Raw genomic sequence first — 53,348 nt, 5'->3', positions numbered from 1 at the left:
CCATGTCATAGTTTTCTGCAAACGATGTACGTTCATCTAGACCCGTGCCTTTGCTTTCTGATGCGCTGCTATCTTTACCAACATTAAATAGAGTCTCCATTGATTTTGAGAATTCTTCACTCTGCAAGCGCTTCTCTATCCAGTTTTGTGATTCTGTCTCTGCGGTGCGTGATGATTGCGATCCTTCTGCTCTCCCTCCGGTTTCGGCTCCTATTGGGCCAATACTTCCACCTACTTTAAATGAGGCATAGGCAGACAGCACTTGAGACCTTGCTTCTTCTTCTGATACTCCAAATTGTTTGGAGTATTCTTTTGCGACGTTGTTAAGGTTGCGCACTGCCGTTGATTCTTTAGAATCATCACCGTAACGCCAGTTGTTCCCTGTATTTCTGTTTTCATACTGGTTCACCGCATTGGTGATCGAACCTTGCAGTGCTGCACCTTTTCTCTCTTGCCATTGAGCTGACTCTGATTTGCCAGCGTCGATCATCCGTTGACCTTCTGCAGATAACGTATTTGACACTGCATTTCGGCTGAACAGGTTTGCGCTTTCGAGGCGGCTATAAGCATTCGATGTGTCAAAAGCCGTGGTGCCATTACCAAACTGCGTTTGTTGGATGCCGTTTGTTCCCATACCGGTGAACATGCTCGACCCGCGATAACTGCCGCTTGTGTCCCAGGTATTCCCCGTCATTGAGTTGAAAGCGTGTGTGCCCTGAGTTGTGTTTCCTAGACTGATGTTACCCGTCGTGATTTCTTGAGCCACACTACTCGCGGCATTAGTGGCTGGGCCTAAACTGGATTGGATCATGTGGCCGATAGCGCCACCAATTCCAGTGAGAACCATTGCAATATACGGAATGTAACCCGCGTATTGGGCGGCTTGGGTGGCAATTCTTGCTTGCACATTGACAATGCCTGGTTGGGTTAACGCAGAAAGGCCACTTGCAATCGCTTGAGTTTCTGCAACTGCATTGTTTGTCATCATGCTATTTAAAATGGCATACATCGGCCCCCACAAGCTGATCATAAAAAAGAGGCCAGCATACGTTTTTACAAACTTACTCATTCCCCCTGGCAGAGTGGCAAAAGGGGCTATTAGGACGAAAGAGCCTGATAGAAACAGCACAAATACAACTCGTGAATACGACAGCCATTTTCCAGTTTGAGCGCCGGTGATTGAGTTGGTGTACATCGTTTGCAAGTCTGCTCTTGCACTAATGTAGGAACTCATTGCTGCGTCAGAGTCTGTTTTGGCGCTGTAGTTCTCAACTGCATCGTACATCAAGTTGATGACCATGTTTTGTTTGAGAATATCAGTGGCACTTCTGCTGATTCCGATAATATGTTCGTGGGTGATAGGGAGCATGCTGAACACTAATGCTCGGGCCTTGTTTGCGTCTTGTTCTGGAAATGCACGACGAGCAAATTGCAGTACTGCACTGTCTGTTTCTTGCGTCAGGGCAGTGTCCAGGTCAAGGGTGCCTGAAAAACAGGTTTTCCAATCCCCTCTGTACTGGAATGCACGGCTTTTACTGTTGGCATTGGTCTTCATAAATTGCCATATATCTTCGGCATTCATGAGATCATTAAGGGAATAGTGACCCAGTTGAACATCATACATAACGCATTGTTGTACAAACGCGCTCAATGCGTCTCTAAGTTCACTGTCTACAATGGTTTCGCGGCTGGCCCTGATTATCATATCTTGCGCGAAAATCATGCCTGTTTGCGTGTATTTGAGATCGCCAACTGTGGAGAATACGGCTTCTGTGCCTCGTGTGGCCGCATATTCCATTTTTGTTGTAATGGAGAGTATGGCGGCTAAACCAAGGGGAACATTGTCTACACGAATGCCGTTATAACCGGCATGCACTTCGTCATATACCTTTGCGGTCACCCTTGTGTTAATGGCTACTGAGGTAAAGACAAAAACGCCCAACACATAGATAAATATGTCGGTCATTTTTGCTTTTTGAATGGCGGCTAACGCCATCATATAAAGACAGCCAACGGCCAGGGCTATTTTAACTGCAAGTCCTAATCCATTTGCGTTTGCATACATGGCGACGGCGTTAAGGTAATAGACCATATCTCTGCCGCCACCTGGGATGAAAATATCAAACTCCATCGTGATTCCCCTTACAGTGAGCGAGTAAATTGAAACGCGGATGTGACTTGATTCGTTAGCTGTCCGGCAAGCATTCGCTCAAGCTGCATGGTGCGATCCATCATTTCGACATGCTTACTGACGTTATCTTTTGTTTTCGACTGCATCTGGGTAATAAACGTCCGTAGCGTGTTCAGTTCATTGCGCCAAGTTTCTACTTGCGGCAATGTTGTTGCGGAGTACCTTTGTGTTACGGCTTGTTGTGTGGCATTTATCAGGCCCGTCACGTAGCTATGCAAGTAGTCGATAGCAACAACCTCTGCGTAGGCTTCTGGGTTTAATGCTGATGTGGTTGCGCCACGTGAGTACGCGGTATCAACCAAGATCATCTTGTAAATAGGTACCGTGATTGAGTTGAGGAATTTGATGTGTTCAGGTCTGAGTTCTTCATCCTTACTTGCGGCAATCTGACGCATTTCAGTGATCATCTTCTCGACCTGACCTTTGAAACTTTCTTCTTCACTGATGGTGATTTTATCTGCTAACTGGTTGACGTTAAGGCAACCCTGGCCGGTATCACATGAATGAATTTTCAAATCACCACCACGCAAAAAGGTAGAAAGCCAGTTATCGTTTATCCCTTGCGGGCTTATCATTTCAATCCACGGAGATTCATTCGCGCCTGTCGGTGTTTTGTTGATGATGGTGCCTGTCAGCGTCATTACCATTCGGCGCATTTTTATATCGTTGAACACATTGCTCGAACTTAGCGCTGTCCAGACCAAGTTTTGGTTCATCGTGAGAACGTCAGCAAATTCGTTCTCTGCAGCGGCTTGCCCTGCGATAGATGGCGCTTTACCCATGTTGTCGCATTCGTATTTTGCGGCGGCGCTATCGGTGAAGAACCCGCGCTTTTGGCCCAGTGTTTGGCAAACACTTCGCTGTACGTTTTTGTTCCCTTCATTGGGCCAGATATTGGCGACAACGGCTGCTGCCTGTTCACATGAGTTGATCTGGAATTGGTTGATCATGTTCGCCACTTCACGAAGTTTTTGATATTGCTCTGCGATAAGGGGGGATAGGGTGCCAACGGCAAGGTCAAAGGCGAAACCAGGTGCGTTACTGGCAATAGCTTTCCCGAGTGCCACCAATTGTTCGCTGGATATAAACGAAAAGGCCCCCATAAACGCATCGATACCATTACAGCCCCCGCTAAATGACGGCAAGCTGACCTGAAAGGGGGTCACATTTCTCACTGGGGTTCGCATGTATGCGCTACCGCCTGAGAAGTTCCCCCCCATTTGGCTATATGAAACGTTGGGGTCTGTCGTGTTCATCGTGCCCGAAAAAAAATCTGACATGTCTGATTTAATGTCTGCATTGGCGACGGGGATCAGCGTCAATGTACTTATTAACACCGCACTGCTTATAACGACAATGGCCTTTCTCATATACTCAAGAAAGGCCGTATGGTTACGGTTAGGATTTACTTTCGTCATGTTCAATAGTCCTCTCCAACGGGTATTTCTGTGAGTACATGTATCCTTTTTGCCAGTTCATCGTGAGCCATCACGCCCACGCCGATAGGGATTGGTTTTCCTGTTTCTGAGTCGAATAAAACAGTGATTGGGCTTGGGTATTCTTCCACTCCCATTCGATAGATAGCGCCGTTCTCATCCCGCTTCCAATCGCCTGTCCAGGTGCGTAGTGGCTTTCCATCACGCGATATACCTTCTACGTGTAAACCATGCTTTTGCGCGAAACTGTCCAACACGGGGGCATACTTGAGGCAGCTTGAACAAGTGGACTCAAAGACAAAGAAAAGCCCATAGCGCTCGTTTAGTTTCTTCAATGTGTCTTCTTGGGCTTTCTCTCGCTGTATGTCGAATTCGCGTTTTCCAAGAAAATTGGCAGGTCTGACTGCGGTGTAATCCAGATCGGGGTTTGTCCATGCAATGCGTCGCCAGTAATCAGATACCAGGGTGCCTCTGTCCATCGTGTCTTCAAAATAGTCTCGACGGTATGCTTCAACGGTTTCCATGCTGGGTTCCATAAGCATACGTGCGCGGGCCCGTTGTTCTTCTTCTTGGTATTTTTCAAGCCAAACAAGCGGGTCGTTTGGGTCTTTCTTGGGGGGTTCTGGCGCAGCTTGCTGGATGACGACAATTTGAGGGAGGTCTTTTTTGGCTTTCGGTTTTGATTCTTCGGTTAGCACTGTTGGTTGGCAGTCCCAGGCCCAGCCGATCTCTATGTCGCATTGGTTGTCTGCGTCGATTTCTATATATGAATTTCCGGCTTGCGCCGTGAATGACACCACCAAAGCGATTGCCGTGCTGAATAGTCTACTTTTCATATTAGCGCCTAGTTATTAACGTTGTTTTATATTGGAATAGTAACAACATTATATGCATTATTGATAATTTCAGCGCAAGTTAAAGGCGGTTTTTTAACCGCCTTTTGAGAGTCTACTTTTGAATGTATTGACAGGTTTCTTGCCATGTATCAGTGATCGTTGCATCCTCGGGGGCCCAAACATGTAGGCATTTCTCCCTGTCTGGGTCATACGTTGTTTCTGGGGGGCAGCTATATGTGGGGGTGCTTACTGTAGGTGAGCCTAGTTGGGCTGATATGTAGTAATGCATTGATGGGAACCAACCATTGACTTGACCGTAGTAAGCCGCTCTTTTGACTTTTAAGGCGTTTGACTTGATGACAACTGGTTGCCAACTGCTGTTAACCTGCATTAAATCAAGCCATATCTCCCCGCTGTGATTTCCGCTTACTCGCTTATAGTAGTATTGTCTGCCAATAGGAGTGTTATTGCCTGGGTCGGTACTTATTGCCCAGTAGTAATCTGTTTTGTTTGAAGAAGGAATGTATTGCACTAGCCTGAGTGTCCAGTACAGTTGTGAATAGACGTATGTTGTAACCCAGGATGGTTGACCAATACATTGTGTACCACTCAATGTTTCTCCTGGCTTACAACTCATAAGCAATGGGTATTCAATGTCTGGTGGAAAGGTGACTTCAACGGTAAGAGTCTCGGTACATTGCTTCCATCTGGCTTGCTCCCCTTGTTCACACTTATAGTTATGGTGCTGGGTTACATCAATGTTGCGGCCAACATTGCAGTACTGCAACTCTGTTTGCTTGTCCTTGTTGCACTGATAGAGGTAAGTGGAATCGACTTCTATCACCTTATTTTCGTTACAGGCGATGGTTTCTGGTAGCTCTGATTCTGTGCAGGTTTGTACGGTTTCCCACTCATTCCCTGGTGTTTCTACTTCCACACAATCTGAGTAATCCATATCGAGATCGCCGGTAACGCTGGTTGGGTCTCGGGTAATGGCGTTGGCATCGTCTAACCAGTCTTCACCGCTCAGATCTGGCTGGGCCAACATACCATTGATAAGCTGTGCGCCTTCGTCGTCAGGGGCCTGGCTGAAACCATCGGTTTTGAGTGCGTCGGAATCGCCATAGTACTTGCTGTTGTCCGGCGCTTCTTCATATCCAGGTACTGTTTCTGGCGTGGCGTTTTTGAAGTCATTGATTGACTTGGCCTGTACGCCACTACTGCTTAACCAAGAGCGGGCATCTTGCTGACTGGCAAGGGCTAAATTGGTTACTGTCGCACACAATATGGCTATAGCAATTCTATTCATTGAGCCCCCATTTGGTCATTTACCGCTTCTTCAACGCGATCAACCAGTTCGTCATTTTCGATAATACCGGCTGTGAATTGGTCGATGTATTCTGAAAAATCTATGAGATCAAACCTTACGTTTTGCAATTGCTCGGGGGTTATGCCTACACACTCAGGACTTTCCGCCGTTCCCCAACTTAGGTTTAACTGTTCTTTGGCTCCTTCCATAACAATGCGCGAAAGCATGCTGTTGTATGCGCAGTAGACTTGTTTATGAACGACGCAGGTGCCAATAACAGGAATTTCCTGACTGCAATACGTGCCTATGTAGTGGGTAAGGCTATCCGCTCTTTGCTCAATGAGTACCTTGTCTTCATTGGCGCAACCGCCTAAAGAACCATTAGCCCATCCACTATCATCACAACAATCGACGGTGGATAGCGCGTACTGTTTACAGGTACTTACTTCGCCTGAAAACACATTCAGAGAATCAGGGTTAAACTCGTTTCCGGCTTCCATTGCGGCATTCAGGTATGCAGCGGCAACACCAAAATCGCTGTTGGGTTCATAGCCTGTTTCATAACAATCAGGGCCGATGCAGAAAATTTGATCCGCGCAGTTTATCTGTGTGCTGTCATCGCCTTTGTTGGTGCAGGTATAATTTTTGGCCCATGAGGTACATTCCCCATTCGGAGCAGTCAAAATGCAGCGTGTTTCGGTCAGCTTGCAACGTTCCTGGTCAATGGTTTCGCAGGTGGAAACAACATCCCCAGAGTTGCAGGTGTATTCGTAGTCATAACGCCAGCATTCCTTATAAACAGGGAGGCCGTTAATGATGCGGGTTTCTGCGGGCTCGCCACATGTCTTTGAATTGAGCAAACAAGAATCCGCTAACGGGTCGCATTCTTCGGTGTCCCATTCATCTTTAATGATCGACAGGTGCGAATCGATGAAGATAATGCCGTCTTTCTCTGTCTGTGGTGCGTAACAATCATAGGTGAATCGACTCTTTGCACATTCGCCATTCGCCAATGTTTTTTCACAGACTTCTTCGACTACCTCACAAATGGTTTCCAGCGGTTTACAGTAGTTGTCTACCGATGCGAGGTAGCAGGTATATTGCTTTTCCCATTTCCAACAATCTTTGTAGATGGGTTTTCCATTGATGTTTCGGGTTTCAGGCCCTTCGGTGCAGACATTGCTTGTAACCTCACAGGTGGGGTTGTCATCCAGATCCTGACACTGTTCGTTATTCAATTCGTCTTTGTCTACGGTGTAGGTGGTATCAATGAAGATGGCAGGGTCATTGGCGGGCACTTTGTCACCACACGTATAGAACTTTTCCCAAAGCACACAATCACCGTTCGGGTTACTGACCTTACACTGGCTGCTTGTATTAATACATGCAGTAGCCAATCCTGCGCATGTATCGACAGAGGTTCCCGTCCGGCAGTAGTACTCTGCGGTGTATTCCCAGCAGGGCCGATATATATCTACCCCGTTGATATTTTTTGTCGCAGCACCCTGGGTACATACCCGCTCTTGTACCTGGCATTTTTCGTTGATGTCCTCATTGGCGTTGCTTGGTAAGGCCATCACAACCAGGAGATATAAAAAGAAGGTCATTAGTCGATTCATGCGCTGGCCTTATTCGTTCCAGTCTGCGGATTGGAGGCGTGTTAAATGCTTCATGGCAATGTCTGAGCTATCGCCGCGCCAGGTGAATTGTTCCAATGCGTAGTGAAGGGAGGTATTGCCCGTCATTCGATCATGCAGAGGCAAATCCCGACGACATAATTGATCTTTTGCGTCGCATGGCTTTACGCCTTCAACAGCCATAATGATGGTTGGTACTCGGGTAACTTCGAATAGCTCAAACATGGTGGGGTCAATGGCAAGGGTTACGCCGCTTTCTTTCGAAAGCCATTCCATAAACGTAACCGTCTCTTTTAGGCTGTTATTGTGAAAGCCTCGGATGTAGATCTCGCCTCCCGCCCGTGCGGTTTGCTTTGCCAGTTGCACCAGTGCCTGTTCTGGCATAGATAACGTGACAAAGACCATTAATTCAGGAAGCGGATCGGTCACTTCTGAGTTGGCCTTTTGTATCGATGGCGCTCTTAACTCTTGAAGCATGGCGGCAATATCAACATTTCCTGCGCTTGCGGGTGTTGGCCCATTACCAAAATCTGTTTGGGTCGCCAAGTATGCTTCTGATTCTTTCACCAATTGAGCGGCGGCAGCTTTCACATCCTCGCTTTCACTTCGGCGCTGCACATCTGTAATCAGTGATTGTGCGGCGCTTACCTCGCGGCTGATGGCCTGGTTCAGTTCCTGTTGCAGTACTGCAATGTTTTCATCTGCTTGCGGGGCGGTGTCGATTTGTGAGACCAAGTGATTAGCTTGGTCTCTGTAGCTTTCAATTTCGGCATTGGCTAGCAAAGGTATGAGTACCAATGCGGCTACAAGTCTTTTCATGCTGCTCTCTCCAATTACCAGGCACTAACGCAACAGTTGCGTTTGCGCCAAACTAGCCATCCAAAATGTTCGCCAGCAACGGGGAATTCTTTAGCTTCTTCATAGAGCGCGGTAGAACGTCCGTAAGGGTTACAACAGAAATAACTCGTTGTGGTGGGGATGGGATAGGTAAGCTGGCTGCGATACTGACTCTTTCGCATGATCGGCATTGGGTAGGTTCCACAAAGCCCCTGATCGCCCAGCGAGCCCCACAACTGACCTTGCCGATGCAGTTTATATGTCATCTTTTCTAACAGGTTCAACGAAGCGCTGATGCCGCCATGATAGGAATCAATGCGGCCATCCATAGGGTATGCAGTCCCTGAACACCCTAAACACCAAAACATAGGGTCGAGAGGAAGACCGGCTGTTGCTGCAACGCAATCGGCGGCGCAAGCGGTAATGGCGACGGGATTATTGAATATGACCGCTTCGGGGTTTAACAGAAATGTCAGCTCATCGTTGTGCCAAAGTGGGTCGAGTTCCGTCATGTAAGCCAGATCAAAGCCCTGTGTTTCTTTACAAGCGACATCGGTAATGAGGTTGATAAGATTGATCAGCGGGAAGATGTACCAGTGAGCGTGGAAAAACGCGTCACCTTCATCACCGCGTGGTAAATCTCCTTGGGTTGGCATGATCGATCCGAGATTCAACGTGCCCCCGCCAAGGTTCACCATGCAACCAGGGGTGCGGGTAACGTCTACTAACCGCGTGGGCTCCCAGAAAGACACCCTTAAACCAATACGCTGATAGGGGGGGTAAGGTATGGGACAGGTACAGATTGGATTGGGTGAGCCTGGTAAGTCAGGTTTATCGGAGGGAACAACGGGCAATTCCCCTATTTTGATGGGAAATATACAGGCCCAACACACATCGGTAATAGGGTTGGGGAATCGCCCCGTACAGGTTGCGCCGCCAATTGGGATGCTGGCATTGGCCTTGGGTATTATTGCGATAAGCGTTGCAAGTAGTAGCAATATTCTAATCATAGGGCCACCTCTGTTACCTTCATCAAAAGCCTTTCCATGTCAGCGGTGACGACAGAGGGCAATGCACGGAGGTTGAAGCGGCTACTTAATGAGCCACCTTGATCAAAGTAAAACCAGACCCCTTTCTCTCTAGATAGAGATAGGGGGGCCCCCTTGGTCAATATGATCTTTGTTGGGCCCTTTTGGTTTTCTGAAACTGCAAAGTCAACCTGTTCAGGGTTGTCACCGTCGATGAAAATCAGCGTTGTGGTTATCTTTCTGTGCTTCAATGGGTTAACCATTGTCCCTGCCTTTGCCAATACCTGGTCATCAACCACCACGTCTGCTTCCAACGGGCGGGACATGTCAACGTAGAACACCTGATCTGTTGTGGCGTTAACCAAGCCGTTTACCGGAGGCGGGCGCTCGGCTGTTCGGTAGACGTTTTCTTTAAATTCCTGATTCATTGCGTCTAATGTGCCATTGGCCTCAAGTTTTGTTAGTTCCTGCTCGATGAGCGTGAGGGCACTGAGTTCAGTGATCTCAAATGTCGGCCCTTCTTTTCCAAAGTCCTTTGCTGCGCACGTAGCACTAAAACAGAGGAATACTGCCGCCAAGGATATTCGTTTCATTGATCAGCCCCATTGAGAAATAACGAGAGTCGTAGCTATCAGGATGTGTGCCAAACGCGAAAAAATATCCGTCAGGAATCGTCGTTGGCTCGATGGGAAATAGTGGTTCACCGAAATAGGTCAGCTCTTTTGCCCGCCCAACCAGTTCGTCATTGATGTAAATGTTTCGATCCTTCACAGAAACAACATCACCTGGTAGACCGCGAACAATTTTCGTCAGCTTGCGCCCTGCAGCCCACTTGTTGTCGTCAGGAACTTTGAATTTCACCAGTTCACCAACTTGAAAAGAACGTTGGTGTATGTCCGTCAACGCCATGCGGTAGGGCAGTGATTCTGATGAAAGAAAGTCGATCCGGTATTTGGAGGTGAAGGCAGCTAGCGCGATGACAAACAGAAAGCACACCGCAATGAACTTTGTGGATGCACTGTTCACTTTGCACCCCCCAACTGGCCTATAAGCGCGGTGATGTCTCTTTCTGCCCCTGCTATCACAGCCTGTTTAGGTAGCACGATAACGCCAGCATGCTCTGATACTTGCACCAATTTTTCCTGAATTTGCTCGGTATATTCGATCAGTGATTTTCGTTCGCTGTCGGTGATCTCTCCGTTGCCGCTACGGGCGATTTCGTCACTTCGGGTTCTGATAAGTTGTTCAATATCAACCGTCACAATAGAAGGTGGTTGGGGTGGGGTGGGTTTCAGCGTTTGAATGATGGCCGTGGTAGCCGCACTAGCTATCACCGCGAGTACGATTGTCACAAGGCCATTTTTGGTTTGTTCTAGGGTGAGTTTCATTCCGGTCTTTCCTCGCTTGCACTGAATGGTGTAAACACAATAATATAACTATTGTTGTTTTAACGTAAACTTATCACATCAATAGATAGAAAGGGTGGAGAAATGGAAAACGAAAAAACAGGTTTTGCTAAGGCGTGGGCGACTCTGGGCGAGAAAACCCGTTGGATGAACTCAGAGGGGGGTCAAAAAATCACTATGATTCTTGCGGTGATCCTGGTTGGTTGGTCTCTGTACAGTGCGTTTGTACCAAGTGATGAGGGTAAAGCTGCGCCGTCAGCCCCCGCGCAAAACTACACACTCTCAGAATAAGATTGCAGTACTGCAATAAAAAAACCGCTCACTTGAGCGGTTTTTTTGTTAGGCCGTTTCCATTAACTCTGTGTCGTCGGGTACCTTGGGCTGCTCCTTGTATTCCAGAATAGTAAGTTGCGCCAACTCACGCGCCTGTGCTTCCGGCAAGTGTTGAAACAGGGCTTCCAAACGAGCGTCACTGTCTGACATGCCTTTCTCGATTAATTCACGTTCTGTCATGCGAATATCCAGCGCTTGCTCCATGTTATTAAGCTGCTTGTCGAGCCAGGTTACACGGCTGTAGTCCGGCCCTTTTGTCGAGAACGCTGACACAGAGTAAGGGTCGAGAATTAGCCGGCCAACCGCTTTCACACCATTAGGAGCAATAATTAATGCCTCAGAGTAGTATTCACCGTTGCGTTTCACGCTTTTTAGCAACCGCTCAAAATGGCTGTCCACGTCTGATACAGTTTGGCGCTTGTATTCGGCAATGCTTTCTGATTTCTGGCTCAACATGACGGTATAGTCAGATTGTTCCCAACAGGCTTTCGCGGCTGGGTTCTTGAAGTAATCTCCCACCGATTGTGTGCCGGTCACTAGCGATCCTTGGTACTTACGCACTCGGCGGGAAGCGTCTTCGATAAATGTTGCATCCCGTGAATCAAGCATCTTCCACCCTTCATCAATTTTGATGAGGGTAGGGGTTTTGCGGTCACCGTGATACAAGGCTTCGGTGATGTGATACATCAACAACTTGATCACCACTTGCATCATACGCTTACCCATCGACTCAAACTTTTCAGTTTCCAGGACAACGTAGCGGTTGTTGAAGTTCACATTACACTGGCCGCTAAAGTACTTGCCGTACTCACCGTGCAGGGTGTAAGGCTTAATCATGGCGGCAATTTCATAGAGTGTGGCGCGGGATTGTTCGGGGATGGTGCTTTTGCCGTTGGCATCATCGGTTGCGGCCAGTGCGACAAAATGGTCATAAATGAGCGTAAAGGTCGTCTCTTGTTTGTATTTTTCAATAACGTCTGCTGTGACCGTCAGAATGACTGATTCCTCAAAATCTGAGGCATCGGATTTTTGTCGGCACATGGACATGATGATACTTGAGATCATTGCCTTAACTTCGGCCCAATACTCTGCCACCTCTGAACTGGGGGCCCCAGGCGCAGGGCCCAGGTTTGAGAATGGATTGAGAGACAGTTCATGATCAACATCGATATAGGTACCACCGAAAAGGTGACACGCATGACGGTAGCTGCCGCCAATATCAATGGTGTAGTCGCGCCCACCAATCCCGAGCACAGCATAGGAAAGTTCGTTCATGAAGACGGATTTACCTGAACCGGATTTGCCGACTACCGCAACATTGAAATTACCGTCATTGTTAAGAAAAGGATTGAAGTTAAGCGGCTGACCACGCCGCCCTATCATCATCATGAGCGGGTGCGACCAATCGTCACCTTTCCATTCTCCTTGCATTTGTGCCAGGTTCGCAATTGACCAGCAAAGCTGCTGTTTCAAGCGTTTCATGCTATGCAAGTCCTGTCCGAGACCTTCTGCGAGTGTGAAGGGCAAGCAGACAAGCAGGCTTTGTAACTGCAGGAAGGGAACACGGGATAGTTTCCAACCGCATGAATCATAAATACCTTTGATTTGTTGTTCGCAGGTATTGCCTTTGCCATCCGGCGCGAAGATCACAACATGTTGGTACATTTGTACCAATTTTTCCCCGTCGTTCAGCTTTGCAGCAACAAAGTTGAGTTCTTGGGCCTGTTGCTTTGTGTGGGGGGTCAGGTTAGCAACAAAGCCACGCTGCTCGGCTTTTTTATTGGCACTGAGGGCTTGTGTAAGGATTTTGTTTTGCGCGGAATCTTGTTTAAGTACCTGGAACGCAGTAACAAACAAAGTCGGACAGGTAAGGCGTTGTGCATCATTGTACATATCACCGATTAAACGCTGATTTTCCCACTGGGGCCAGATACGTTTTCGCTTGCTTATCGATAGTACCCTGACATCCGTTGCAGATCCGGTTCCTTCATTGATCACGAGGCGGCCAGGACGAACGCGTATTTTTTGGTTATCCTCAACCGCTTGTGTGTTGAGCATTTCGTATGGATTGTATTGCACTTCGGGTCGGGTTGTTTCCCCGTTGTTCCCCAGGATTTCTCGGGTAAAGGCCAACAACTGTTCAGGCTTGACCAGAATGTTATCAATGTATGCCTGATGAAAGCTGGCTGACAGGGCATCACGAATACCGAGCAAGGTGTCAATGTCACGTTGAGAAGGTTTACCTTCAAGCGAAACTGTGACTAACACTCGATAATCAAACAGCCTTAAATTCAGCTTGTCATATAAGCTGCCGTATATCCCTTTTTCGAGGTGGCCCACTCGATATTTCGCCACCTTCTCGATAAGTGTGTCATGCCCCTCTCGTGGGCCTTTCCAGGTGTTCAATTGGCCCCCAACACGGTTACTGGCGTAATCCATGATTGTTACCCAGGCTTTTTCAGGGAGCTGTGCGGCCAGTGATTTACTGAGTATTTGAACCATTTCATCGGTGGCCCCTACCATCGGGGCTAACTCGAAAATGAACCCATAACTGTTGTCGTTTAGGTACAAATCCGTTTCTGTGTCATACAGACGAAACGGGACGAGATCGCGGATTGACCCGCCATCATACGTTGTGTGCGTCGATGCGGATGCATACTGGCTGACGGGGCTGTCGTGCCCGTCAACCGAGAGGTCAAACTGATTCGCTATCACGTTGATATAGCGTTTGCTTGTCTCTATAAAGCTACTCATGAGTCCCATATTAGTACTCCATATTTCGCCACTGGCCTTTCTCTGTCCAGTAGATGAACTGCTGATCTATGAATAGGTCATTTTCGGTGTCCAACCATGCTTTAAACCACATCCTTTCTGTGTTGCCATGTTTGCGCAGAGGATTACTTAACGCCGGTTTCACCGGATACGTCATGTCTTGTGCAATCTCGATAACTTTCTCTCTGCTACCAGTTGGCGACACGACGGTCTTTTCGGATGTGGAGGCGCTAACAGTTGGTGTGGATTCACTGACAGCGCCTGGGCCCTTTGGGATGTCGCCTGGTACGTCAACATCTGCTGTGGTGAGACAAGGCGATACGCCGTCTGTCAATGGACAATCGAATTCACTGACTGTGGTTGATTTGGCGCAGCCCACCATGTTCAGTGCCGCGATGATCAATGCGAAAAACGTGATTTTTTTCATGGTCAAAATCCTCAGTTAGTGATCGCTTTTTCGATGTCAGCCCAACGTTGTACGCTTTGTGCGCCTGATACGATTTGGCCCGTCTTCGCAATAATGGTGTGTGGAGTGGAAAGAGGAACGCCGTTATTTCGCAACCACTGCTTTATTGATGCCAGATCATTGACATTGCAGTTGGCACGGCTGGTTCCATCCGTAACAATGGTGTTACTGCTCAACAGTGACTTGATGGCCGCAGCAGGATCGGTTGAGCAATATACTTGCTCGTTAATCTCTTGACTGCCCGCAGTGACTAACAGCAGTCGTTTGATTGTGAGTTGTGTTTTTTCGAGTCCTTCGTCATTTTTTCTACATGCACCACACATCGGATCAAACACCTCGTAAACGACGGGGGCACCTTCAACGTACTGTGTGGTGATAGCGAATTTGTCTACTTCTGCCAAGGCTTCTGTTTTGACAAAGGATGCAGGGCGTTGCGGGGGCGATTGAGTGCTGGCGGCTTCCTGAGTTGGAGTATCAACCATACCTAACTCTGTTTTTCGCGCTTTAATGAGATCTGTATTTGTCGCAGGGTCATAAATGCCACCGACAAACAAATATTTCCCGCTTTCATCGGTGTAAAGAAGATTATTGGCCGTTTGCACTTCGTATATGCCGGTGATCGGTGAAGGGCTAACGGCACGGATCGGTGTTTGTGGAAAACTCGCTGCCACCGTTTTTCGAATGGTTTCAAGGTTGGCGATTGAGGTACCTTGAGTGTCCATTGCTGCGTTTTTGGTGTCCACAATAGGTGAATTAGTCAGGGTCAACAGGGTCAATACTTGCAGTACTGCAATCAAGATTACTGCGCCGTAAAACTGTGATTTGCTCGTGATCATGTGGTTTGCTTCCTTTTTTTACTGGTACAGCTCGGTATTCCAATCAGTGCGGGTCGCTTCTGTTTGGCCTGTGCGTTTAAGTAAGTCAATCAGTTGTCCATTAACAGCATCTGGTGCTATGTCTGAGCCTTTTTCATCCAAGGGGATGCGAGATTTGTTTGCGGTTTTAACGTCCTTTTCGTCAGTGCCATCCAGGTAAACCCCTTTCATAAAGACAATCGTGACATCGGTACCTGCTTTTAGTGGAATGACCGGCTGTATCTGCTCCAAACGCTTCATGTAGTAGCGGCCCAATTGTTCACCGCTGCCTTTCAATCCACCGGCTACCAGTTCCCGTGCTGCGTCAGCCGCGCCACCTGAACTGTTCACCGTGCCGAATGCAGATTGCGAAGAAGTACCAACTAATGTGTCAACGGCGGTACCGCTAGACGTTAGGAGGGAGGCCCAAAATGCGCGTTCTACCAAGTCGCCTTCGCGCATCACCACTTTTCCGTGTATGCCATACATACCTTTGTGGGCCAGGTAGCCATATACGCGTGTGGTTGTGACCTCGTTTGGCCCCACCGCACAACTCATTTCATGTAGCTTTGCGTGACCTTGCTCTGATGAAATATCCCCGTATGCTGACCCTGTGATCGTACATCCGTCAGTGTCGGCTTCCAGATTGTCATTGCGCCACACTGGGCCTCTTGCTTTGCCGCGTACTCGAATTGTGATTGGACGTGGATCATTTTGTGCATCAACGGCTGCAGAGGCTTTTACCCCCACAATGATCCGACCTTCTGCATAGCTGCCCGCTGGGAGATAGTTATCGACACTCATCACCTTCTTGGCTGCGTTAAAATTGGCCTCTACCAATTGAAACTGCTTGCGAGTAAGTCCCTTTTGGGTGGGGGGCGCTGTGGTTGTGGTGCCCTGGTTTCGTGTACGGCTATCACGTGGACTGCCAACCGGTTGCTGCGGCGGTGCTTTTGTGGGCCATCCCGTTGCGGTCACACCGGAAGCGGGCGACTTTGATTGGTTTATTTGCGCTTCCAATTGAGTTCGCGCTTCTGCATCCGCATCTAGACGTGTAAGCAAGTCGAGATCCCTGGCTTCTCGCTGAGCCTGATCCTGAGCGTAAAGATCCAAAAATTTCTGGAACTGTGTTTGTAGACCAGCAACGGTTTCTTCTTTTTGCTGTACTTCTTGTTGCAGTGCTGCAATTTCACTCTTTAAACGATCCTGTTCGACTTCGTTTTGCATCTGATAGTCGCGGTCATAATCTCTGCGTCCAGTAAGCGAAGGGTGACGGTTTTGTCCTGTTGCGGCCTCAAGGCGTTTGTCCAAGTCAGTTTTTTCCGACCTGGTGGTTTGCGTTTGCGGGGCAGCAGACACCCAGATATAGCCACCGCCGCCAACAATCGCTACAAACAGAAACAGCAACATGAAATTCCTGTTTTGTTTGCTCTTGTTCTTTTCAACGCTCTCCGAGGGGGCTACGTCATTATTTTTTTCAATGTCTGACATGATTACCTCTACTCAGTAGATGAAGTTACGGAACACACGAATCGCGGTCATGGTTTCGCCTGGTGCCAGAATGATGTCTTCTACACCCGTGGCTGTCTTTTCAGCAGCACCAACAAGCCATACGCCAATCAGGTACTTGTCATTGAGCATTCGCTCGTTTAACACCTGGGGTACCGCTGTTGTGTTTGTGATCAGCATTTTGTCTGCACGGTACTCACTGCCGATGGCGATATAGTGAATTCGTGCTGTCAATGGGCCCAGTGAGGGTGATCTGTATTCAATCCCCTTTTTCATTGATTCCGCTTTAAAGCCAGGTAAGGCCATGCCGGATTCCACCGCTTTTGCTAGATTCCAGGTGGTCAGGTTTTCATTTCTGAATTGGCGTTCCCAACTGGTTGCCAGTTTTGAGCTGTGATCTGCAACGCGCAGATTGATTTCAGTGTTTGTTGTGGGGATTTTTTGGGGTTGCATACGGATTTGTATAGTGTTGCCGCTTTCTGTGGTCAGGAACCCACTGATGAGCCTGGTGCCATTCACTTCTGATGGTGACACAAAAAGGTCGCCGGATTGCGGGTCATTTGTTTCTACCGTTGCCCCTTCCATGCCAATGAATGATGTAATGCGATCACCGTTGATGGCTATTCTGTTGGGTTCTGCGATGCTGATAGCAATGTTGACCATGCCACCAGGTTGAACATACTTTGTCGCCGCTGCCTGCACTGTTGCTGTAAACATGAGCGCGGTGATAAGGAATGCACGAATCATAATGTTGCTCCTTTTTCCGTGGGGCGTTCCTTTTCATAGAAGCGCGTGATCAATGCTTCGCCATTCACTGAGGTGTACCGAAACGCCAGTGTCACAGCTTCGTCAGGCAGGTCAGTAGCGCCTTTTTTTGCACTAAGGACACCTTTGACGTATACGGTCTGGGTGGGTTCGTCTGCGATCACATCATTCACATACAGCGCAAAAACGTAGTTCTTTTCGCGTATGTCTTTCACTTGCTGAAATACCCACCTTTTCATTTCGTTGTGAAACGAAGGATGGGTGCGACGTAGTATGCGGGTTTGTACCAGCTTGCCATTACTGGGTGTTAGGTTGTAAAGCGCCAGCGCGTCGCCCATTGCCAATCCTTCCAGGTAACATTCACTCGCGCCAAATGATGTGACCCAGGCATGGCAGTTATCTGAGATAAACTGCGGTTGAACGACGATCTTTTCTTTTCCGGCGATTTGATACATCACGATCAGGCACACAATGAGACCTATCTGTGCCAGTGCGCACAGTACAAAAAAGGCATTACGCGCAACTTTTGTACGGCGAGCGTCTTGGTTGGTGTGGTTTGCGTCCATTGGAATTTCCTAATGGTTTAGCTATAGAACGTGCGTAGGTACGAGCGGGGGGTGTAACGCATGCCGCTTGTGACGTTCGGGAATATCCAGTACTTCGAGTAGATGAGATAATCATCATTCCCTTGCCTGATTTTCCGAAGGCCAAAGAACAGACATAACCCGAGAAACAGACCTTGCAGCCAGAGATCGAAGGTGTAACCGATCATTGTTGGAGCAAAGACCATTACCGCTTCTTCGACGGTGAAAATCATGAAACGGTAGGGTTCGTCTAAGCGTTCCGGTACCAAATATTGCTCGGGATTTTCAACTGACATAATGACCGTCCAATAAAAAGCCCTACCCCATGTGGCAGCGGGTAGGGCGGGTGGGTTAGATAGTCATGGTGACAGTGAAATCGACTGCGTTATCGATCCCAGCTCCGGTAAAGCCCACGCCCAACGTTGATGCAATCAACTGAGGCTGGAACTTAAACACCGAACCGATCATGGCAAAAGCACCGGCGACGCCAGTTGCCAATTTCGCGCCATAACCTTGAATGACGCCAATAGTTGAATCGTAGGTGTCCTGCAGCAGTACGTCACCACCGGTACCAGCTTGGGCGGTTGATGTTGCGGCAAGGCCGATAGCCAGGCAGCTTGCGATGGCAGTTTTTGTACCTACAGAAGTGGGTTTTGAAACGCCACCGCTAGCGCCTACTTGGAACGATACCGCGCATGCCAGAGGCAATTCGCGGATAGAGCGTGGAATGATGTTCTTCATCGGAAGATCCTCTTTGTGCAGACTTTGCAGTACTGCAAACCAACTGAACAGGACGCGATACGATGAAGAACGGAAGGTGAAAGGTGATTACTGACTTAGTTCTAGTGTGTCTAACTGCTCGTTATAGGCATTTTCAAGTTTTCGCAGTATTGCTATCTGCTCAAACTCACTATCACTAAACTCATCCTCTAACATTTCCAATGCCTTATTTGGGTTAGCAAAGCGTCTCAGGGGGCCGCGTGATGTGGCTAGCGCAACGCGCTGATTCTCACCACCCACCTTCACCTCGAACACTATGCGGTACCAAATGGCCGCTTCACCGTTCGCTGTAGTCCTACTTTCATGTCTAAATGGCACCAAATACGCGGAGACTAATTCGAACTCGCTAGCGAGCTGTCGTAGCTCTTTGATTGCCATACTTGCAAACGCCATGTAACTACTCCTTTGGCGCTCTGAACAAAAATATATGTTTTGTTGTGATGAAACACAAGTCAGAACGCGTTTTATGATTTTTGTTTAATTTGGTTTATGATCTGCGCAAACATTTATATTATTGTTGTTGTATTCGTTTTTACATAGACAGAATGATGGATTTTGAACAGATAACGCCTGTCGCAAGGCAACAGTTTACTTTTATGAAATCGACTTCAAACTTTGTGCCTGTGGTTGTTTACCTGCAGGAACGGAAAGTGTTTTTCGTCGGTTTACGTAATGTTGAAGATGGCACGGTTTTGCATGCATTGAGTTATACACAACGTGCGGCCACGGGAAGAACGCCGGAGGTGAAAACCTTTAATAGCTTCCCTATCCAGGCTTTGAACCAGGTGAATGTCAACGAGTGCGTCATGCTGATCTGTTGATCTTCATTTGATCCTTTACGCGTGTGTATTGTCTGATGTAGACTCGTTTTAATTCCGTTATTTTATGGTGAGTTACATGCGCAAGGATCAATTAGACTACAACCGCAATTTTAAGCAAAAGGCTCAAGCTGAGGGTCGCTGCGAAGTGCGCGTGATGCTTGATCCTGAAAGCAGTAAAACCTATGCGGAAATGAAAGACGCATTGACGAAAAAAGAAATTGGCAATCTATTCAAAGCGCTTGTTCAGTTAGGTGAGGAAGCGAAAGAGACGGGTAGATTGAAATTCGAAAACGGGAAAGTAATTTTTCACTGATGAAAGGAAGTCGGTCAACGGGGAGAATCGCCAAACCCTTTCCCGCTGACCGAGCAAACCACATGAATAATACTAATAGCTCAATCACAGTTTTTCAACAAAATTTGTCCACTGCGGCTTGTCGTGCAGGGTGCGCCAACACCTTTGCTAAATCTATCGACAGTCGTTGGGGAACTGAAAACAAAAAACCCCAAACAGCGCCAACTGTTTGGGGTTTTTCTTTGAAAGTGGTCTGTCATCTGAATCGCGCCAACGAACTAGAGATGACAGAGAGGCAAGCAGTAACGCTAACAACACCAACAACACCACCAACAACAACAACAACAAGGAGATTGCTAAGGAGATTGCTAAGGAGATTGCTTATGTAGTTAATCGTGCAGCACTGCAACTTTTAGGTTGCCACATACACCGCGTACACTGATTGCTTTGCTAATGTAGGAGGTTTACCACCGCCTACACCGCTCAGGTGCCTAAATTATGGCTTATCCCTGGCTTGCTGGCAAGAGAGTGTGTGCGCCCGCACACGTTTTTTTACCGGTTTAGGGATAAATGTCGAATACAGCTATAGCAAAAGGCCCGCAATTCAATCGTTTTTCGATTGAAAACACGCCATTTCATCGCCTGTTGGAGCATGCACCTTTCGTTTCCAGGTGTAGTGACAATAAAACGGCCACCAATTTGCGTCGCCGTGATTTCGCAATCCGTTGGCCTTACATGCAGGTCAATTCGCAAGTGATGAAATCATGGCTTGTCTTTGATCTTGACCATGCCAATTCGTGGATCTGGAAAGACAAGGGTTTTCCTGAACCCAACTTGATTGTAACGAATCCGGCCAATGGCAAATCGCACCTCTTTTACGCGATAACCCCTGTTTGTATATCGAATAAGGCAAGGCAAAAACCGATAGATTTTATGCAAAAAGTGTATCGAGCAATGGTCGATGCTTTTGATGCTGATCCTGATTACAGTGGCCCAGTAGCGAAAACGCCTGGTCATCCTTGGTGGCTGACCACTGAGTTTCACGCTCAAGAATATGAACTGAGTGAACTGGCTGACTATTGTGATTTCCCAGAGATTGAACCGTGGGGAAGGAGCGCACCGGATTTAGACGGCGTTTCGCATTCGCGCCATTGTACGTTGTTCGAGCAACTTCGTTTCTACGCTTATTCCATCGTGAACGGTATGCGTCAGACTGCGCGTTACGTTGACTTTTTAACGCACCTCGAAAGCTATGCATTCAACTTAAACAATTTTCAAAAACGTGGTTTTGACTACGACCTGCCTTATTCCTCTGTTCGAGCAACGGCAAAATCCGTTGCTCGTTGGACATGGCATAAATACACAGGCGATGGGCGGTGTCATCGAGGCGTGATGGCACTTGATAGCTCATTGCCTCTTTCGGTCAAACAGAAATTGGCCGCGAAGCGAACTCACCAAAAAAGAACTGAGAGAACAGAGCGTCGTATTAGAGCCGCTGCAAAGCAGTTGAAAGAAGCGGGTAAGGAGATCACGGCCAGCGCAGTGAGTCGTGCTGCGAACGTCTGCAGACAAACGGTGAGCAAGTATATGCACGTGTTAGAAGCCATCATTACCCTCCCTTCGGACGTATCCAATGTCATTCCGTTGAGCCAGATACTACGCAGAGTCAACGATGTTAATTATGCTACACATCAGGTAACCCCCCGCTTAGGCAAGGATCTTTTACAGGTTGATAGTTCCTCGGAGAGTGTAAGTTCACCGCCAAAGCCTGGTGATCCTCCTGACAGTAGCGATGACGGTGTTACTTAATTAGTCTTTTAATCGTAGCCAGTGTTAATAAACCAATGGTGATCATGAGAGAGAGACAAATCATTGCGATCAGTTGAGTGATTATTAATCCTTGGAGTGCATAGAGAAGGGTGTTTAGTGGGGCGGTATGGTTGAACAGTGTTGCTGCTGTGACGGACATCATCAGAACTAACACTGCTATCACACAACCTTTCCAAGCGAGCTTCAAATCAATGAGGCTTGGAAACGAAAAGGGTATTACTGCAATACAGGGTATCAGGGATATAGCCATTGTCGGTGCTATTTCCCAGTTCAACCAGGCCGCTTTTAGCGCTTCTCTGAACAACAGCCTGGATGTTGAGTCTGTCAGTTGTAGTGATTGGTGTACGGTAGGGAGTAAAGCAGTTCCCGCGAAATGGGCGACCAGATTGTAGGTTGCAATGCCTCCGATGAGTGGCGCTAACCCGACAACGCTAAGAAAGATCCAATGTGTGGCTTTGTTGGGGTTGTAACTAAACTCTACTGCACCCAGTTCACCGGCGTATTTGCCACTCCAAAAAGTGATTTTCTTTATCTGTAATCCGCACAGCAGACACGCAAGCGCATGTGATGATTCGTGGATCGCCGTTCCTGGTACTAAGAGTATTTTATAGAATGTAGGGTGAATGCTTCGCGCCAGGTCTCTTTGCAACTTTGAAAAGTAGCCAAGCAAGGGGATGGTGATCAATAGTGGGGTCAATAGGTCAATAATAATATTCATGCAGTACTGCAACTCGCAAAAGTGGCTGTTTTGATGTTATGTAATTAAGTTTGTGCTAGTATCTCGTTCGCTGTCAATCGGGCAGCAACCGTGGCCGGGTCTTGTGGCCGATAAAGGAATATTCCATGTCTGAAATCAGCTTAAAACGCTCCATCGTCTTTGCTGTCGCCAACGGAAAGGGTGGGGTCGGAAAGTCTACCTCCGCGTTTAACCTCGCTGCATTTTGCCACCATGAAAAGAAGCTGAATGTGCTTTTGCTTGATACCGAAAAGCACAAAGGTGTCAGTGATGTGGTTTATGCCGGTGATAAACAGCCTGGTCTGCGTTTTGATATTCGATATACCTTTGATAAAGATTCGCTTGCGGATGACGTTGATATGTACCTGGGCCGCTATGATGTCATCGTGATCGATACTGCAGGTGTCGGTGTTGATATTAAATCTGATGTTAGCGACAGTGCTCAAGAAGCTATGAACGAAGAAGTGCTGTATTTGGCCGACTTTGTTGTGATCCCCTTGCGTCCTGCACCACTTGATGCGAGAAAAACCATCAAATTTACGGGTATGTTGCGTAAGTTTCAAAAGGCCCGCCGTGGCAGTTCCCTGGGGGCCGCTGCGTTTCTTAGTGAAGTACGAAAAGCTGAAAACCTTTCAAAAATGGTCATCGAACAATTGCAGTTTGGCATCGACCAAAATTACGTTCATCTGCTGAAAAATCATATCCGCTACTCGCCAAAGGTGGCCGAGGCGATGGGATATGGATTGTCACCGCTTGAATACACAAAAAGCCACTGGGTTCAGAATGATATTCGTGCCGTTTGTAGTGAGATCTTTGATTTGGCTGTTGCTCACCAAAACAAGGAGGGGCATTAATTATGGCGGGTCGTAAAGGTTTTGATTTGCTGGGCTCTGTTGGCCCTGATGACAATGATAACGATAATGATGTGATTGTATCTGAACGTGTGAAAGGTCAGACATTGCGCCATGTACTGGTTTCTCACGTTTCCCCCGATCCTGGTCAGCCGCGTAAAGATGTTTCAGAAGAAGAACTTGACCAACTGCAAGCGCAGATAGAGGCGGTGGGCCAACTCAAGCCGATAGATGTTTATGTAGATCCCGATGACGATGAGCGCTTTATCTTAGAAGATGGCGAAATGCGCTGGATGGTCTTTTCACCGGATAGATTGAATCGTGAATTTATCTTGGCCCGTGTCTTTACGTCCAAACAGGAAGTAAAAACCCTTCGTTTGCGCCAGTTGCTTGCCAATATAGGCCGGATCGACATGTCTTTGATGGATGTTGTAAATGGTTTACACCAATACAAATTAGATTCCGGCCTACAGAATAAAGAGTTGGCGGTACAACTTGGTTGGAGTCCAACCAAGTTGTCACGCATGATGAAACTATATGATGCGCCGGTGGAAATTCAGGAAGAATCTAAACGCACCACTAACATCAATACGCTGGCTTACATGACTGCAGCGTATAAAAAAGATGCGGCCTTGTTTGCGCGATCATTGGAAGAAACACGGGCGGAGGACTTCTCCGGCAACCTGGAAGCGTTCTGGCGTTCTGTTAATACAGAAATGAATGATGAACCCAAGGAAGATAAATCGCTCGAAACGGTGTCTTTGTCCGAAGTCAGGACGGGGCAGTCCGTTAGTGATCCATCCGATACCCCTATTGTAAGTGACACTGTAACTGATAAAAAGGATGTCGTTTCACAGTCTGACCGTGCCGGTTTACCTGAGTATGAACACGCTTCTGATCAGACTTCGCCGCGTTTAAATGATGTATCTTTTCCTGCAGAGCAATTTGCCGCTGTGGTTGATGTGAAATCCACCTGGTCGAGTAATGATGTTGCAGTACTGCAATTATTTACGTCATTGGGGAATGCACAAACTCAGCAGTCGCTCACTATTCACTCAAAAGAAATGGTTGATCGGTTTATCGATGAACTCATGACTTTGCGGGAGCGTTTAAATGGTTGATAAGGGGGCCTTATTACAAGAAGGACGGCATTTTGGCCGGATCTTTTTGTCTTACCTGGTTAATCATGCTCGGTTTACTGATGCTGATGGCCGAGTCACCCGTCATCTACCGGATGAACTGCTTTTTGTTGGTCAGCGTTGCGGGGCGACTGAGCGTCAGCATGTTTCAGTCAATAATGTGCGTCAGTGGGCTGATGGTAGTCATAAGATCCCATTTTGGGTGAATCATGCTGCAATGCAATTGGCGACAGAGAACGGCTTTCAAGTTGAGCATGCGGCTGATGCTGTTGCGATTGCAGCGACTGTAATTAAAGAATATGTTGACCTTGATTTATCGCGGGATTTAAAGACATTTAGTGACTACGTTCTGCGCAAATACCATGTTGAAATTGGTGATGTCTACACGGATATTGTACGGAAATACTTATGCTCTAAGCGGTATCACTTTGATTAAAAAATCCGGCCAAGTTAGGCCGGATTTTTTATCTTTGCGCATGTTCTGACGAAGGGCTTTTGCTTGTGCTTTTTTAGTGGATTGTCTGAATACACCAATTCCCCCAAGAGATTTACCAGGGCGATTTTCCCATTGCGTCGCTCAATCGATACTGTGATGACAGTTCGCGTGTCCGGCCAGCGAAAGTCCAGGTGCCATCCATCCGGTAGTGCTGCTAATTCGCTGATTTGGTGAAGGCGGTACCATCGCAATTCGTTCTCTAATGTGACCATAGGGAAGCGGCTGATCTCCCTAAAGTCGAGCATGCCATTGTGATTGTCACTGACCAATTTTGTGATCGCTTTAACCGCTTCCAACTTTTGGTAGTGAATTTCCGCGTCTTGAAGTAGTTGACAGACCAACATGTATATGCCCTTTAATGATGTTATATTTTAATAATCTAACATCTTTAAAGGGCTTTTTGTATGTATCTCATGAAAGGACTGATCCCCGTTCGCTGTTTAACATCTGAGGAAAAGCGCTTAGTGTCCACGCCATTCACACCAGGTGTGGAATTGTACAACCGGCAGCAAGACCTTCTGCATAAATGGAGGGGGGAAAAACTGTGGTTGCAATGCAATTGCCAGGGCGAAAGTAAGTCCCAACCGGTGATGTCTTTGCGGCAATTGAGATCGGGCATGGTGTGTTTTGCGTTAAACCCATCCAGTACACGTCATGCAAGAAATTGTCAGTTCTATCGTACCCAGCGCGAAAGAGCATTTGAAGATGGACAGCAATTGGAAGCGCATAAGGTAAAGCGTAATTTTTGCTTTCATCGTGAAAGGCTGGTTAATGATGAAGACGATGATTCTGAAAGTCGTTCTAGCAGTTCGTCTAGGCCATCCATGCCAGGTTTACAACGATTCCTGTATGAGCTGACGTATGCTGCAAAAACGGACAGGTTCTGGCCCACCACGAAACTCGATGAGAGTCAGTATTTGTGGCGGCTGAGTAAGGCGGCTACTGAATTCACCTTAAATGGCAATTTTCGGCTCTCCGATTTTCTCTATTTTGACGTTCAAGATCGTCGGGACGCTTTAAAACTTTTGGCTGATACCGGTGCGCAGTGGATAGGTAGCGCAAAGCCGCATTGCTTGTTTGTTTTTCCGGTTGATAAAGCCGAGAAATTGGGGGCGGGTGTGAACTTGATTCGCTATCGCTATAAAGGCAGTGACAAAAGTACAGAGAAACTACCGTTGCCAAAGAGCTGCAAGCTGATCTTGCCCCCTGGCGTAAAAGCGAATGAGCAAAATCCTTGCCTTGCCATTGTGTCGTTCACTGATGTTTCTGAAACAGATAATCCGTTTTATGGCCCAGCGAAAGCGGTACTGGTACCTGTGGTGTCCAAAAGTCACCTGATGATCGTTAAAAATGATTTTGAAAGGCGCGTTGCTAAGGAGTTTCGACGCTGGCAACGTCACCTTTCTAATTTAGCCAGGACACAATACGACGTTAAGATCTCCCGTCCATTAGTGGCACTGCATTCAACATTTTCTGATCTGTCATTTTCTCCCGATTTTGTGGTTGAGCATAACAACCGCAAAGCAATTCTACAGGTCATCGACGTATCAGGTAGTGAGGCGATTGAAGACCGTCAATCTCAATATGATGTTTTCGATGAAGTAGCCCCTATCATTGAGTTTTTCGCCCTGGATGCTGAACAGCAAGATCGGTTCGACGAGGAATGCGAGGCGAGAGTTAAGCATTGCTTGGAGGTGGTGCTACAAGATTCAGAGCAGTGGTGTTCTAGCCGTTGGGATGAAAAAAGCTATATCGAGCAGGTAGAGACTTGATTTGCTGCTATTAAACAATATGTATATTATTGATGTTATGAATTTAATTCCCGCAGAGAAGTTACTGTAGATGAACGGATGACGATATGGAAAAAGAATCTCTTTTTGACAGTTCACAAGATGCAGCATTGGCTAATGAGCTTAATGAGCTGTTGTTTGTAATTCCACCGCACGAATTGTTGAGCGGTGAAGACCGTGAATTGTTCGATGTTCTACACCGTCTTCTTGTTCGTCTAGATAATCCTGATGGGCACTTTGACCTATCAACGGAACCTGGTTTGATTATTCCTCGGTTGATCCCGTTCTTGAAGTGTGTGGATGTTAGAGGCCATCAATGGACAGAAGGTACTCCCGTGACACTGCTGACCATACTCGGTGCGATTCGCCTTCTTCTTCACAGAAAAACCTCAAAAAGCTATGACTATGACAATGAATCATTGTCTGAGCTTCTTGATGCTGGATATGACAGCAGAATGAGGATTTTTACTGGGGCTAAGGAAATCATTAATTGGTTTAGAAAGGATGAGGTGAGCAATGAAAGCAATACCAATAACGGCGATATTGTTTGTGGTGATCTCTGTCAATGCCAACGCTGCGCTACCCAAAAATAAGCAACTGGAAGCGCTAGAGATCAGGAACCCTGACGCGGCTAAAATCGCATCGAATATCATTGGTTATCATGACGCGAGGTGTGATCCTATGAATGATAAAGGGGTGCGCTGGATGTTATCAGATAGTCGCTATTTTCATTCGTTAGTTGCTGTTGGCGCATACTCAGGTCATGGTGCTTTTTTGCAAGAGATTATCGACAGCACACTTCCACGTATTGAGTGTGGTAATATCGACGCTGCTATCCCTTTTCTAAACGCTAAACTCGGCCTGACGCAGTAGCAGTAGCGCTTGTTATTTCGGCAACGGCCATTTCTAAGTGAGTGAGTATGACTAATTTTGATGTACTGAATGTTTCGCAATTTGATGGTCTCCTTTCTACAGGCAAGATCGCTGCCATGTTCCGATTCATGGAGTTTGGGGCTCGACAAGAAGGAATGTCTAATGCGGCCCTAGCTGCCTTCTTAACCCAGTACGCGATTCAGAAAAATTATACCCAGCCAAGAGAGGCGCTATTCGGTGCAACCCTAAAAGATTGGAGCCAGCCAAAAGCGAAACCTGCAGCCTGGGCGGTGAATGCGGCTGTGTCTTTTCTCGTTGAAATGGAATGGGTACCTGTCACGGAACGTGAGTGGGTAATTTGGGCCTATGTGCTTTTCAGAGAGGCCGGCAAGCCAGGGTTGAACGATTTGGAATCCGTAATCCCTGTCTATATGTGTGCTGATGAATCATTAAAGCAGAATGCATTGAATGCGTTAAAAAGCGCTTATATGTCAGCCGAGGCATTTTCAAAGAAGCGTAAATAGTCAGTTGCAGTACTGCAACTGACTATTGAGGGGGGAGGGCACTTAATTGGTCTTTTGCTAAGTCGATTTGATGAGATATGTTATTGATGTCTCTATTAAATCCGCCAGCACCGCCCCCTTTTGTTCTTCCCTTCATGATTCTGTCATATAACCGCTTTTCCAGTCGTTCAATTTTGGCTTCAAGCGCATCCCTACGTGTATTCTTCCGCTTGGGTGCCTTTTCTCCGGCTAAGACTTCTTGTATCAATTTCTGCAATGCTTCTTTGCTCACTTTCCCACCTGTTGATTAATGCCAATGAGTGTTTGACGCAAACTGATGTCGGTAGTAGTAATGGGTCGCAGCAATGACCATGATACAGATTGTCAGTAGCAATATATTGAAACTCATTGAGTAGATAAACGGATAGGTGTTGATAATATCATCATTAACGATCTTAATATCAATGGGGGCGGGGCGATGACGATGAAAAGCTAATTGTTGCAACGTAATCCACCAGAGCAAAAAAGCGACACAGTGCAAACCGACTCTTAATGTTGCAACCGTTGCATTTCGCAATCGCTCCATGTCTACAACGATATAGTTAAAAACCCCAACGATGGTACCGGCTAAAGCGGCCAAGGTTACGGCTAGAAAATGGGTTCCCAGTAGTGCGAGCGCATTACCTTCTCTAAAACTGATCGGGGGCAGGAGTGCGTTTGTTGTTCCAAGAGACAAAAGCACATACGCAACAATGACAACCACCGCACAAAATAACTTTTCTCTCATACTCAACCCTCGCTATACACATCAATGCATAATTGCTTGAATAACATACAATCGCAAGCTAACTGATAATATTGTCTCATATCAAGAGGGTGTGCGGCATGGCTAGTAACGTATAGGTATACCTATACGTTGCTATGCTTTTTGAGGACAAAAATATGTTATGTTACTACCCTTACGTTACATCTATTTATGTTACTACTCTAAAGTGGAATTCTATGTTTATTCGCGCATATCTTAGGGCCTCAACCATTGATCAGGATGCTGAACGGGGTAGAGAAGTGCTTGATCGGTTTATTGATAACTATGGTCATCGAATAGCCAGCTACTATATCGAGAACATTAGTGGTACTAAGCTGGAACGTCCCGAGTTGAAACGACTATTGCGTGATTCACACCCTGGCGATGTTCTGTTGGTTGAGCAGATAGACCGGTTAACCAGGCTAAGCGACGATGATTGGAAATTATTGCGGCGTGAAATTGAAGAAAGAGGCGTGAGAATTGTCAGTATCGATGTTCAAACTTCTCTTATTGCGCTCAATCCAAATTCGTTTTTCCAGGGTGATAAAATCATTGAAACAATGCTTGATACCGTGAATCGCATGTTAATTGATCTCCTGGCTGTATTTTCACGAAAGGATTATGAAACACGGCGAAACTATCAGCGGCAAGGGATTGAGCGAGCCAAGAGAGAGGGAAAGTATTTAGGCAGAAAAGCAGATGCAGGCAGGCAGCAGAAAGTGGTCTACTTCCGACATGAAAAAAATATGAGTCTGAGTGACATAGCTGTTGCAACTGGATATAGCAGGACACATGTATGTAGAATCCTTAAAGCGCATAAGGAAAGTTGCAGTACTGCAACTTAGTGAATCACTCTTATCCCATTGTTCAATATACATATTTGTGATTTATCAACAATTTCAGTGGATAAATATCTGATTAACTGTCTAACTACAAGAACCTGACGCGCTTCGCTTGTCTGACACTTCAAAACCAAACAGGAAACCTGTTTGGCCTTTTGTGTCCTATTCAATTGCTATCGGTTTTCCGTTTTGAAGTACTACCAGGTATTGTCCATTCTTGAATATGCCTACCACACGATTGCTGTCTATGTCTTGCCATCCAGATAAACCATATTCATCAGGCGTATATGCTTCTATTCTTACTAGTTTTACTTTTTGGTAGTGTCCAATGTGATTATTATCTATGAAACCACCGAAGTTAAAAAATACCGTAGAACCATCCTTCAAAAGAGCAGGGATTGAATCACCAGTTATTGGTCTAGAGCCTGGTACAAATCCTGAACTTGTCAGTATTGTGGCTTTATAGTTGTGGCGATAGCGTATTGATGGCATAAAACGTCACTGTATATTTAAACAGTTTTATCTTATTTGCGTTGTGTGGATTGTAAAGTGCTTTTGAACGGAAAGGGTAGAAGGGCAGACATTCGAATGGGTAATGGTGAAAATTGCACTATACATAAGTAGATGTCGTGAGGAGGGAACCTATGGTGTTTTCTAAAGTGAACTATGACTCTCTCACACCAAAGTGGCAGGAAATCTATAACTTTCACAAACTCTCTGCTGTCATGGTCGAATATGGGTTCAACTGCATTAAGTTGATAGATGACTGGAAGGGGGCAGATCTACTTGCATACCAGAAAGATAGCGGAGATTGTTTGCGTATTCAGCTTAAAGGGAGGATCACGATAGACAAAAAATACATCGGTCAGTCTTTGTACATGGCGTTTCCTGTTCCCGATGTAGGATGGTGTATTGTAGAGCACGATAAACTGATAGAAATCATTGGCGTTCACACCAACTGGTTACATTCGGAATCTTGGAAAGAGAAGGGCGCGTACCACGCGAAAAAGCCAAAACGTGAGCTTATCGACGCACTCTCCCACCAGATACTGCCATATCCTTAGTTTCTATAGGTTATTTCTAACCAGAATAGCCAAATAGCCTCTATCTGAAATTCCACTCCAGACAACAAGTTGCCGATTGCCCCTCACCTTCTCATATTCAGAAAGATAAAATTCGAGCTTCGACTGTTCATCATGGATTTCAATTAACGTCGGCGCATAGCTCTGCTTTTGCGTGCTTTTAAAAGGGTTGTCAGGAGCGTCCAGCGCCGTGAGAAATATATTCCCTTCGAGAATATCAGCAACGGAGTATGTATCCGTATGGGAGTCAGGATGTTGCAGATTCGGCTCGCCAGGTAGGTAAGTGGCAATTGAAGCCATTGTCCCATCAGGATAATGCACAGTCTTGTTCTCTGGGGCATAAATAGAATCAATGGCTTGTAGTGCCTTCTTTATCGCGTTCTTTTCAGCAACCTCCTTGTTTTCGAACAGCCGCAGATCCCCGTTGGGTTCTCGGATATAGTTTTTGATATATGGTGCCGAACCACGTTCATCTTCTGGGGCTGCGAAACTATAAAAAGCCGAGAAACCGCCAGCTTGAAGCGAGGCACGGACTCGGTAGTAGACGCCATTGTGGTTGTCATCATAAGTAAAGGATTGCATGGTTACACTCCCATTAAAGTAGTTGTGGATAGATTCATTGTATTTCCTTTTGTTTTTTATAAGCATACGCAAACCTTCCGCGAAGCGCAGAGTCACTAAAAGGTGAAATGAATATCAGGAAGAAATGCGAAGTCAGAGGCGATGAGAGAATTCCCATCACTACAACAATTTTACCATTGGAAAGCCTTGCAGTCAAGCGAATGATAATTATTATCATGTATGGTGGGCTTGTCCCACTTTCCGAGCTTGCCTGTAAATGAAAGGGTTCAACGCTCACATTCCCATGCTTCCTTCTTTGTTAGTGTCGTTATATTCACCCTACACATGGAGATAACGACATTGGCCTTACCTACTTTGATAGAGAAAAAGTCGCGGGATTGGCTCTTTAAAGTGACGGCTCAGAACAGCACACAGCCAGAGCGTGATTTGTGTCTATTGGCCTTCTTTTTTGGCTCAGCTTGCACTAGCTTGGAACTCAACCGCATCCAGATACGCGATGTTGTTTTGAAGTCCGGCAAGCTGGCAAAAAGCTTTGTTGTCCGAGGTTATGAGAGGGAGATATTTCTTTCAAACGCTAGGCTTTGTGGCTACCTTTCGGACTACTTGCAGTACAGGGTTAAAAACAAAATCTGCCTTGGCAATCACCCTGATCTCTACTTAGGTCTAGACCCTGACGAGGGGCTATTCATTTCCCGTCAAAACAAACCATTCTCAATCGTGCGCAAAAAAACAAAAGCGGGGGCAGATAGTTACACTTGCGACGCTCTGAATCGACATATAAAGACACTTCTTCGAAATGCGGGGATTGAGTCGCCTAGTGTGTTATCAGGGCGAAGAACCTATGCTGTGACGCTACATAGAAAGGGTTTTGATGTCGCCCACATTCACTATCTATTGGGGAATAAGAGTCTCGAAACTACAGAGCGTTTGCTAACCACTGATCCGGTGTCAATGTCAGCTATTGCGGCAAATGCTTTCTGACTATCAATTGCATTTAGTTGGTTGGATATTAATCACTTATTTTAAGGTGTATATGCTTGACATATGCAGAGCGTTTTTTATACTGTTCATATGTTTTGCATATGTCGATGTAAGGTGAGTTCAATGAGAACGGTTTCAATCTTTAAAAACGGCAAGAATCAGGCGGTGCGCTTACCCAAAGACCTTGAGTTTGAAGGTATCAGCGAGCTTGAAATTCATAAAGAAGGTGATGTGATCACCTTGCGTCCAGCCCGTCCTAACTGGGTGTCGTTCAGTGATGTAGATAAGGCTGATAGTGATTTCATGGCCGAACGTCCAGATGTTATTTCAGATGAAGGACGATTCAGCTTTGACTAAGAAAATTACTTACATGCTCGATACCTGCATTTGCTCGTTCATCATGCGTGAACAGCCTCTGTCGGTATTGGAAAAGTTGCAATCGGTAGTGAGTAAGCAACACCGCGTCGTTATTTCTGCGATTACTTATCAGGAAATGCAGTTTGGCTTATTAGGCAAAAAAGCCTCACCCAAACATGCTGTGTTAGTCAGTGAATTTCTCAAGCGGGTTGATGAGATCTTGCCTTGGGATAAAGCCGCTGTAGATGCCACAACCGCCGTTAAGCGTGACTTGATGGCGAAAGGTACTCCAATCGGGAATAACGATACAGCAATTGCAGGCCATGCCATAGCGGAAGGCTGCGTGTTGATCACAAACAATGTTCGGGAGTTTAAGCGAGTGCAGGGGCTGAAATTTGAGGATTGGGTACATTAAATCAGGGGTTAATGATGAAAATTCAAACTGAAGATGAATACATAGAGGCTACAACGCAAAGGTTCAACTTGAGCAAAGGAACCTCTCAAGAAGATATGAGCCGCCTACAAGAAATTGACACAGCCATACAAGTGTTTGAATCGGCTTTTAGCGAAGATGTAGTAAAAAGCGCGATGGTTGTTATAGCGAATAGGAAAGTCGTTAATACCGACTATGCAGGAGAAGTGGTCATTCTTCTTCGCGAGCTATTAGCCGAGCTTAACCTTAAAAAATTATCCTGTGAATACCACCCAATTTTTGATGCGTTAGATGATTTGAAACTCAATGGGTGGGTGAGTGATAAGTCCACGACAAATCGCTCGTGGGGACGCTCACTATCAGCAGATGGCGAAAGCATTTCTCTCAGTGGAGCAACGCAGATCATTTTTCACCAAACGCGCAAGTAACTTAAACAAGGAATGAATAACATGAATTATGAACAGGTGGTACATGATCAAAGCTTGTATTGCGCTTCTCAATCGCTTGAATTAGCACTTCAATTGTCAAAGTTATCAAGACAGCAAGAATCAGAGGAAAGAACGCGAGCGGCAAACCGTTTGGTTAAGGAAAAGGCCCGAAATGAGAGCCGCATTTCTGCATTGCGATACATGTACCGCACGGTGGAACGACAAGACCTCGAAGAGTTGATGTTTGAACTTACCAATTTGTCCATAGAGGAAGTCTCTACCGCATTAAGTGATCCTGATGGGTGGAGAAAAGCCATTTCGGTTGTTGACGCAACATACCAACAAGCAGAATACAAAGCACCCCAAAAAGAGCTGAACCAATGGCGGATAAAGTTCTTGTCAGCCATTCAGTCTAAGTGATCACGGAAAAAAGGGGATTGGCGCAGTGCGGCTACACCGCGTCAATCCAGCCAGTAACGACTAATAGGAGTCATCATGGCGGCATGTAATCTATCTCACAACGAATTAGCAAGCAATCTTGCTAGACACCTTCTATCGGGCAATCGCATGGTGTGGGAGGATATTCCCGCTGGTAAAAGTGGCTCAGTTCGTCCCGATGTTTACACCATTGAAAAGAGCTACGCTAACCCGAACCCTATATCTTATGAGATCAAGGTTAGTCTTTCAGATTTCAGGTCTGATATTACTTCTGCTAAATGGAAAGCGTACCTGGACTTCTCCTACGGTGTTGTTTTTGCTGTTCCTAAAGGGCTTGTTACCAAGAAAGATATTCCAAATGGATGTGGGCTTATCACATTCAATGGTGAATTCTGGAACACGGTAAAAAGGCCAACATTACATCCAACCACACTCGATTCTGAGTTGCTTTTAAAATTACTCATTGAAGGCCGTCAAAGAGAAACACACCCTTTTACGCCTATACAGCGTGACTTCAACGAGCAAAATATCCTTGACGGAATGCGGCGTAAGTTCGGTGAGGATTTGCGTAAGAAAATCCACTTCTTCAACGATTACCCTAAGAAAGTGGCAGAGCTTGATTCTATGAGAAATGAGCTTGCAGATATTTTGGGGATTGATGTTAGCGATAGAAGTTGGGGGGTGGATTACTACATTCAAAAACAAGTTGAGCAGCTACGCCTCATTGCCAACGAAACCGAAAGAAAGGCTCAAATCGCTAAAGAAGTGGAACGGATGAGGTCGAATCTTAACGGTAACATTGACCGTTTAATCGAGCAGTACACAGGGTGCAGCGATCAGTAATTGATTTTAAATTTTGTGCGTTGCAGTGCTGCAATGTACGGGAACTCGGAAAAATCTGATGGCTGACAACTTCGATTATTGGGTATCACTGCAAAGGGCTGAGTCGTTAATCGACAAGTCAAATGGTGTCGGGTTAAACAGCGAGGAGTCCCAAGAACTTGAAATGTTAGTGACAGCGATTTCAGCTTGGGAAGAAAAGAATTCAACTTTCTAACTCAGTAGAGGCAACGATGAAGATTCATTTCTACACAATGTCAGACGGCGATCCTTGGGGTTTTTGGTGTGAAGGCCACTTGTCCCAGACCGAAGTTGTTTCAGCGTTCAATGAGGCATTAGAACAGCAAGATTTTAAGCCTATTGAATCTGACCAAATTCAGCACAAATTCGGGGCGCGAGTTGCGCGAAGCGATGGTGAAGATGATGACTTCAACTTTTATATTGTTGCTGAAAGTGCCAAAGGCGCAATCCCGATCACCTATGTAGACGCAGAAGCGTTAGAGCGTAGTTGGTAAGTTATTTGATAGAGAGCAGGGGCTACCCCTGCCAGTGGTCGGAAAAATTCAGCATGGCATCAAAACGCATAACTTACGAGCAAGCCCTTTCAGATTGGGAATTTCTCTCTGAAAAGATTGGTATGTGTAACGATTTGACGGGCGGTTTTGTGTTGGAAGATGAAGCTTTATCGCTTCTAAAGTCGCCAACCAAAGCGACGGCTAGAAAACTGCTAATTAGCCTTATCGAGTATTGGTTTCATGCAGGGATGGATTACTTTCATGAGCACGCTAATAAATCCATCAGAGAGATCTATGAGGAATTTCCAGAGGTTTTGGATATTTCAGTCAGGTACGGCATTGATTTAGATAAATGCCCGTACCCATTCGCAAAGCGTTGCGCTTAAACTCGGATAAAGGAGATAGCACCATGTTGAAATCAACTAATTGCTCTTACGCCGATTCGTACATTGAAATGTATAACGGCGGGATCGCTATCGATCTAGAGAACAAGGCCGTTTTTGTGGATTACCAGGGCGAAAATCACATGTTTGATGCATTTCAGAATGGCTCTATAGAAGTCGCTATTTTGCGCAAACCGCAGGGCATGAATGTTAACGATGGTAAAACGTTTGTCGTCGGTGCGCTTCAATCTAGCACATTGGAAATTCGTCAGGGTAATAATGTTTATCGCAAAAACCTTGATGATGTGGCGCTAGAGCCGTTTTTAAAGGGTGTGGAACTCGCAGGCTTTGAGTGGTCAGTTGAACCAGATTTAAGTCAGCGTTCAATTGTGATTTCAGCGTAGTTGCAGTAATGCAACTTCGGAACCGGAAAAATCTAATGACAATCAATCGTTACGAGCCAGTTGTGGAAGGTGATATGGGCGATGTTTTGGAAGGTGAAATGCGCCGACGAAAACATGGCTCATGGGTTAAGTTAAGCGACCATCAAAAGAAAGTTGCTGATTTAGAGGCCAAAATTCAGAGACTCAATGCAGAATCAGACCGATTAACCAATGCCCTCGATTACGTTCTGGAAAGTGGTTCAATTTCGGGTTTTGATGCTGTCCAAAAAGCACGTTGGGGACTTGGCCTAGAAGTCGAAAACGAAGCTGAAATCGCCGCGCTCAAGCCGCGATACTCGAACTAACCAAAAGTGATCGGATTATTAGCGAATGACAGAGTTTGATATGGGCGTTTTTTATGCTGCCGCCTTGCTTGTTACACAGGCGGGTTCGCCCACTTACGCAGCAGATGTCCTCGACGAAGCTGGACTTTTAGAGGCGGATATATCCGAGCTGGATGACACAGAAAAAGAAGCAATGGTGAAGCTGCAAGAGCAGGATTCACGCTGCAAATTCACTGGCCTTTAGGCCGACACCGGAAAAAGGAGCGTCAGCATGGATTACTCAATGCTAGAAAGTGACATTAAATCGCTAAAATCCACGCCACAGCTTGAAGGGTGTTTGTTTGGTATTTCAAGGATTCAGCGTTTTTTAGGTATCGGGTACAACCGTGCTGAACGTTTGGTTGATGCTGCGGTTTCCAGAGGCGTATTGTGTCGTGATCAGGAGCGAGTTCATCTTGTCAGGCTGGTAAAAGATAGCGAGCGTCCGACACTTCACCTTACTCTTAAAAAAGAGTGGTTTGACCTGATTCGCTCCGGTGTAAAAACCGAAGAATACAGGGAAATGAAACCCTACTGGGATCGTCGTCTTATATCTGGAAAATATTTCGCAACAATCACGTTTCGAAATGGTTATGGGAAAGATGCGCCTTCCTTTGTTATCGAGCTGATTGAAATACAGAGTGGTCTAGGAGTTGTTGAGTGGGGCGCACCAGAAGGTAAGCCCGTTTATATTCTCAAACTTGGGTCGATTATTGGTTGAGTTGCAGCACTGCAACTTCGACGACGGAAAAATCGCATGGCAAACCTGACAGATAGTGCATTTACACGCTTACTCACTCAGGCAGCGAAAGCCGCTTATAAGCACAGGTCATTATGTGACCGAGTGAACGATGAGTGCATAGCAAGATACGGAGTTGGGTACTCAGAAGTTGATGCCGATACAGTTATCGACACAATTGACCTGATCGGCGGGGAATATTTCAGTGCCGAAGAATTTCACGAAGCCATGACGCTCAGCGATTGTGAACGAGTTGATTTGAAACTTGAAAAACTACTGTCTCTTTCAACATTAACAGTAGAGCAACAAGAAGAAGTTGACGAAATTCAACGCAGACTGAGCGGTATTGAATAAAAGTCGTCAAGGCATTTTATTAAAAAACACGGAAAGAGGACTGAATATGTACGATCCAGACATGCCAGAGCCAAAATTTGTAGTGTCTCTGCAGGAGTTCATTGATAACGCAGAGACAACGATTAAAACGGCGCAAACGCTCGGTTATCGAGGGGTGAGTTTTGAGGTTTCCCTAGAGGCAGCGCAGCAAATTATAGATGCGGCGAAGCAGTATCAGGAACCCAAATTCTTAGGATTCCCAAAAAGCCTGGTTGAATCATTCATTGCAAATGAAGCAGAGTCAGAGTTACCTCATGAAGTAATGGATGCTTATAAACGGTACATGACCGCAGAGCAGGAAGGGTGGGAAACCTGGGAAACCAAAGAAGAATTTTTTATTGATGAAGCCTACGACCAAAGGTAAGCGCAATGTCGTCATTTGAAGAAGCAGTACAGAAAACTTTAACAATGTTGAATCATCGCATTAAGGAGCTTTCTGATCGTGATATTTTGACTGATGAGCAGCAAGAATACATCAATGAACTGATTGAAGAACGCGATCAGCTATTCACCGAGTTAAAAGGTCAGTTGCAGTAATTAGCCATTTTAACTTTGATTGAATTGCAGTACTGCAATTGTGACATTCCTCATCATTTATTTTATTATCCTATTTGATATTTTGTCTCATATCCACTACACTCTTTTTATTGGCATTGGGCCATAACTAAGTGAGAGTGTATGAAATTCAATCGTTATATCCCATTTAACTTTAAATGGACTTCCCGAAAAGCGGCGGCTGCAGAACGTAAGCTGGCAAAGGAACGTGAGTGCATGCCCCTATTTGCTGCTGAAATCGCAGAGAATCAACCATCGCTAGATGCTATTAGATCGCAACGTGAATCCTATTTCTGTCAACGCGAAATCGATGACCGGTTGCAACGCGCCAAAGAATGGCGACACGCCAGATCACTTCTATTTGCGCTCCCCTACTCACACCGTGCCGTTATTCGCTTTTGGTGGAATTCTCACGCATTCCTAAACCACGAACCTCACTATCTGGCGAATATGGTTAACCGGTGGGTCAATTTCGGTGTCAGGCCCAGTCGCTGTCAGATTGAAAAATACGGTGATAGGCTGCAGCCCCCCGACTTTTGCGCGGTTGATGCCTTCACTGTTGCTATCAAAGGGGGTGAGTTATGATCCCTACTGTTGGTAGCTATTTCTGCGGTGCCGGTCTTATGGATACAGGTCTGTTAGAAGCGGGACTGAATATCACCAAAGCCTTTGAGCTTGATGCTGATGCGGTGGCAACGTATCGACACAATATTGGTTCTCATATCAAACATTGTGACATTTCCAAAGAGCTTGTTCTCGAACAAGATTCAGTAGACTGGATGGTTTTTACTTATCCATGCACTAAGTATTCAACGGCGGCGGATATACGCCAAACACGAACTGGCGATGAGCTTTTTTTGCATGCACTTCGCCATATTGCCATTGCTTCGCCCGAAGGGTATTTGATTGAAAATGTGCCTGGGATGCGGGTGTTTAAAGTTGTCATGGAAGCGATGACCCGACTGCCTGGTTACTATGTGAATGTGTTTTGTCCAGTTCATACTCATCATTGGCTTCCCCAGCGCAGAGACCGTTTGATGATCTTTGGTACCAAGCGCCCTTTTTCTATCCGCCCGCCCGCGTATGTTAAACCGATATCGCTGTCTGAAATTGTTGAGAGTGATCCCTGTGTTACCCGCCCTGCTGCCATTGAAAAGCGGATGCGTGGACACTACCGTGATTTACCCATTATTTCAGATCCCCAAAAAGGGGATCTTGCGCCTACTGCCGTCGCGCACTATGCGCGTGACAAATCAACACGACTGCTCGCGGATAAGCGCTATCCGCTCGGGGTGCGTCCCTACTCTGTCAGAGAATATGCGAGGCTTCAGGGGTTGGACGATAGTTTTGTATTTCCAGTATCAGATACCGCCGCTTATCGTCAAATCGGCAATGGAGTGCCCCGACACATGGCACGATGGGCGGGAAGCGAGATAATGCGGTATCACCGCTCTTATAGCCACAAGATTTAATAAAAAAAGGTGTCCTGTATATGGGGACACCTAAAACATAGTCATCGGCAAGATCATAGAGAAACAAAACGTGTATCGTTTGCTTCAATTTCAATGATATACTTTTTGATGTTATAAATTATGTTAATAACATCACATTTCCATACTATACAGGGTGTCAAATTCGTTGCGCCCACTATGATTAGAGTATCTGGCATCGGCCATAACCAAGTGAGGTTTTCATTATGCGTTCCAATCATTCCAACCTTGTTTCTACACTGAAAAGCCACGCATTTTGCGCTTTTTCAAAGTTACCACTACGTCATGCTACCGATCAGGGTATGTGTATTCTCCGTCCCTGGCAGGGCCCAGAAGACGGCGAAATATCGACTTGGGCTGTTACGGGAGAAATTGCCGATCTAGGGGTTAAACCGTTGGCGTATTGCGATAGCGCAGATGAAGCTGACGGCGTTATCCACTTCTGTTTGTCCAACGTTGTTATCCACTAAACAGGGCGCACTAAGCGCCCTTTATGGGGTGATTTCATGATTTCATTACGACGCGCCAGCAGTGCATTAATCGTGTATGTGGTAGTAACCGGAGCGCTGTCTGTAGGGGTGGGAATTGGTTTTTATCTCTGCCCGTTTGTATTTTATTGATGCATAACAGCACTGTCTAAGCGAGGACAATTATGTCTCTAATGCTGGTAAATAGTCAGTTTTCACCGCCGTCTTATTGGTTTGACGGGGATAAAAACGGCAAAAATACACCTCAGTTCTCAGAGCTGATTGATGTCTACATTGATCCCCCTAGCTCAGAATCAAACACCTGGGATTTGGTTGCGGAACAGACAGACTCGACGTTAGTTGTTCTTCATCGGTGTGAAACACCCGAATATGCGCAAGGACTATTGTGTTTTTGTGTATTGCGGATGCCAAACATCATCTAAGGATAAAAAAAAGGGCCATAGGCCCTTTTTTGTTGCTTTGATCTTTCTCGTTCGCAATGCTTTCCCAGTTGCAGTACTGCAATTATTAGATGCTACAAAATGCCGTAAATGGATTTTACTACCGCTTCACTCAGGGCCGGTTTTGCTTCTTCCAGCGTGAGATTCACCTGGTTGGCTGACGCAACGATCCTGGTTTGATAACGCATGCGGTCAGTTTTTTCGGTGCTGTTAACTGTAATTGTCGAACTCGCGCCTTGCTGTAATTTTTGTGTTTCATTTGCGAGCAATGCTTTGTCACTCTTAACGCTCAATTGAATGTCGGTAACAAGCCCGTAAGTTACATCTTCTACCATTGCATCTGCAGCCACCGCCACCAATCCACCGATCAAGCTACCACCCACTCCATAACCTGGTGAGTCAGTTGCCAGTGCTAGTGCTGCACCGCCAAAACTTGCACCGGCGATCCCTGCCCCATATCCCCCAGATAGAAATTGGTTGATGTCATGTGGCTCCATCTTTTCAAGTTTGATGGTGTTGGATTGCAACCAATAGTGTGCAGCATTGGGGTCTTGTGTCACCTGAAACCCATTGGAGGTAAGGACTTGTTTTAGGGTCACTGCCAAATCAAAGTCGGTACCTGATGTGTCCTTGGTTTGAATGAAAATCGTTTTAGGGCCCATCATGTCAGGCTGCAACCAGATTGTTTCTGAGGTCTGTGTCTTCACTTCTAAATTTCGTTTTGCGACTGCAGTGTGAACCGCCCCGCAGCCGGATAGTACCAAAGTGCTTGCTAGTGCCATGCCAAGTAACGTTGTTTTGGTTTTCATGAATTTCCCTCGTGCTGACTTTCTATGATCGATTAACAAATATATTATTATTGTTGTTATCAAATAACAAATTGAGATCACAATATGATTTATCGTTATGTGCTGGGTGGGGTGTCGTTAGCGGGGGTGGTCGGGGCGGCGGGATTTTTTGGGTGGCAGAGTCTGGAACTTGATTTTTTGAAATTCAAATCAGCACCAAAACCCGTGATCATTCAGCGCTATGCGCAACATTCACTATGGATTGATTGCGAAAAACGTATCGCAATCATGTTTGCAGCCCTCGTTGGGGCGGATCATGGCAATGCGCCCCGCGAAGATGAATTTACGCTAGATCCCAGTGTTGATAAGCGCTGTCAGCAGCGGTCAACCCTATCGTATGGTACTCCTTATGACAGGGGGCATCTGTTTGCGGCGAATCATGCAGATTCCGATCCGGTTGCCATCCATCAAAGTAACTACATGACAAACATCATGCCGCAACACCGCAATTTGAACAGGGGAGCAATGAAGCGCACTGAGTTCATTACAGAGTGTTTGCGTGATATGGGTGATGTTTGGATTGTCGGCGGGATTTTTAAAAATGAAACACCGATTGATTCGCTAATTTTGCACGGCATAGAGGTTCCTGCACATATCTGGAAAGTGATTCATTCCCCGTCACTCAATAAAACCTGGGCTTACATCTTTCCAAATGATAGTCGCGCAACCTGGGGGGATGCTGATACCTATCTGACATCGCTTGATGAAATCGATAAGCGTTGGGGGGGCGCGATCCAGTACCCTTTTTACATCAAATCTCGCTCGGAAGTAATGAAAGAGAGTTACCCTGTCACTAAGTCATGCAATATATCCTGATTAATTGCAGTACTGCAATTTTAGCCTCCGGCGTTCACCGCCAGAGGCTTTTTAGTATGCATTGGCACCCTACCTATCCCGCAGGGCATTTAAGGGCCGCTAAGGGTCTACCAGGAAGGGGGAGGGGTATTCTGTTTGGTCGCTTTCGCTGGGTCTCGGCCCTGGTGATCCGGTGGTGTGTGTCTCGCTCCCAGGTGGGGCCTTTATGCCTGACGGCATGGTGACAGACTTCACATATCTATAATATCTATTTTGATAACATCCCAGTTGAGATTATACTTATAAATAAGTAAGGCAATCGGCCATATCTCAGCGAGGAAATATCATGTCTCTTATCATCGTCAGAAAGAACGCCAGGAAACAAATCAAACAAGCCTTGATGAATGCCGCTGGCATTTTGAAGCGTACCGCCCACAGTCGTGTGGATGATTCTTATGACTACATCTATCAGGTTGTTTCGGTTGATGATGTCTTGCAGTGGCTCGACAACGAAGATAATTACGCTGATGCCAAGGTGAGGTATCTCGATAATGAATTCATTGTGAGCGGCCCATATTACTTCGACGATAAGTTTATCGCCTACCCCGACCAAGCCACATTTGAGGGTGAAAAAAAACACCTGGTTGGCGCAGATTAATTCAGTGTGGCCCCATCATGGGGCCCTTGGTAATAAGGAGGGTCAATGAACGCCTACACAGTCAAAACCATTTTATCAAGCTGTCTTGCTTTGCTGGAAACACAGCACCGGCCCACTTTCTTAGATGCGAAATCTGAGCAGGTAAAGTACTTGGATCTGTGCTTTCACACGTCTGTAACGGGTTATCGCATTATTGATAATGCAATCGCTGACTGTATGCGTGATGCAGCCCAGGCGCGATGCTGGGCTATGTATTCAGACTCTCTCGCCCGCGCCATCCATATTTTGACAGTGTTTATGGTAATTCGTGACAATAACCCCAGTATGCGCAATGGTACCCTTTCACCCGAACAACATGACCAAATGATCTTCAATGTTATAGGGTGATTTTTGTCACATATCTATATTATCTTTCTGGATATTTTGTTGGTTGGGGTTATACTTATTTATAGTTAATCGGCGCAAGGCCATCACTGATAGAGGTTATTGATATGTTTAGCCAAGAACGTAAAACCCCAGAGCAAATCCTAAGCGACTTTTCAACGTCCCACCCAGGCGCAGAGACATACGTGAATATGATTGATTCACAGCTTGCCTATCGTTCTCACTACAACACCAGTTTTTCGCCGGAAGTGCGGGCCGCGCAAGAACGTATCTACTTCGCGGAGTTGTGTCTGAATGGCAAAACAGAAGGCGAAAGCGTGTTGAGGGCAGCACAGAATAACGGTGTCACTTTGCCCGAAGGCTGGGAGAGTACTTTGGACACCTGGCACGGTGACTATGTTTCTGCTCTCCTAAGCCGTTTTAATGCGTATTTGAGCGCTCGCGGCAATTGTCTGTCTTCAATGATCACCGGCCCTGCCCGCTTTCCGGTTGCCCGTGCGCAAAAGGCTAACCGGACAATGGATAACCGCCATCAAGAAGTGACCGAGCTACTACCTAAATTTATTAAGAGTCTAAAACGTCAACTGTTGCCGCATGGCGACGGTACCTGCATCAAATCCAGTGCGCCGGATGCGGTGCAACAACTGCAGTCCAAAATTGACGGCTTGAAAACGTCACAAGAGCAGATGAAAGCCGTTAACAAACTGATCCGCACTTACACCCGCAAAGGGGATATATCTATCCCTGGCGAACTGCGTGATGCAGTGATCGAAGCGCTTGGGAAAAAAGGTTATAGCGTTGCGCAAGCGGCCAACCTGATCAAGCCTGATTTTTGTGGCCGTATCGGTTTTGCTGATTATCAGCTTTCCAATAACCTCGCCAACATTAAACGCCTCGAACAACGTTTGGTTGATGTAAAAGCCACGCAGGAAAAAACCGTAAGTGTTGATGAAACCTTTGACAATGGCATCGGGGTCTATCAAAGCGATGACAATAAAATCGTGATTTCCTTTGGTTTTAAGCCCGATGAAGCCACGCGTAACACGCTGAAAAAATGCGCGTTTAAGTGGTCTCGTAACCGCGATGGTGGGACATGGGTTCGCATGATCACGGCCAATGCGCTGTTTGACTACGAAAGAACGGTGCGCCCTTTGTTGGCCCAGTTGGAAAGCTAGACTGTGTGCGCCGCCCCCCAGGTGGGGGCGGTTGCAGTACTGCAAGTTTTATCTTATCTGAATTGATATTGTGCTGTTATTTTGCCACACTGTATATAAAGATATGTAAGGCGTCGGCCATCACTGAGCGAGGTGCAAAATGTTGCGAGATATTATGAAAAAATTTAGTGACCTGACAAAAGTTATGCGCAATGTGAAGCGCCCTACTTACTGTCTGGAAGTAGTAAGCGCGGCGGTGGACTATCACCAGGCGGGCCAAGAGTGGCTAAACGTGCGTGATATGGTGTCACAACTCGAAGTTGATTTGGCGGTGACGGCGGCACCTTCTATGCGTCAGGCTATCAAAGAACTTACAGATGCAGGCGTGATTGAAAAGCGCTTTCTTGATTTGGACGGCCAATTGGTTGAACGTCCTACCAAGTCGCCGGTTATCCGGTTGCATCCTGACTACCTGGATATGTTTAGGGGGGGATATGAAAAAGCTGTCGCGTAGTTGGCGGATTAATCTTGAGCTGTTGTTTTGCTTTGTGGTAGCGGCAGTGTTGGCCCTAATAATTTTTTCGCTCTAATTTTCTGGCGTAAGGCCATCACTAAGCGAGGTGTTATATGTACCCTATCGTTCCTTTTGAGCCGATGGTTAACGCGGCTCAACAAGCCATTATTGCCGTTTCTGCGGGCAAATTTGCACGGAGTAAGCGACCCTATGCAGCCGCGTTCTTTAAAGCACTGGATGGTACCAGTAAGCCGTCGCCCTACACGCTGATCCGCATTGGCTATACCAAGTCGAGCACGGAGCGTTATTATCCAGCGCCTAAACAAAAATACATTGATGCCCTGGATATTCTGATCCGTACCGAAGGGCGGCGTGTCGTTAAACCCCTGGACAGCTTTTTAGCTAAAACACTCTTTCCTTATGCTATCCATCGTCTGGAAGAACGCAGAACCCAAAGCTATCAGCTTGAGTGGAATGCCAAGTTCAAAGCCAGGGACAAACAAAAGTGTCGGGATGACGCTGCACGTCAGGCACACATCAATAACATCATGGCGGAGACTGTGCGATACAGTCATAACGATTTTTATGCATTTATCTCCCACGAAGACGGTGAGGGCCGGTTTACATCTTATGAGCTTAAATGCATTGTTCAGCACTACTTTAAAATGCGGTCAAAACCTGGTTCGCTGTCATTTACTGATCTTTATGGAATGGTCACAGACTGGACGCTGGGCCGAATCGTGCTGGATATGTTTGAAATTTGTGAGTGACATGTATCACCCTTTTAATTATCTCGTTTGATATTTTTGTGTCGGGTGTTATTCTTACTGTATAGGCATTAGGCCATGACTGATTGAGGTTGACCATGCAACACATCATTACTATCCCCTTGACTCACATTAGGCGCGATCAGAATCAGCCCCGCAGCCACTTTGATGCACAGGCATTGCTTGAACTGGCTGATTCGATCAAACAATGCGGTGTGCTGCAGCCTATTTTGGTGCGTGAAGACCCCGAGAAATCCAGCCACTTTATTGTGATTGCCGGTGAGCGACGCTATCAGGCTAGCAAACGTGCAGGTCTCAAAGAGGTACCCTGCCTGGTTCGTGCTGATAGCATTGCGCAGGTGCGCTCTATCCAGCTTCACGAAAACTTCAACCGTGAAAATCTGTCACTAGCGGAAATCATTGAAGGGGTGCGCGAGTATAAAGCAGCATGGCTGGCAGAAAACCCCAAAGGCAAGTTGACCAATAAAGCCCTGGCTGCAGCAGTGGGCCAAAACACCACATTTATCAGCCGCCTGTTAAAGCTGGATAGTGCGCCTGTTACGTTGTTGAATGCCGTCTATGAAGGGACGATCAATAACATCAATGTCGCCTCAAACCTTACCGATTTGCATGCTTTAAGCCCTGAAACATTTGAAAGTGTCTGGGGTGAATATAACGATGGTCAGGTGACGGGCTCCTTTGAGAAGCACACTGCCGGCATTTTGAAAAACACAAAAATTTTGGCCGAAGGTGGCCTTGTCCTCCCTGAATGTAATGAATATGGGGTGTTTGATACTAAGCATGAATCTGTTCAACGCTTGCGTTTCAGTGTTGATGCTTTCTGTTTTGAAATCCTCTCCCTGGAAGTGGAAAAAGGGGTATGGATCTGTGCCTATGACTGCTATTTCCATCACTCCTATTCGTCTTCGCCGCTGTCTATCAAAGCCAAAGACCGCTATTCATCACAGCGTGAAGCGGAACTCGCCATGCTGACAAAGTGGATTGTACCCGCCGCAAAATTTGCTTGTCGTAACTTACCTAATCACCTTCATAGCCGCTTTCGAAAATTGTTTGCTGAATTTAACCGTCTTTTGGATAACCTGGCGGGCGAACCCGAGCTGCCTAAACGCGTGAAGCCGGTGCCGGAAAAAATCAATGGCGGGGAGACAACTATCTCAGTTTGCAATGAATTGTGCGCCGTCGTCGGTACGCTCGATGCGGTTTATCGTGCCCTGGTGAGCAATTTTAACAAGAGCCCTGAACAGGCGAATAAGGCGTTGGTGAGTTCGCTCAAATGTTTGATGGTGGATGTTGAGAACGGTTCACTAAGTTGCAGTACTGCAACTTAGTGTGCCGCTTCTTGGGGTTGGGTGAGCGTTGTGATGTTGGGAAACAAGATATTTTGATAACGCTCTTTGTTGCCTGGTATGGGGATAGCAAGATTTCCCGCCCCGTCTGGGGTAATTACTAAAACATAGTCATTCGCGTGATAGGTGGAAATATGATCAAGTATCTCAGTCAGTGTCGAATCTTTGGTGATAGTCACTTGCGCCCCTCCATCGTTAATTCGCGGATGACATCAATAACGCCCTGCTCGCTTTTAATGTCTAACGCCGCCTTAGTGCGGGCCATGATACGTTGGTACCGCTGTTGTCGTTTCTTGAACTGTACGTTTAACCGTTCGGTGACGATGGCGAGATCAGTTAAAGAAAGTTGCTCGGCCATTTTATTTACTTCTGATAAAGCCTGGTCTTTGTCCATAAAATTGACCTGTTCTAACAATTTATTAGATCCCAATACGGCCTCTTTTGGGAGCCAGATTGTAGCACTATCACTGTATTAATTAGTTTATTATTAATTATACAACATCAATAATATACATATTGATGTTTGTTTTTAAAAACAAAACATGTGGCCGATGTAAACGTGGCCGGAGAGTAGCAATATGATGACTAAAAACCACTTTGACCCAAAATTCGACATAAATGTTAAAAGTTGTGATCTGTTGCCAGATCCCCTTTCACCCCTTATGCACCATGATGAACAAGAAATTGCTTCTCTGGTTTGTAATGTGCGCAAAGCGGGTATCTTGCACCCGCTTTCTGTGAGACCTGTTCCTGGTGTCAGTGGTGTCTACTACGTGACTCAAGGTGAAATATTGCGCCGCGCTGCGATTTCAGAAGGGATTGAATGCCTCCCTGTTCGCGTTGTTGATAGCATGCCCGCCCAGTTGTCACGCCAGGTGCTTACCGACAATCTTTTGCGCAATGATCTGTGCATCCTTTCATTGTCGGAAACTTTACGCCACTGGTTGAAACTGGGGGATAACTTCACGCTGTCTGATGCGTGTAAGGTCGTGGGTGGGTCATTAGAGTATTGGCAAGCTATCTATGATTTATTTGAATTACCCGCTGATCTTAAAAGGCTGATATTGAGACAAAAGCTGACTAACCTCGACATGATCGCGCAACTAAAGGAAATCATGAATATTGATGTCAATAGCTACAATGCGGTGATGTCTACACTGGTCGGTGAACGCTATGCAGGTAAAGCATCCGACTATGTGAAACGTGCGCTAAAACAACTCAAAGAATCAAAAGTCATCGGCCATATCGCCCCTATCGCAGATGAGAACGGGCACTTCCTTACGTCTCACCCGTCGGTGTGTCATTCTCATTGGCGCAAAGCTGATGTGGAAATCACGCTGTTTACACTGCAGCTTGGTAAACAACGTTGGGCAGGCGGCTATGAAATGAACTTCAAAGGCTACAAAATCAATATTCCACTATCTGTAGATACTACGGCGCGTACTGAATGCCAGCTATTGAAATTGTTGCATTCGAAGATTGAGTGTTATCTCGACGGCTTAGGGCAGCGTGTCTCGATTCCTGACTTTGGCCGCCTGTCTTCGTCTTTGCTGGATTGGGTAGAGGGTATGTCTCATTGTGAGGATGAGTTGCAGGGGGTTTCTGTCGATGGAATGGCCCGTGAGGGCGATTTCGTTAAAATTGAATCCTCGGGCAATGTGCTGTCTTTTCACATCGATGATGTACTGAAAATGGCAGCTTTATTTTCTTAATGGTTGGCGAGCTGGTACCCGCCCAATTTCACTAAGTCGCCTGTCCTTCGTCCAGTCAACTAAGTGAAACCGAGCCCTTCGGTCTCGGCCCATTCGGGTGGGGTCGGGGCTCGGAAAGCAACAGCATTACCCACCGGCAGACTGAATTTTTTAGGTTCAGTTGCCCCGTGGGTAACGTTCGAAATTGCAGTACTGCAATTTATAGCCTCCGGCGTTCACCGTCAGAGGCTTTTTAGTATGCATTGGCACCCTACCTATCCCGCAGGGCATTTAAGGGCCGCTAAGGGTCTACCAGGAAGGGGGAAGGGTATTTTGTTTGGTCGCTTTCGCTGGGTCTCGGCCCTGGTGATCCGGTGGTGTGTGTCTTGCTCCCAGGTGGGGCCTTTATGCCTGACGGCATGGTGACAGACTTCACACATCTATAATATCCAATTTGATAATTTCCCAATTGAGATTATACTTATAAATAAGTAAGGCAATCGGCCATATCTCAGCGAGGAAATTCTATGTGTCAATCAGCGGGTTTAACAACATTTTTGGCGGTGGGGCATGCTGCGTTTGCAGATCCAGAAGTGGTCACAGTGCAAGGTCATTGTTTCGATGATGCTGCAATTAAAGCGGCGCGGGCCATTCTTGAAAATCAGGATACGGATTTTGATGATGTGATTTATGTGGATGCCGTGACAAACGCGTCACTGGAATATCGGCAATGTTATGCGTTTGAGCTTGATGAACTTCGCTAACCGCCCACCTTTTATATTGGCTAAGGCCATCACTAAACGAGGTAATCATGAGAGACTTTAACCCCCGCGCCTTTCTTGAGCATGTATTGCTGCAACTGCGTAATCTTGGTGTAGATATGTCACCGGCTTGCAAAGAGGCGAACAGTATTGAGCGCATGGAGCGCAATCCTAAACCTTGCTTTAAGTTGGTGCTTTGGGGTCATACACCAGACTATAACGGCCCTCAGCCCGCCTATCGCTTTGAAGGGTATTACTACCCCGAAACCCGTCAGTTTTTTGTATCTGGCTCTAGTCCTTCCGGTGATTGGGGGCAGATTCTCTATCCCGATCATCCTTGTGAAACTCCGGCAGAGTTTGCGATAAGGAATCACGGCCTGATAGATGTGGATATGTCCGAAATCACGGTGACTATCGAATAGTGCAGTGCTGCAATTGCGGGGAAATGATATCCCCGCAATTGAGTGACCTATATCACACATTAATTATATCCCGCTGGATAATATCCAATTTGATATTATAATTAGAATTAGAAATCGGCAATCAGGCCATTACTAAGAGAGGTTTCTATGAATCAAGTTACTATCCTGGCAATCGCCAACATTAAGCGCGATCCAAAGCAGCCACGTAAAGTGTTTGATGCATCCGCATTGAGTGACCTTGCCGCCTCAATCAAAGAGTGCGGTGTGCTGCAGCCTATTTTGGTGCGTGAAGATCCTAAAAAATCCGGTCACTACTATATTGTGGCGGGTGAGCGCCGCTACCGTGCCAGCAAGAAAGCCGGACTGAAAGAGGTGCCTTGTCTTGTTCGTGCAGATAGTGTCGCGCAGGTGCGTTCTATCCAACTTCACGAAAATTTCAACCGTGAAAATCTGTCACTGGCGGAAATCATTGAAGGGGTGCGCGAGTATAAAGCAGCATGGCTGGCAGAGAACCCCAAAGGCAAGTTGACCAATAAAGCCCTGGCTGCAGCAGTGGGCCAAAACACCACATTTATCAGCCGCCTGTTAAAGCTGGATAGTGCGCCTGATTTGGTGCTGTATGGCATTCGTGAGGGGATCATTAACAACATCAATGTTGCGTCAAACCTGACTGATTTGTATGCGGTTAACCCTGATACCTTTGAAAATGTTTGGTACGACTACCGAGAGGGCAACGTCTCGGGCTCTTTTGAAAAGTACACGGCCATTCAACTCAAGATGGCAAAAACACTGGCAGAAGGCGGTTTTATTTCCCCTGAGCCAGATAGCAACGGTTGTTTCGCGTTGGACAATGACGCGGTGCATTGTATCAAGTATGCGTCCGGCCAGTTCTCTTTTGCAGTCCATACGCTACAGGTCGATGAAGCGGCATGGATAGTAGCCCCTGTCTTTGCATTCAACAATGCAGAGTGTGTTGAAGGAAAGTTGCACACTAACAATGAACGTTTTGATTCAGAGCTGATGGCCCAGCAAAGCGCGTTACAGGGGGAAATTATCAAGTATTTTCAGACCTGCACACTAAACGGTGAGTATTCAATCGGTGACCGTCAACACATTGAAGCCGTGTTTGCAGAGCTTAACCGCCTGACCCATAACCAAGCGGGCGAACCTGAATTTCCATCCGTAGACACGGTTAAAAGCGATAAACTCAGCGCCACTGACACACCTGAATGTACAGATGACCATGACGAAATCACCGATACTGACACGGAGAACATGCAGCAGTCTCATCCTAACAATGTGGTTGCGCTGGACAATAGCCATACAGAACGCCGCACATCACTGGCAGTGAATACTGATCTAGTGATTGCCATCGGTACCCTTGAGGAAGTGTTTGACTCATTGGTCAATAACCACAGCATGAGCAAAGATGAAGCTAGCGCGTTGCTGACCAAACAGCTTTATGCGCTTGAGCAGTCTATTGCTTGCGAGTCTCAGAAAACGGTTCACTGATTGCAGTACTGCAAAAAAAACACCCTGCCAATGCGGGGTGTTTCTATTTTGTCTTCGTCACACTTTTGTAATATCTTGTTAGATATTTTAAAGGTTGGTGACTATACTGATTATATGGCACAAGGCCATGACTTAGAGAGGTTTATCATGCTGTCAATTCTTCACTATCTTGCTTTTATCTGTGTTGCTGTGGCGTTGGCCGCGTTCCTTGAGTGGACGGTTACCCAGTCTGTGAAGGGGGCCCGCAAATGAACGGATTTTGCTTTGATGTCTATGGCCGTGCTGAATTGAGCAATGATCCCTGGTATGGCGATGATACCTGTTTCATGTTCGCGGCTTTGGTGGGGGGAGACTGTGACACGGTAAGCGATGCCATAAAAGCAGCAACAGCCGCTGTTGAGCGCGGGGCCATCAAAGAGCTGGTTAATGTCTCCGCTTATGTGTCGTTCAATCCCTTGTTGATCACTGTTCGTGACTCCGCCAAGCGTATTGTGATCAGTGGGAAAGTGGTTGGTTGTTCGATCCGTTGGTTCAGCCCCATCACTGAACCTAACGAAATCAGCCGCGCTGCGTCGCATCTGCTAACGGTTAAAATCGCCGCCAATAGAGCGCTATCACATGGTGATACAACGAGGGCTCAAACTCTCACTGCTAGCGGTACCGCTGTGCAGAGATTGATTGCAGATAGCCCATTCCATCATTCTTATTTCGGGGCACAGGAGCTGCAATCAATCAAAACAGAAACGTATCACGGTTTTTATTATCTTATTTGATATTTTAATCGGTATGGACTAGTCTTTAAAGTGTGTAGCGGCGTAAGGCCATGACCAAATGAGGCGAAAAATGAATGCACTATCTCAAGCGCTACTGAATGCGCGGCGAGAACTCAAACAATCCCGCACCCCCGCAATGGTTCGTGTTGCGCGGTGGGTTAAGGCATATCGTGAAAACAAAGCTATTACAGAGGCACACAAGGCCGAACTAAGAGCTTTTCATTTTCATGAAATGGTCAAAAGCCACATCCAGCCAGGGCGGGCATACCGCTATGATGAGTTATTGGCTCAGGTTGATATGCTCAACCGTTCGGTTATCCCTGGTTGGTCGGTGCGTATCTTTAACGGTGGGGTGATTATTTACACGCAGTACAAGTCGCTGACCCCAACCATTCTACTCTCTGCGCGAGGAAGTGGCTTTATGTTGTACGGGATCGAATTTCACGGCGTCAACATCAAAGAAAGCATTACGTGGCGATAGCGCAAAGCCTCCGGCGTTCACCGTCAGAGGCTTTTTAGTATGCATTGGCACCCTACCTATCGCGCAGGGCATTTAAGGGCCGCTAAGGGTCTACCAGGAAGGGGGAGGGGTATTTTGTTTGGTCGCTTTCGCTGGGTCTCGGCCCTGGTGATCCGGTGGTGTATGTCTCGCTCCCAGGTGGGGCCTTTATGCCTGACGGCATGGTGACAGACTTCACACATCTATAATATCCAATTTGATAATATCCCGGTTGAGATTATACTTATAAATAAGTAAGGCAATCGGCCATTTCTAAGCGGGGATATTCAAATGGAAAACTTCAATGCAGTAACAAACAATTTCTTTTCATCCAATAATCAAGAGCTGTTGGATGAACACAAGCAAATGTTTGGCCTGGACGATGATCGCTGGGCTGGCTTTCGTCAGTGGCAACAACTAGGCCGCAAAGTGAAAAAAGGGGCTAAAGCCTAATGCCGATCAGTTAAGAGATAAATGATCGGTTGAACGATCCAACAGATGGCTTATAAAGGCTCTAAGTCCCCATACTTAGAGCCTTTTATTTTGCAATTGACCACAGCCCTTACCCTCGC

Annotated in this window: 74 protein-coding genes and 1 pseudogene (1 of these 75 running past the window's edge); 47 read left to right on the top strand and 28 right to left on the bottom strand. The window is 46.5% G+C overall.

Annotated features, from left to right (window positions below):
• From KU854_RS20690 to KU854_RS20645, 10 genes are all read right to left on the bottom strand, one after another.
• Positions 1-2,131: the 5' portion of a conjugal transfer protein TraG N-terminal domain-containing protein gene (locus KU854_RS20690; protein ID WP_218360233.1), read on the bottom strand. Its footprint begins 1,115 nt before the window's first position; the window shows 2,131 of its 3,246 coding nt (coding positions 1-2,131); it begins with the start codon at positions 2,129-2,131; its stop codon lies beyond the left edge, outside the window.
• Positions 2,132-2,142: 11 nt separating this feature from the next.
• On the bottom strand, positions 2,143-3,609 hold the full coding sequence (locus tag KU854_RS20685; RefSeq protein ID WP_218360232.1) for a conjugal transfer protein TraH: 1,467 nt from the start codon (positions 3,607-3,609) through the stop codon (positions 2,143-2,145).
• A gap of 2 nt (positions 3,610-3,611) precedes the next feature.
• Complete coding sequence (locus KU854_RS20680; protein WP_218360231.1) at positions 3,612-4,463, bottom strand: conjugal transfer protein TraF; 852 nt, start codon at positions 4,461-4,463, stop codon at positions 3,612-3,614.
• Between the two features lie 112 nt (positions 4,464-4,575).
• Complete coding sequence (locus KU854_RS20675) at positions 4,576-5,772, bottom strand: hypothetical protein (RefSeq protein ID WP_218360230.1); 1,197 nt, start codon at positions 5,770-5,772, stop codon at positions 4,576-4,578.
• The gene (locus KU854_RS20670) at positions 5,769-7,391 is read right to left on the bottom strand and encodes a conjugal transfer protein TraN (protein WP_218360229.1); all 1,623 of its coding nucleotides are present in this window, start codon (positions 7,389-7,391) and stop codon (positions 5,769-5,771) included. The genes KU854_RS20675 and KU854_RS20670 overlap by 4 nt, the downstream gene beginning before the upstream one ends.
• A 9-nt stretch (positions 7,392-7,400) precedes the next feature.
• Entirely contained in the window at positions 7,401-8,228 is an 828-nt protein-coding gene (trbC, locus tag KU854_RS20665) for a type-F conjugative transfer system pilin assembly protein TrbC (protein ID WP_218360228.1), read from the bottom strand.
• A 14-nt stretch (positions 8,229-8,242) separates the two neighbouring features.
• Positions 8,243-9,256 (bottom strand): conjugal transfer pilus assembly protein TraU, encoded by a 1,014-nt coding sequence (gene traU / locus KU854_RS20660; protein WP_218360227.1) that lies wholly within the window; start codon positions 9,254-9,256, stop codon positions 8,243-8,245.
• On the bottom strand, positions 9,253-9,867 hold the full coding sequence (locus KU854_RS20655) for a hypothetical protein (RefSeq protein WP_218360226.1): 615 nt from the start codon (positions 9,865-9,867) through the stop codon (positions 9,253-9,255). Before KU854_RS20655 ends, traU begins: the two co-directional genes overlap by 4 nt.
• On the bottom strand, positions 9,827-10,300 hold the full coding sequence (gene lepB, locus KU854_RS20650) for a signal peptidase I (protein WP_218360225.1): 474 nt from the start codon (positions 10,298-10,300) through the stop codon (positions 9,827-9,829). The genes KU854_RS20655 and lepB overlap by 41 nt, the downstream gene beginning before the upstream one ends.
• The gene (locus tag KU854_RS20645; RefSeq protein ID WP_218360224.1) at positions 10,297-10,662 is read right to left on the bottom strand and encodes a TrbI F-type domain-containing protein; all 366 of its coding nucleotides are present in this window, start codon (positions 10,660-10,662) and stop codon (positions 10,297-10,299) included. The genes lepB and KU854_RS20645 overlap by 4 nt, the downstream gene beginning before the upstream one ends.
• 102 nt (positions 10,663-10,764) lie before the next feature.
• On the opposite strand from KU854_RS20645, the gene KU854_RS20640 reads away from it, so the two are divergent.
• A complete protein-coding gene (locus tag KU854_RS20640; RefSeq protein WP_218360223.1) occupies positions 10,765-10,971 on the top strand; it encodes a hypothetical protein in 207 nt (68 codons plus the stop codon).
• A 48-nt stretch (positions 10,972-11,019) separates the two neighbouring features.
• Here KU854_RS20640 and traC read toward each other — a convergent pair whose 3' ends face one another.
• The 9 genes from traC to KU854_RS20595 all read right to left on the bottom strand — a co-directional run bounded on the left by traC (position 11,020) and on the right by KU854_RS20595 (position 19,136).
• Positions 11,020-13,776, bottom strand: a complete 2,757-nt coding sequence (traC, locus tag KU854_RS20635; protein WP_218360222.1) for a type IV secretion system protein TraC — start codon at positions 13,774-13,776, stop codon at positions 11,020-11,022.
• A gap of 1 nt (position 13,777) precedes the next feature.
• Complete coding sequence (locus tag KU854_RS20630; protein ID WP_218360221.1) at positions 13,778-14,212, bottom strand: TraV family lipoprotein; 435 nt, start codon at positions 14,210-14,212, stop codon at positions 13,778-13,780.
• Between the two features lie 11 nt (positions 14,213-14,223).
• On the bottom strand, positions 14,224-15,048 hold the full coding sequence (locus tag KU854_RS20625; protein ID WP_218360220.1) for a disulfide isomerase DsbC N-terminal domain-containing protein: 825 nt from the start codon (positions 15,046-15,048) through the stop codon (positions 14,224-14,226).
• 57 nt (positions 15,049-15,105) lie between these two features.
• Positions 15,106-16,515 carry a TraB/TrbI/VirB10 family type IV secretion system protein gene (locus KU854_RS20620; protein WP_218360219.1) on the bottom strand — a complete coding sequence of 470 codons (1,410 nt, stop codon included), beginning with the start codon at positions 16,513-16,515 and terminating at the stop codon, positions 15,106-15,108.
• A 93-nt stretch (positions 16,516-16,608) separates the two neighbouring features.
• A complete protein-coding gene (locus KU854_RS20615; RefSeq protein WP_218360218.1) occupies positions 16,609-17,361 on the bottom strand; it encodes a TraK domain-containing protein in 753 nt (250 codons plus the stop codon).
• Positions 17,358-17,945 (bottom strand): type IV conjugative transfer system protein TraE, encoded by a 588-nt coding sequence (locus tag KU854_RS20610; protein ID WP_218360217.1) that lies wholly within the window; start codon positions 17,943-17,945, stop codon positions 17,358-17,360. Before KU854_RS20610 ends, KU854_RS20615 begins: the two co-directional genes overlap by 4 nt.
• Before the next feature lie 17 nt (positions 17,946-17,962).
• Positions 17,963-18,259: a type IV conjugative transfer system protein TraL gene (gene traL / locus KU854_RS20605; RefSeq protein WP_218360216.1), complete on the bottom strand. Its 297-nt coding sequence runs from the start codon at positions 18,257-18,259 to the stop codon at positions 17,963-17,965.
• Between the two features lie 55 nt (positions 18,260-18,314).
• On the bottom strand, positions 18,315-18,704 hold the full coding sequence (locus KU854_RS20600) for a hypothetical protein (protein WP_218360215.1): 390 nt from the start codon (positions 18,702-18,704) through the stop codon (positions 18,315-18,317).
• 87 nt (positions 18,705-18,791) lie between these two features.
• On the bottom strand, positions 18,792-19,136 hold the full coding sequence (locus tag KU854_RS20595; protein ID WP_218360214.1) for a hypothetical protein: 345 nt from the start codon (positions 19,134-19,136) through the stop codon (positions 18,792-18,794).
• Positions 19,137-19,339: 203 nt separating this feature from the next.
• Between KU854_RS20595 and KU854_RS20590 the strand changes: the two genes are divergently transcribed.
• The 4 genes from KU854_RS20590 to KU854_RS20575 all read left to right on the top strand — a co-directional run bounded on the left by KU854_RS20590 (position 19,340) and on the right by KU854_RS20575 (position 21,665).
• Positions 19,340-19,564: a hypothetical protein gene (locus tag KU854_RS20590; protein WP_218360213.1), complete on the top strand. Its 225-nt coding sequence runs from the start codon at positions 19,340-19,342 to the stop codon at positions 19,562-19,564.
• 76 nt (positions 19,565-19,640) lie between these two features.
• The gene (locus KU854_RS20585; protein ID WP_218360212.1) at positions 19,641-19,877 is read left to right on the top strand and encodes a hypothetical protein; all 237 of its coding nucleotides are present in this window, start codon (positions 19,641-19,643) and stop codon (positions 19,875-19,877) included.
• Positions 19,878-19,939: 62 nt separating this feature from the next.
• Complete coding sequence (locus tag KU854_RS20580) at positions 19,940-20,245, top strand: hypothetical protein (protein ID WP_218360211.1); 306 nt, start codon at positions 19,940-19,942, stop codon at positions 20,243-20,245.
• Between the two features lie 181 nt (positions 20,246-20,426).
• Positions 20,427-21,665 carry a replication initiation protein gene (locus KU854_RS20575; protein WP_218360210.1) on the top strand — a complete coding sequence of 413 codons (1,239 nt, stop codon included), beginning with the start codon at positions 20,427-20,429 and terminating at the stop codon, positions 21,663-21,665.
• Here the strand turns inward: KU854_RS20575 and KU854_RS20570 are convergent.
• The gene (locus KU854_RS20570; protein ID WP_218360209.1) at positions 21,658-22,404 is read right to left on the bottom strand and encodes a hypothetical protein; all 747 of its coding nucleotides are present in this window, start codon (positions 22,402-22,404) and stop codon (positions 21,658-21,660) included. The genes KU854_RS20575 and KU854_RS20570 overlap by 8 nt on opposite strands.
• Before the next feature lie 125 nt (positions 22,405-22,529).
• Here KU854_RS20570 and KU854_RS20565 point away from each other — a divergent pair, with 125 nt between their 5' ends.
• From KU854_RS20565 to KU854_RS20555, 3 genes are read left to right on the top strand one after another with little or no spacing between them, the layout of a single operon-like run.
• Positions 22,530-23,276: a ParA family protein gene (locus KU854_RS20565; RefSeq protein ID WP_218360208.1), complete on the top strand. Its 747-nt coding sequence runs from the start codon at positions 22,530-22,532 to the stop codon at positions 23,274-23,276.
• Positions 23,277-23,278: 2 nt separating this feature from the next.
• Positions 23,279-24,394 carry a ParB/RepB/Spo0J family partition protein gene (locus KU854_RS20560; RefSeq protein ID WP_218360207.1) on the top strand — a complete coding sequence of 372 codons (1,116 nt, stop codon included), beginning with the start codon at positions 23,279-23,281 and terminating at the stop codon, positions 24,392-24,394.
• Positions 24,387-24,848 carry a hypothetical protein gene (locus KU854_RS20555; RefSeq protein ID WP_218360206.1) on the top strand — a complete coding sequence of 154 codons (462 nt, stop codon included), beginning with the start codon at positions 24,387-24,389 and terminating at the stop codon, positions 24,846-24,848. Before KU854_RS20560 ends, KU854_RS20555 begins: the two co-directional genes overlap by 8 nt.
• A gap of 14 nt (positions 24,849-24,862) precedes the next feature.
• On the opposite strand, the gene KU854_RS20550 is transcribed toward KU854_RS20555, so the two are convergent.
• Complete coding sequence (locus KU854_RS20550; RefSeq protein WP_218360205.1) at positions 24,863-25,252, bottom strand: hypothetical protein; 390 nt, start codon at positions 25,250-25,252, stop codon at positions 24,863-24,865.
• A gap of 60 nt (positions 25,253-25,312) precedes the next feature.
• Here KU854_RS20550 and KU854_RS20545 point away from each other — a divergent pair, with 60 nt between their 5' ends.
• The 4 genes from KU854_RS20545 to KU854_RS20530 all read left to right on the top strand — a co-directional run bounded on the left by KU854_RS20545 (position 25,313) and on the right by KU854_RS20530 (position 28,095).
• A complete protein-coding gene (locus tag KU854_RS20545) occupies positions 25,313-26,680 on the top strand; it encodes a hypothetical protein (protein WP_218360204.1) in 1,368 nt (455 codons plus the stop codon).
• An 86-nt stretch (positions 26,681-26,766) separates the two neighbouring features.
• Positions 26,767-27,291, top strand: a complete 525-nt coding sequence (locus KU854_RS20540; RefSeq protein ID WP_218360203.1) for a hypothetical protein — start codon at positions 26,767-26,769, stop codon at positions 27,289-27,291.
• The gene (locus KU854_RS20535) at positions 27,215-27,571 is read left to right on the top strand and encodes a hypothetical protein (RefSeq protein WP_218360202.1); all 357 of its coding nucleotides are present in this window, start codon (positions 27,215-27,217) and stop codon (positions 27,569-27,571) included. Before KU854_RS20540 ends, KU854_RS20535 begins: the two co-directional genes overlap by 77 nt.
• Before the next feature lie 47 nt (positions 27,572-27,618).
• Complete coding sequence (locus KU854_RS20530; protein WP_218360201.1) at positions 27,619-28,095, top strand: hypothetical protein; 477 nt, start codon at positions 27,619-27,621, stop codon at positions 28,093-28,095.
• A gap of 22 nt (positions 28,096-28,117) precedes the next feature.
• Here KU854_RS20530 and KU854_RS20525 read toward each other — a convergent pair whose 3' ends face one another.
• Together KU854_RS20525 and KU854_RS20520 are read right to left on the bottom strand one after the other, a co-directional pair.
• Positions 28,118-28,366, bottom strand: coding sequence for a hypothetical protein (locus tag KU854_RS20525; RefSeq protein ID WP_218360200.1), 249 nt, complete (start codon positions 28,364-28,366; stop codon positions 28,118-28,120).
• A gap of 15 nt (positions 28,367-28,381) precedes the next feature.
• On the bottom strand, positions 28,382-28,861 hold the full coding sequence (locus KU854_RS20520; RefSeq protein WP_218360199.1) for a hypothetical protein: 480 nt from the start codon (positions 28,859-28,861) through the stop codon (positions 28,382-28,384).
• 215 nt (positions 28,862-29,076) lie between these two features.
• On the opposite strand from KU854_RS20520, the gene KU854_RS20515 reads away from it, so the two are divergent.
• Positions 29,077-29,724, top strand: a complete 648-nt coding sequence (locus tag KU854_RS20515; RefSeq protein WP_218360198.1) for a recombinase family protein — start codon at positions 29,077-29,079, stop codon at positions 29,722-29,724.
• A gap of 159 nt (positions 29,725-29,883) precedes the next feature.
• Here the strand turns inward: KU854_RS20515 and KU854_RS20510 are convergent, their stop codons facing one another.
• Positions 29,884-30,213 carry a hypothetical protein gene (locus tag KU854_RS20510; RefSeq protein ID WP_218360197.1) on the bottom strand — a complete coding sequence of 110 codons (330 nt, stop codon included), beginning with the start codon at positions 30,211-30,213 and terminating at the stop codon, positions 29,884-29,886.
• A 152-nt stretch (positions 30,214-30,365) separates the two neighbouring features.
• On the opposite strand from KU854_RS20510, the gene KU854_RS20505 reads away from it, so the two are divergent.
• A complete protein-coding gene (locus KU854_RS20505) occupies positions 30,366-30,785 on the top strand; it encodes a hypothetical protein (protein WP_218360196.1) in 420 nt (139 codons plus the stop codon).
• A gap of 3 nt (positions 30,786-30,788) precedes the next feature.
• Here the strand turns inward: KU854_RS20505 and KU854_RS20500 are convergent, their stop codons facing one another.
• Positions 30,789-31,385: a hypothetical protein gene (locus KU854_RS20500; protein ID WP_218360195.1), complete on the bottom strand. Its 597-nt coding sequence runs from the start codon at positions 31,383-31,385 to the stop codon at positions 30,789-30,791.
• Between the two features lie 339 nt (positions 31,386-31,724).
• Between KU854_RS20500 and KU854_RS20495 the strand changes: the two genes are divergently transcribed.
• From KU854_RS20495 to KU854_RS20405, 19 genes are all read left to right on the top strand, one after another.
• Complete coding sequence (locus tag KU854_RS20495) at positions 31,725-32,366, top strand: site-specific integrase (RefSeq protein ID WP_218360194.1); 642 nt, start codon at positions 31,725-31,727, stop codon at positions 32,364-32,366.
• A 123-nt stretch (positions 32,367-32,489) separates the two neighbouring features.
• A complete protein-coding gene (gene vapB / locus KU854_RS20490; RefSeq protein WP_218360193.1) occupies positions 32,490-32,723 on the top strand; it encodes a type II toxin-antitoxin system VapB family antitoxin in 234 nt (77 codons plus the stop codon).
• Positions 32,716-33,138 carry a type II toxin-antitoxin system VapC family toxin gene (locus tag KU854_RS20485; RefSeq protein WP_255555664.1) on the top strand — a complete coding sequence of 141 codons (423 nt, stop codon included), beginning with the start codon at positions 32,716-32,718 and terminating at the stop codon, positions 33,136-33,138. The genes vapB and KU854_RS20485 overlap by 8 nt, the downstream gene beginning before the upstream one ends.
• 14 nt (positions 33,139-33,152) lie before the next feature.
• Positions 33,153-33,584 (top strand): hypothetical protein, encoded by a 432-nt coding sequence (locus KU854_RS20480; RefSeq protein ID WP_218360192.1) that lies wholly within the window; start codon positions 33,153-33,155, stop codon positions 33,582-33,584.
• Between the two features lie 21 nt (positions 33,585-33,605).
• Positions 33,606-34,004 (top strand): hypothetical protein, encoded by a 399-nt coding sequence (locus KU854_RS20475; protein WP_218360191.1) that lies wholly within the window; start codon positions 33,606-33,608, stop codon positions 34,002-34,004.
• Between the two features lie 75 nt (positions 34,005-34,079).
• On the top strand, positions 34,080-34,865 hold the full coding sequence (locus KU854_RS20470; RefSeq protein WP_218360190.1) for an MmcB family DNA repair protein: 786 nt from the start codon (positions 34,080-34,082) through the stop codon (positions 34,863-34,865).
• Between the two features lie 58 nt (positions 34,866-34,923).
• On the top strand, positions 34,924-35,079 hold the full coding sequence (locus tag KU854_RS20465) for a hypothetical protein (protein WP_218360189.1): 156 nt from the start codon (positions 34,924-34,926) through the stop codon (positions 35,077-35,079).
• Between the two features lie 16 nt (positions 35,080-35,095).
• Positions 35,096-35,377, top strand: a complete 282-nt coding sequence (locus KU854_RS20460; RefSeq protein WP_218360188.1) for a hypothetical protein — start codon at positions 35,096-35,098, stop codon at positions 35,375-35,377.
• A gap of 53 nt (positions 35,378-35,430) precedes the next feature.
• Positions 35,431-35,763, top strand: coding sequence for a hypothetical protein (locus tag KU854_RS20455; protein ID WP_218360187.1), 333 nt, complete (start codon positions 35,431-35,433; stop codon positions 35,761-35,763).
• A 23-nt stretch (positions 35,764-35,786) separates the two neighbouring features.
• Entirely contained in the window at positions 35,787-36,164 is a 378-nt protein-coding gene (locus KU854_RS20450) for a hypothetical protein (RefSeq protein ID WP_218360186.1), read from the top strand.
• Positions 36,165-36,199: 35 nt separating this feature from the next.
• Positions 36,200-36,508, top strand: coding sequence for a hypothetical protein (locus KU854_RS20445; RefSeq protein WP_218360185.1), 309 nt, complete (start codon positions 36,200-36,202; stop codon positions 36,506-36,508).
• Between the two features lie 25 nt (positions 36,509-36,533).
• A complete protein-coding gene (locus KU854_RS20440) occupies positions 36,534-36,731 on the top strand; it encodes a hypothetical protein (RefSeq protein ID WP_218360184.1) in 198 nt (65 codons plus the stop codon).
• A 27-nt stretch (positions 36,732-36,758) separates the two neighbouring features.
• A complete protein-coding gene (locus tag KU854_RS20435) occupies positions 36,759-37,247 on the top strand; it encodes a hypothetical protein (protein WP_218360183.1) in 489 nt (162 codons plus the stop codon).
• Positions 37,248-37,283: 36 nt separating this feature from the next.
• The gene (locus KU854_RS20430) at positions 37,284-37,619 is read left to right on the top strand and encodes a hypothetical protein (protein ID WP_218360182.1); all 336 of its coding nucleotides are present in this window, start codon (positions 37,284-37,286) and stop codon (positions 37,617-37,619) included.
• Positions 37,620-37,665: 46 nt separating this feature from the next.
• Positions 37,666-38,022: a hypothetical protein gene (locus KU854_RS20425; protein ID WP_218360181.1), complete on the top strand. Its 357-nt coding sequence runs from the start codon at positions 37,666-37,668 to the stop codon at positions 38,020-38,022.
• A gap of 5 nt (positions 38,023-38,027) precedes the next feature.
• Positions 38,028-38,195, top strand: a complete 168-nt coding sequence (locus tag KU854_RS20420; RefSeq protein ID WP_218360180.1) for a hypothetical protein — start codon at positions 38,028-38,030, stop codon at positions 38,193-38,195.
• Between the two features lie 141 nt (positions 38,196-38,336).
• Entirely contained in the window at positions 38,337-38,798 is a 462-nt protein-coding gene (locus KU854_RS20415) for a hypothetical protein (RefSeq protein ID WP_218360179.1), read from the top strand.
• Entirely contained in the window at positions 38,795-39,685 is an 891-nt protein-coding gene (locus KU854_RS20410; protein WP_218360178.1) for a DNA cytosine methyltransferase, read from the top strand. Before KU854_RS20415 ends, KU854_RS20410 begins: the two co-directional genes overlap by 4 nt.
• A gap of 224 nt (positions 39,686-39,909) precedes the next feature.
• Positions 39,910-40,173 carry a hypothetical protein gene (locus tag KU854_RS20405; protein ID WP_218360177.1) on the top strand — a complete coding sequence of 88 codons (264 nt, stop codon included), beginning with the start codon at positions 39,910-39,912 and terminating at the stop codon, positions 40,171-40,173.
• 532 nt (positions 40,174-40,705) lie between these two features.
• Here the strand turns inward: KU854_RS20405 and traT are convergent.
• Entirely contained in the window at positions 40,706-41,440 is a 735-nt protein-coding gene (traT, locus tag KU854_RS20400) for a complement resistance protein TraT (RefSeq protein ID WP_218360176.1), read from the bottom strand.
• Positions 41,441-41,524: 84 nt separating this feature from the next.
• Between traT and KU854_RS20395 the strand changes: the two genes are divergently transcribed.
• From KU854_RS20395 to KU854_RS20365, 7 genes are all read left to right on the top strand, one after another.
• On the top strand, positions 41,525-42,295 hold the full coding sequence (locus KU854_RS20395) for a DNA/RNA non-specific endonuclease (protein ID WP_218360175.1): 771 nt from the start codon (positions 41,525-41,527) through the stop codon (positions 42,293-42,295).
• Between the two features lie 325 nt (positions 42,296-42,620).
• Positions 42,621-42,932: a hypothetical protein gene (locus KU854_RS20390; RefSeq protein ID WP_218360174.1), complete on the top strand. Its 312-nt coding sequence runs from the start codon at positions 42,621-42,623 to the stop codon at positions 42,930-42,932.
• A gap of 45 nt (positions 42,933-42,977) precedes the next feature.
• A complete protein-coding gene (locus KU854_RS20385) occupies positions 42,978-43,319 on the top strand; it encodes a hypothetical protein (protein WP_218360173.1) in 342 nt (113 codons plus the stop codon).
• A gap of 104 nt (positions 43,320-43,423) precedes the next feature.
• A complete protein-coding gene (locus tag KU854_RS20380) occupies positions 43,424-44,491 on the top strand; it encodes a hypothetical protein (RefSeq protein WP_218360172.1) in 1,068 nt (355 codons plus the stop codon).
• 154 nt (positions 44,492-44,645) lie between these two features.
• The gene (locus KU854_RS20375; RefSeq protein ID WP_218360171.1) at positions 44,646-44,984 is read left to right on the top strand and encodes a hypothetical protein; all 339 of its coding nucleotides are present in this window, start codon (positions 44,646-44,648) and stop codon (positions 44,982-44,984) included.
• A gap of 113 nt (positions 44,985-45,097) precedes the next feature.
• A complete protein-coding gene (locus KU854_RS20370) occupies positions 45,098-45,754 on the top strand; it encodes a plasmid SOS inhibition protein A (protein ID WP_218360170.1) in 657 nt (218 codons plus the stop codon).
• A 95-nt stretch (positions 45,755-45,849) separates the two neighbouring features.
• The gene (locus tag KU854_RS20365) at positions 45,850-47,100 is read left to right on the top strand and encodes a ParB/RepB/Spo0J family partition protein (protein WP_218360169.1); all 1,251 of its coding nucleotides are present in this window, start codon (positions 45,850-45,852) and stop codon (positions 47,098-47,100) included.
• On the opposite strand, the gene KU854_RS20360 is transcribed toward KU854_RS20365, so the two are convergent.
• Both KU854_RS20360 and KU854_RS20355 read right to left on the bottom strand, forming a co-directional pair.
• On the bottom strand, positions 47,097-47,297 hold the full coding sequence (locus tag KU854_RS20360; protein WP_218360168.1) for a hypothetical protein: 201 nt from the start codon (positions 47,295-47,297) through the stop codon (positions 47,097-47,099). The genes KU854_RS20365 and KU854_RS20360 overlap by 4 nt on opposite strands.
• Positions 47,294-47,512 (bottom strand): hypothetical protein, encoded by a 219-nt coding sequence (locus tag KU854_RS20355; RefSeq protein WP_218360167.1) that lies wholly within the window; start codon positions 47,510-47,512, stop codon positions 47,294-47,296. The genes KU854_RS20360 and KU854_RS20355 overlap by 4 nt, the downstream gene beginning before the upstream one ends.
• Before the next feature lie 184 nt (positions 47,513-47,696).
• Here KU854_RS20355 and KU854_RS20350 point away from each other — a divergent pair, with 184 nt between their 5' ends.
• The 7 genes and pseudogenes from KU854_RS20350 to KU854_RS20320 all read left to right on the top strand — a co-directional run.
• Positions 47,697-48,830 (top strand): ParB/RepB/Spo0J family partition protein, encoded by a 1,134-nt coding sequence (locus tag KU854_RS20350; protein WP_218360166.1) that lies wholly within the window; start codon positions 47,697-47,699, stop codon positions 48,828-48,830.
• Positions 48,831-49,336: 506 nt separating this feature from the next.
• On the top strand, positions 49,337-49,573 hold the full coding sequence (locus tag KU854_RS20345; RefSeq protein ID WP_218360165.1) for a hypothetical protein: 237 nt from the start codon (positions 49,337-49,339) through the stop codon (positions 49,571-49,573).
• 47 nt (positions 49,574-49,620) lie between these two features.
• Positions 49,621-49,992, top strand: coding sequence for a hypothetical protein (locus tag KU854_RS20340; protein WP_218360164.1), 372 nt, complete (start codon positions 49,621-49,623; stop codon positions 49,990-49,992).
• A gap of 147 nt (positions 49,993-50,139) precedes the next feature.
• Complete coding sequence (locus tag KU854_RS20335) at positions 50,140-51,504, top strand: ParB/RepB/Spo0J family partition protein (protein ID WP_218360163.1); 1,365 nt, start codon at positions 50,140-50,142, stop codon at positions 51,502-51,504.
• Between the two features lie 248 nt (positions 51,505-51,752).
• Positions 51,753-52,277: a hypothetical protein gene (locus tag KU854_RS20330; RefSeq protein WP_218360162.1), complete on the top strand. Its 525-nt coding sequence runs from the start codon at positions 51,753-51,755 to the stop codon at positions 52,275-52,277.
• Between the two features lie 70 nt (positions 52,278-52,347).
• On the top strand, positions 52,348-52,758 hold the full coding sequence (locus KU854_RS20325; protein ID WP_218360161.1) for a hypothetical protein: 411 nt from the start codon (positions 52,348-52,350) through the stop codon (positions 52,756-52,758).
• Between the two features lie 297 nt (positions 52,759-53,055).
• Positions 53,056-53,229, top strand: a pseudogene (locus tag KU854_RS20320) (ArdC family protein); the annotation flags it as partial.
• Positions 53,230-53,348: the final 119 nt, after the last annotated feature.

It is taken from the genome of Enterovibrio paralichthyis (genome assembly GCF_019209835.1).
In the GTDB taxonomy this organism is placed as follows: Bacteria; Pseudomonadota; Gammaproteobacteria; order Enterobacterales; family Vibrionaceae; genus Enterovibrio; species Enterovibrio paralichthyis.
Note: the sequence above shows the minus strand (reverse complement) of the source record. Positions and strands in the feature narration are given on the sequence as shown.

Excerpts from the sequence above, each read along its gene's own strand:
- KU854_RS20405 (WP_218360177.1), top strand. The coding sequence starts at position 39,910 with ATGCGTTCCAATCATTCCAACCTTGTTTCTACACTGAAAAGCCACGCA.
- KU854_RS20470 (WP_218360190.1), top strand. The coding sequence starts at position 34,080 with ATGGCGGCATGTAATCTATCTCACAACGAATTAGCAAGCAATCTTGCT.
- KU854_RS20350 (WP_218360166.1), top strand. The coding sequence starts at position 47,697 with ATGATGACTAAAAACCACTTTGACCCAAAATTCGACATAAATGTTAAA.
- KU854_RS20370 (WP_218360170.1), top strand. The coding sequence starts at position 45,098 with ATGTACCCTATCGTTCCTTTTGAGCCGATGGTTAACGCGGCTCAACAA.
- KU854_RS20575 (WP_218360210.1), top strand. The coding sequence starts at position 20,427 with ATGTCGAATACAGCTATAGCAAAAGGCCCGCAATTCAATCGTTTTTCG.
- KU854_RS20685 (WP_218360232.1), bottom strand. The coding sequence starts at position 3,609 with ATGACGAAAGTAAATCCTAACCGTAACCATACGGCCTTTCTTGAGTAT.
- KU854_RS20385 (WP_218360173.1), top strand. The coding sequence starts at position 42,978 with ATGAACGCCTACACAGTCAAAACCATTTTATCAAGCTGTCTTGCTTTG.
- KU854_RS20415 (WP_218360179.1), top strand. The coding sequence starts at position 38,337 with ATGAAATTCAATCGTTATATCCCATTTAACTTTAAATGGACTTCCCGA.
- KU854_RS20365 (WP_218360169.1), top strand. The coding sequence starts at position 45,850 with ATGCAACACATCATTACTATCCCCTTGACTCACATTAGGCGCGATCAG.
- KU854_RS20445 (WP_218360185.1), top strand. The coding sequence starts at position 36,200 with ATGACAATCAATCGTTACGAGCCAGTTGTGGAAGGTGATATGGGCGAT.
- KU854_RS20380 (WP_218360172.1), top strand. The coding sequence starts at position 43,424 with ATGTTTAGCCAAGAACGTAAAACCCCAGAGCAAATCCTAAGCGACTTT.
- KU854_RS20355 (WP_218360167.1), bottom strand. The coding sequence starts at position 47,512 with ATGGACAAAGACCAGGCTTTATCAGAAGTAAATAAAATGGCCGAGCAA.
- KU854_RS20580 (WP_218360211.1), top strand. The coding sequence starts at position 19,940 with ATGAATAATACTAATAGCTCAATCACAGTTTTTCAACAAAATTTGTCC.
- KU854_RS20550 (WP_218360205.1), bottom strand. The coding sequence starts at position 25,252 with ATGTTGGTCTGTCAACTACTTCAAGACGCGGAAATTCACTACCAAAAG.
- KU854_RS20570 (WP_218360209.1), bottom strand. The coding sequence starts at position 22,404 with ATGAATATTATTATTGACCTATTGACCCCACTATTGATCACCATCCCC.
- KU854_RS20675 (WP_218360230.1), bottom strand. The coding sequence starts at position 5,772 with ATGAATAGAATTGCTATAGCCATATTGTGTGCGACAGTAACCAATTTA.
- KU854_RS20530 (WP_218360201.1), top strand. The coding sequence starts at position 27,619 with ATGACTAATTTTGATGTACTGAATGTTTCGCAATTTGATGGTCTCCTT.
- KU854_RS20535 (WP_218360202.1), top strand. The coding sequence starts at position 27,215 with ATGAAAGCAATACCAATAACGGCGATATTGTTTGTGGTGATCTCTGTC.
- KU854_RS20435 (WP_218360183.1), top strand. The coding sequence starts at position 36,759 with ATGGATTACTCAATGCTAGAAAGTGACATTAAATCGCTAAAATCCACG.
- traU (WP_218360227.1), bottom strand. The coding sequence starts at position 9,256 with ATGATTAGAATATTGCTACTACTTGCAACGCTTATCGCAATAATACCC.
- KU854_RS20565 (WP_218360208.1), top strand. The coding sequence starts at position 22,530 with ATGTCTGAAATCAGCTTAAAACGCTCCATCGTCTTTGCTGTCGCCAAC.
- KU854_RS20475 (WP_218360191.1), top strand. The coding sequence starts at position 33,606 with ATGAATTATGAACAGGTGGTACATGATCAAAGCTTGTATTGCGCTTCT.
- KU854_RS20555 (WP_218360206.1), top strand. The coding sequence starts at position 24,387 with ATGGTTGATAAGGGGGCCTTATTACAAGAAGGACGGCATTTTGGCCGG.
- KU854_RS20395 (WP_218360175.1), top strand. The coding sequence starts at position 41,525 with ATGATTTATCGTTATGTGCTGGGTGGGGTGTCGTTAGCGGGGGTGGTC.
- vapB (WP_218360193.1), top strand. The coding sequence starts at position 32,490 with ATGAGAACGGTTTCAATCTTTAAAAACGGCAAGAATCAGGCGGTGCGC.
- KU854_RS20595 (WP_218360214.1), bottom strand. The coding sequence starts at position 19,136 with ATGGCGTTTGCAAGTATGGCAATCAAAGAGCTACGACAGCTCGCTAGC.
- KU854_RS20325 (WP_218360161.1), top strand. The coding sequence starts at position 52,348 with ATGAATGCACTATCTCAAGCGCTACTGAATGCGCGGCGAGAACTCAAA.
- KU854_RS20465 (WP_218360189.1), top strand. The coding sequence starts at position 34,924 with ATGGCTGACAACTTCGATTATTGGGTATCACTGCAAAGGGCTGAGTCG.
- KU854_RS20620 (WP_218360219.1), bottom strand. The coding sequence starts at position 16,515 with ATGTTGCTGTTTCTGTTTGTAGCGATTGTTGGCGGCGGTGGCTATATC.
- KU854_RS20545 (WP_218360204.1), top strand. The coding sequence starts at position 25,313 with ATGTATCTCATGAAAGGACTGATCCCCGTTCGCTGTTTAACATCTGAG.
- trbC (WP_218360228.1), bottom strand. The coding sequence starts at position 8,228 with ATGAAAAGACTTGTAGCCGCATTGGTACTCATACCTTTGCTAGCCAAT.
- KU854_RS20540 (WP_218360203.1), top strand. The coding sequence starts at position 26,767 with ATGGAAAAAGAATCTCTTTTTGACAGTTCACAAGATGCAGCATTGGCT.
- traC (WP_218360222.1), bottom strand. The coding sequence starts at position 13,776 with ATGGGACTCATGAGTAGCTTTATAGAGACAAGCAAACGCTATATCAAC.
- KU854_RS20645 (WP_218360224.1), bottom strand. The coding sequence starts at position 10,662 with ATGAAACTCACCCTAGAACAAACCAAAAATGGCCTTGTGACAATCGTA.
- KU854_RS20590 (WP_218360213.1), top strand. The coding sequence starts at position 19,340 with ATGAAATCGACTTCAAACTTTGTGCCTGTGGTTGTTTACCTGCAGGAA.
- KU854_RS20480 (WP_218360192.1), top strand. The coding sequence starts at position 33,153 with ATGAAAATTCAAACTGAAGATGAATACATAGAGGCTACAACGCAAAGG.
- KU854_RS20560 (WP_218360207.1), top strand. The coding sequence starts at position 23,279 with ATGGCGGGTCGTAAAGGTTTTGATTTGCTGGGCTCTGTTGGCCCTGAT.
- traT (WP_218360176.1), bottom strand. The coding sequence starts at position 41,440 with ATGAAAACCAAAACAACGTTACTTGGCATGGCACTAGCAAGCACTTTG.
- KU854_RS20410 (WP_218360178.1), top strand. The coding sequence starts at position 38,795 with ATGATCCCTACTGTTGGTAGCTATTTCTGCGGTGCCGGTCTTATGGAT.
- KU854_RS20330 (WP_218360162.1), top strand. The coding sequence starts at position 51,753 with ATGAACGGATTTTGCTTTGATGTCTATGGCCGTGCTGAATTGAGCAAT.
- KU854_RS20585 (WP_218360212.1), top strand. The coding sequence starts at position 19,641 with ATGCGCAAGGATCAATTAGACTACAACCGCAATTTTAAGCAAAAGGCT.
- KU854_RS20425 (WP_218360181.1), top strand. The coding sequence starts at position 37,666 with ATGTACGATCCAGACATGCCAGAGCCAAAATTTGTAGTGTCTCTGCAG.
- KU854_RS20390 (WP_218360174.1), top strand. The coding sequence starts at position 42,621 with ATGTCTCTTATCATCGTCAGAAAGAACGCCAGGAAACAAATCAAACAA.
- KU854_RS20610 (WP_218360217.1), bottom strand. The coding sequence starts at position 17,945 with ATGGACGCAAACCACACCAACCAAGACGCTCGCCGTACAAAAGTTGCG.
- KU854_RS20375 (WP_218360171.1), top strand. The coding sequence starts at position 44,646 with ATGAAAAAATTTAGTGACCTGACAAAAGTTATGCGCAATGTGAAGCGC.
- KU854_RS20430 (WP_218360182.1), top strand. The coding sequence starts at position 37,284 with ATGGCAAACCTGACAGATAGTGCATTTACACGCTTACTCACTCAGGCA.
- KU854_RS20520 (WP_218360199.1), bottom strand. The coding sequence starts at position 28,861 with ATGAGAGAAAAGTTATTTTGTGCGGTGGTTGTCATTGTTGCGTATGTG.
- KU854_RS20640 (WP_218360223.1), top strand. The coding sequence starts at position 10,765 with ATGGAAAACGAAAAAACAGGTTTTGCTAAGGCGTGGGCGACTCTGGGC.
- KU854_RS20600 (WP_218360215.1), bottom strand. The coding sequence starts at position 18,704 with ATGAAGAACATCATTCCACGCTCTATCCGCGAATTGCCTCTGGCATGC.
- KU854_RS20515 (WP_218360198.1), top strand. The coding sequence starts at position 29,077 with ATGTTTATTCGCGCATATCTTAGGGCCTCAACCATTGATCAGGATGCT.
- KU854_RS20655 (WP_218360226.1), bottom strand. The coding sequence starts at position 9,867 with ATGAAACGAATATCCTTGGCGGCAGTATTCCTCTGTTTTAGTGCTACG.
- KU854_RS20345 (WP_218360165.1), top strand. The coding sequence starts at position 49,337 with ATGTGTCAATCAGCGGGTTTAACAACATTTTTGGCGGTGGGGCATGCT.
- KU854_RS20670 (WP_218360229.1), bottom strand. The coding sequence starts at position 7,391 with ATGAATCGACTAATGACCTTCTTTTTATATCTCCTGGTTGTGATGGCC.
- KU854_RS20335 (WP_218360163.1), top strand. The coding sequence starts at position 50,140 with ATGAATCAAGTTACTATCCTGGCAATCGCCAACATTAAGCGCGATCCA.
- KU854_RS20450 (WP_218360186.1), top strand. The coding sequence starts at position 35,787 with ATGTTGAAATCAACTAATTGCTCTTACGCCGATTCGTACATTGAAATG.
- KU854_RS20630 (WP_218360221.1), bottom strand. The coding sequence starts at position 14,212 with ATGAAAAAAATCACGTTTTTCGCATTGATCATCGCGGCACTGAACATG.
- traL (WP_218360216.1), bottom strand. The coding sequence starts at position 18,259 with ATGTCAGTTGAAAATCCCGAGCAATATTTGGTACCGGAACGCTTAGAC.
- KU854_RS20340 (WP_218360164.1), top strand. The coding sequence starts at position 49,621 with ATGAGAGACTTTAACCCCCGCGCCTTTCTTGAGCATGTATTGCTGCAA.
- KU854_RS20460 (WP_218360188.1), top strand. The coding sequence starts at position 35,096 with ATGAAGATTCATTTCTACACAATGTCAGACGGCGATCCTTGGGGTTTT.
- KU854_RS20440 (WP_218360184.1), top strand. The coding sequence starts at position 36,534 with ATGACAGAGTTTGATATGGGCGTTTTTTATGCTGCCGCCTTGCTTGTT.
- KU854_RS20680 (WP_218360231.1), bottom strand. The coding sequence starts at position 4,463 with ATGAAAAGTAGACTATTCAGCACGGCAATCGCTTTGGTGGTGTCATTC.
- KU854_RS20615 (WP_218360218.1), bottom strand. The coding sequence starts at position 17,361 with ATGATTCGTGCATTCCTTATCACCGCGCTCATGTTTACAGCAACAGTG.
- KU854_RS20510 (WP_218360197.1), bottom strand. The coding sequence starts at position 30,213 with ATGCCATCAATACGCTATCGCCACAACTATAAAGCCACAATACTGACA.
- KU854_RS20420 (WP_218360180.1), top strand. The coding sequence starts at position 38,028 with ATGTCGTCATTTGAAGAAGCAGTACAGAAAACTTTAACAATGTTGAAT.
- KU854_RS20455 (WP_218360187.1), top strand. The coding sequence starts at position 35,431 with ATGGCATCAAAACGCATAACTTACGAGCAAGCCCTTTCAGATTGGGAA.
- KU854_RS20500 (WP_218360195.1), bottom strand. The coding sequence starts at position 31,385 with ATGCAATCCTTTACTTATGATGACAACCACAATGGCGTCTACTACCGA.
- KU854_RS20505 (WP_218360196.1), top strand. The coding sequence starts at position 30,366 with ATGGTGTTTTCTAAAGTGAACTATGACTCTCTCACACCAAAGTGGCAG.